Annotated in this window: 55 protein-coding genes and 2 pseudogenes (2 of these 57 cut by a window edge); 16 read left to right on the top strand and 41 right to left on the bottom strand. The window is 38.5% G+C overall.

The window, feature by feature from the left end; translation table 11 throughout:
* From FHG64_RS00505 to corA, 23 genes are all read right to left on the bottom strand, one after another.
* Positions 1-300: the beginning of a glycosyltransferase family 2 protein gene (locus FHG64_RS00505; protein ID WP_139064613.1), read on the bottom strand. The gene continues 558 nt to the left of window position 1, outside the view; 300 of the gene's 858 nt are visible here — the first part of the coding sequence; the start codon lies at positions 298-300; the stop codon falls past the left edge of the window.
* A gap of 32 nt (positions 301-332) precedes the next feature.
* Positions 333-908 (bottom strand): LbetaH domain-containing protein, encoded by a 576-nt coding sequence (locus FHG64_RS00500; RefSeq protein WP_139064612.1) that lies wholly within the window; start codon positions 906-908, stop codon positions 333-335.
* A 12-nt stretch (positions 909-920) separates the two neighbouring features.
* Positions 921-2,042, bottom strand: a complete 1,122-nt coding sequence (locus FHG64_RS00495) for a glycosyltransferase (RefSeq protein ID WP_139064611.1) — start codon at positions 2,040-2,042, stop codon at positions 921-923.
* A gap of 103 nt (positions 2,043-2,145) precedes the next feature.
* Complete coding sequence (locus FHG64_RS00490; RefSeq protein ID WP_246054224.1) at positions 2,146-2,676, bottom strand: acyltransferase; 531 nt, start codon at positions 2,674-2,676, stop codon at positions 2,146-2,148.
* A 147-nt stretch (positions 2,677-2,823) separates the two neighbouring features.
* Positions 2,824-3,960, bottom strand: coding sequence for a glycosyltransferase family 4 protein (locus tag FHG64_RS00485; protein ID WP_139064609.1), 1,137 nt, complete (start codon positions 3,958-3,960; stop codon positions 2,824-2,826).
* 45 nt (positions 3,961-4,005) lie between these two features.
* Positions 4,006-5,154, bottom strand: a complete 1,149-nt coding sequence (locus FHG64_RS00480; protein WP_246054223.1) for a hypothetical protein — start codon at positions 5,152-5,154, stop codon at positions 4,006-4,008.
* 167 nt (positions 5,155-5,321) lie between these two features.
* On the bottom strand, positions 5,322-6,590 hold the full coding sequence (locus FHG64_RS00475) for a glycosyltransferase family 4 protein (RefSeq protein ID WP_139064607.1): 1,269 nt from the start codon (positions 6,588-6,590) through the stop codon (positions 5,322-5,324).
* A 21-nt stretch (positions 6,591-6,611) separates the two neighbouring features.
* Entirely contained in the window at positions 6,612-7,646 is a 1,035-nt protein-coding gene (locus FHG64_RS00470; protein ID WP_139064606.1) for a glycosyltransferase family 4 protein, read from the bottom strand.
* A gap of 230 nt (positions 7,647-7,876) precedes the next feature.
* Entirely contained in the window at positions 7,877-9,022 is a 1,146-nt protein-coding gene (locus FHG64_RS00465) for a glycosyltransferase family 4 protein (RefSeq protein ID WP_139064605.1), read from the bottom strand.
* Positions 9,023-9,034: 12 nt separating this feature from the next.
* Positions 9,035-9,949, bottom strand: coding sequence for a glycosyltransferase family 8 protein (locus tag FHG64_RS00460; protein WP_139064604.1), 915 nt, complete (start codon positions 9,947-9,949; stop codon positions 9,035-9,037).
* Positions 9,950-10,924: a glycosyltransferase family 2 protein gene (locus tag FHG64_RS00455; RefSeq protein ID WP_139064603.1), complete on the bottom strand. Its 975-nt coding sequence runs from the start codon at positions 10,922-10,924 to the stop codon at positions 9,950-9,952.
* A gap of 96 nt (positions 10,925-11,020) precedes the next feature.
* Positions 11,021-11,992, bottom strand: coding sequence for a hypothetical protein (locus tag FHG64_RS00450; protein WP_139064602.1), 972 nt, complete (start codon positions 11,990-11,992; stop codon positions 11,021-11,023).
* Between the two features lie 266 nt (positions 11,993-12,258).
* Positions 12,259-13,611 (bottom strand): MATE family efflux transporter, encoded by a 1,353-nt coding sequence (locus FHG64_RS00445; protein ID WP_139064601.1) that lies wholly within the window; start codon positions 13,609-13,611, stop codon positions 12,259-12,261.
* Positions 13,612-13,674: 63 nt separating this feature from the next.
* Entirely contained in the window at positions 13,675-14,661 is a 987-nt protein-coding gene (locus tag FHG64_RS00440; protein WP_139064600.1) for an exostosin domain-containing protein, read from the bottom strand.
* Positions 14,662-14,744: 83 nt separating this feature from the next.
* On the bottom strand, positions 14,745-15,662 hold the full coding sequence (locus tag FHG64_RS00435; RefSeq protein ID WP_168191293.1) for a glycosyltransferase: 918 nt from the start codon (positions 15,660-15,662) through the stop codon (positions 14,745-14,747).
* 26 nt (positions 15,663-15,688) lie between these two features.
* Complete coding sequence (locus FHG64_RS00430) at positions 15,689-16,675, bottom strand: glycosyltransferase family 2 protein (RefSeq protein WP_168191292.1); 987 nt, start codon at positions 16,673-16,675, stop codon at positions 15,689-15,691.
* Between the two features lie 103 nt (positions 16,676-16,778).
* Positions 16,779-18,068 (bottom strand): ABC transporter ATP-binding protein, encoded by a 1,290-nt coding sequence (locus FHG64_RS00425; protein ID WP_139064598.1) that lies wholly within the window; start codon positions 18,066-18,068, stop codon positions 16,779-16,781.
* A gap of 10 nt (positions 18,069-18,078) precedes the next feature.
* Positions 18,079-18,963 (bottom strand): ABC transporter permease, encoded by an 885-nt coding sequence (locus tag FHG64_RS00420; protein WP_139064597.1) that lies wholly within the window; start codon positions 18,961-18,963, stop codon positions 18,079-18,081.
* A gap of 65 nt (positions 18,964-19,028) precedes the next feature.
* Positions 19,029-20,186 carry a GDP-L-fucose synthase family protein gene (locus FHG64_RS00415; protein ID WP_139067851.1) on the bottom strand — a complete coding sequence of 386 codons (1,158 nt, stop codon included), beginning with the start codon at positions 20,184-20,186 and terminating at the stop codon, positions 19,029-19,031.
* A gap of 39 nt (positions 20,187-20,225) precedes the next feature.
* Positions 20,226-21,338 (bottom strand): GDP-mannose 4,6-dehydratase, encoded by a 1,113-nt coding sequence (gmd, locus tag FHG64_RS00410; protein WP_139064596.1) that lies wholly within the window; start codon positions 21,336-21,338, stop codon positions 20,226-20,228.
* Positions 21,339-22,090: 752 nt separating this feature from the next.
* Positions 22,091-22,423 (bottom strand): hypothetical protein, encoded by a 333-nt coding sequence (locus FHG64_RS00405; RefSeq protein ID WP_139064595.1) that lies wholly within the window; start codon positions 22,421-22,423, stop codon positions 22,091-22,093.
* A gap of 87 nt (positions 22,424-22,510) precedes the next feature.
* The gene (locus tag FHG64_RS00400; RefSeq protein WP_139064594.1) at positions 22,511-23,659 is read right to left on the bottom strand and encodes a lactonase family protein; all 1,149 of its coding nucleotides are present in this window, start codon (positions 23,657-23,659) and stop codon (positions 22,511-22,513) included.
* Positions 23,660-23,672: 13 nt separating this feature from the next.
* Entirely contained in the window at positions 23,673-24,773 is a 1,101-nt protein-coding gene (corA, locus tag FHG64_RS00395; RefSeq protein WP_139064593.1) for a magnesium/cobalt transporter CorA, read from the bottom strand.
* A gap of 154 nt (positions 24,774-24,927) precedes the next feature.
* On the opposite strand from corA, the gene recQ reads away from it, so the two are divergent.
* Positions 24,928-27,033: a DNA helicase RecQ gene (recQ, locus tag FHG64_RS00390; protein ID WP_139064592.1), complete on the top strand. Its 2,106-nt coding sequence runs from the start codon at positions 24,928-24,930 to the stop codon at positions 27,031-27,033.
* A 55-nt stretch (positions 27,034-27,088) separates the two neighbouring features.
* Here recQ and FHG64_RS00385 read toward each other — a convergent pair whose 3' ends face one another.
* The gene (locus FHG64_RS00385) at positions 27,089-27,874 is read right to left on the bottom strand and encodes a tRNA pseudouridine synthase A (protein ID WP_139064591.1); all 786 of its coding nucleotides are present in this window, start codon (positions 27,872-27,874) and stop codon (positions 27,089-27,091) included.
* Positions 27,875-27,932: 58 nt separating this feature from the next.
* Positions 27,933-29,447 carry a DEAD/DEAH box helicase gene (locus FHG64_RS00380; RefSeq protein ID WP_139064590.1) on the bottom strand — a complete coding sequence of 505 codons (1,515 nt, stop codon included), beginning with the start codon at positions 29,445-29,447 and terminating at the stop codon, positions 27,933-27,935.
* Between the two features lie 247 nt (positions 29,448-29,694).
* Between FHG64_RS00380 and FHG64_RS00375 the strand changes: the two genes are divergently transcribed.
* Both FHG64_RS00375 and FHG64_RS00370 read left to right on the top strand, forming a co-directional pair.
* The gene (locus tag FHG64_RS00375) at positions 29,695-30,384 is read left to right on the top strand and encodes a Crp/Fnr family transcriptional regulator (RefSeq protein ID WP_139064589.1); all 690 of its coding nucleotides are present in this window, start codon (positions 29,695-29,697) and stop codon (positions 30,382-30,384) included.
* A 140-nt stretch (positions 30,385-30,524) separates the two neighbouring features.
* Positions 30,525-31,073 (top strand): hypothetical protein, encoded by a 549-nt coding sequence (locus FHG64_RS00370; RefSeq protein ID WP_139064588.1) that lies wholly within the window; start codon positions 30,525-30,527, stop codon positions 31,071-31,073.
* A 71-nt stretch (positions 31,074-31,144) separates the two neighbouring features.
* Here the strand turns inward: FHG64_RS00370 and cysM are convergent.
* Together cysM and epsC are read right to left on the bottom strand one after the other, a co-directional pair.
* A pseudogene (gene cysM, locus FHG64_RS00365) lies at positions 31,145-32,028 on the bottom strand (cysteine synthase CysM).
* Positions 32,025-32,816: a serine O-acetyltransferase EpsC gene (gene epsC / locus FHG64_RS00360; protein ID WP_139064587.1), complete on the bottom strand. Its 792-nt coding sequence runs from the start codon at positions 32,814-32,816 to the stop codon at positions 32,025-32,027. The pseudogene cysM and the gene epsC overlap by 4 nt, the downstream one beginning before the upstream one ends.
* Positions 32,817-33,028: 212 nt before the next feature.
* On the opposite strand from epsC, the gene FHG64_RS19760 reads away from it, so the two are divergent.
* Together FHG64_RS19760 and FHG64_RS00355 are read left to right on the top strand one after the other, a co-directional pair.
* Complete coding sequence (locus tag FHG64_RS19760) at positions 33,029-33,151, top strand: hypothetical protein (protein WP_262710272.1); 123 nt, start codon at positions 33,029-33,031, stop codon at positions 33,149-33,151.
* 206 nt (positions 33,152-33,357) lie between these two features.
* Complete coding sequence (locus FHG64_RS00355) at positions 33,358-34,470, top strand: MFS transporter (RefSeq protein ID WP_139064586.1); 1,113 nt, start codon at positions 33,358-33,360, stop codon at positions 34,468-34,470.
* On the opposite strand, the gene FHG64_RS00350 is transcribed toward FHG64_RS00355, so the two are convergent.
* Together FHG64_RS00350 and FHG64_RS00345 are read right to left on the bottom strand one after the other, a co-directional pair.
* Positions 34,459-36,327, bottom strand: coding sequence for a T9SS type B sorting domain-containing protein (locus FHG64_RS00350; RefSeq protein WP_139064585.1), 1,869 nt, complete (start codon positions 36,325-36,327; stop codon positions 34,459-34,461). The genes FHG64_RS00355 and FHG64_RS00350 overlap by 12 nt on opposite strands.
* Positions 36,328-36,406: 79 nt before the next feature.
* The gene (locus FHG64_RS00345) at positions 36,407-38,692 is read right to left on the bottom strand and encodes an FUSC family protein (RefSeq protein WP_139064584.1); all 2,286 of its coding nucleotides are present in this window, start codon (positions 38,690-38,692) and stop codon (positions 36,407-36,409) included.
* A 141-nt stretch (positions 38,693-38,833) separates the two neighbouring features.
* On the opposite strand from FHG64_RS00345, the gene FHG64_RS00340 reads away from it, so the two are divergent.
* On the top strand, positions 38,834-39,829 hold the full coding sequence (locus FHG64_RS00340) for an NADP-dependent oxidoreductase (protein WP_139064583.1): 996 nt from the start codon (positions 38,834-38,836) through the stop codon (positions 39,827-39,829).
* Positions 39,830-39,947: 118 nt separating this feature from the next.
* Here FHG64_RS00340 and FHG64_RS00335 read toward each other — a convergent pair whose 3' ends face one another.
* The 4 genes from FHG64_RS00335 to FHG64_RS00320 all read right to left on the bottom strand — a co-directional run bounded on the left by FHG64_RS00335 (position 39,948) and on the right by FHG64_RS00320 (position 42,454).
* Complete coding sequence (locus tag FHG64_RS00335) at positions 39,948-40,136, bottom strand: hypothetical protein (RefSeq protein WP_139064582.1); 189 nt, start codon at positions 40,134-40,136, stop codon at positions 39,948-39,950.
* 29 nt (positions 40,137-40,165) lie between these two features.
* A complete protein-coding gene (locus FHG64_RS00330; RefSeq protein ID WP_139064581.1) occupies positions 40,166-40,354 on the bottom strand; it encodes a hypothetical protein in 189 nt (62 codons plus the stop codon).
* Positions 40,355-40,546: 192 nt separating this feature from the next.
* The gene (locus tag FHG64_RS00325) at positions 40,547-41,263 is read right to left on the bottom strand and encodes a hypothetical protein (RefSeq protein WP_139064580.1); all 717 of its coding nucleotides are present in this window, start codon (positions 41,261-41,263) and stop codon (positions 40,547-40,549) included.
* 471 nt (positions 41,264-41,734) lie between these two features.
* Positions 41,735-42,454, bottom strand: a complete 720-nt coding sequence (locus FHG64_RS00320; protein ID WP_139064579.1) for an SDR family oxidoreductase — start codon at positions 42,452-42,454, stop codon at positions 41,735-41,737.
* A 274-nt stretch (positions 42,455-42,728) separates the two neighbouring features.
* Here FHG64_RS00320 and FHG64_RS00315 point away from each other — a divergent pair, with 274 nt between their 5' ends.
* The 3 genes from FHG64_RS00315 (at position 42,729) to FHG64_RS00305 (ending at position 44,683) form a co-directional block, all read left to right on the top strand.
* Entirely contained in the window at positions 42,729-43,103 is a 375-nt protein-coding gene (locus tag FHG64_RS00315) for a hypothetical protein (protein ID WP_139064578.1), read from the top strand.
* A gap of 68 nt (positions 43,104-43,171) precedes the next feature.
* Positions 43,172-43,792: a YqaA family protein gene (locus FHG64_RS00310; protein WP_139064577.1), complete on the top strand. Its 621-nt coding sequence runs from the start codon at positions 43,172-43,174 to the stop codon at positions 43,790-43,792.
* Between the two features lie 93 nt (positions 43,793-43,885).
* The gene (locus FHG64_RS00305) at positions 43,886-44,683 is read left to right on the top strand and encodes a DUF1206 domain-containing protein (RefSeq protein WP_139064576.1); all 798 of its coding nucleotides are present in this window, start codon (positions 43,886-43,888) and stop codon (positions 44,681-44,683) included.
* A gap of 9 nt (positions 44,684-44,692) precedes the next feature.
* Here the strand turns inward: FHG64_RS00305 and FHG64_RS00300 are convergent, their stop codons facing one another.
* Positions 44,693-45,802 carry a DEAD/DEAH box helicase gene (locus FHG64_RS00300; protein ID WP_139064575.1) on the bottom strand — a complete coding sequence of 370 codons (1,110 nt, stop codon included), beginning with the start codon at positions 45,800-45,802 and terminating at the stop codon, positions 44,693-44,695.
* A gap of 159 nt (positions 45,803-45,961) precedes the next feature.
* Between FHG64_RS00300 and FHG64_RS00295 the strand changes: the two genes are divergently transcribed.
* Together FHG64_RS00295 and FHG64_RS00290 are read left to right on the top strand one after the other, a co-directional pair.
* Positions 45,962-46,120 (top strand): YqaE/Pmp3 family membrane protein, encoded by a 159-nt coding sequence (locus FHG64_RS00295; protein ID WP_139064574.1) that lies wholly within the window; start codon positions 45,962-45,964, stop codon positions 46,118-46,120.
* 71 nt (positions 46,121-46,191) lie between these two features.
* Entirely contained in the window at positions 46,192-47,724 is a 1,533-nt protein-coding gene (locus FHG64_RS00290; protein WP_139064573.1) for an IS1182 family transposase, read from the top strand.
* A gap of 128 nt (positions 47,725-47,852) precedes the next feature.
* On the opposite strand, the pseudogene galE reads toward FHG64_RS00290, so the two are convergent.
* A pseudogene (galE, locus tag FHG64_RS00285) lies at positions 47,853-48,886 on the bottom strand (UDP-glucose 4-epimerase GalE).
* Between the two features lie 175 nt (positions 48,887-49,061).
* Between galE and FHG64_RS00280 the strand changes: the two are divergent.
* The 3 genes from FHG64_RS00280 to FHG64_RS00270 all read left to right on the top strand — a co-directional run bounded on the left by FHG64_RS00280 (position 49,062) and on the right by FHG64_RS00270 (position 51,884).
* On the top strand, positions 49,062-49,346 hold the full coding sequence (locus FHG64_RS00280) for a DUF3817 domain-containing protein (protein ID WP_139064572.1): 285 nt from the start codon (positions 49,062-49,064) through the stop codon (positions 49,344-49,346).
* A 2-nt stretch (positions 49,347-49,348) separates the two neighbouring features.
* On the top strand, positions 49,349-50,638 hold the full coding sequence (locus FHG64_RS00275) for a mechanosensitive ion channel family protein (protein WP_246054220.1): 1,290 nt from the start codon (positions 49,349-49,351) through the stop codon (positions 50,636-50,638).
* A 139-nt stretch (positions 50,639-50,777) separates the two neighbouring features.
* Positions 50,778-51,884 (top strand): endonuclease/exonuclease/phosphatase family protein, encoded by a 1,107-nt coding sequence (locus tag FHG64_RS00270; protein WP_139064571.1) that lies wholly within the window; start codon positions 50,778-50,780, stop codon positions 51,882-51,884.
* 24 nt (positions 51,885-51,908) lie between these two features.
* Here FHG64_RS00270 and FHG64_RS00265 read toward each other — a convergent pair whose 3' ends face one another.
* The 3 genes from FHG64_RS00265 to FHG64_RS00255 are packed head-to-tail and all read right to left on the bottom strand — an operon-like array spanning position 51,909 to position 54,097.
* Positions 51,909-52,304, bottom strand: coding sequence for an acyl-CoA thioesterase (locus FHG64_RS00265; protein ID WP_139064570.1), 396 nt, complete (start codon positions 52,302-52,304; stop codon positions 51,909-51,911).
* A gap of 17 nt (positions 52,305-52,321) precedes the next feature.
* Positions 52,322-52,735 carry an NUDIX domain-containing protein gene (locus FHG64_RS00260; protein WP_139064569.1) on the bottom strand — a complete coding sequence of 138 codons (414 nt, stop codon included), beginning with the start codon at positions 52,733-52,735 and terminating at the stop codon, positions 52,322-52,324.
* Entirely contained in the window at positions 52,736-54,097 is a 1,362-nt protein-coding gene (locus FHG64_RS00255; protein WP_139064568.1) for an NAD-dependent succinate-semialdehyde dehydrogenase, read from the bottom strand.
* A gap of 170 nt (positions 54,098-54,267) precedes the next feature.
* Between FHG64_RS00255 and FHG64_RS00250 the strand changes: the two genes are divergently transcribed.
* A complete protein-coding gene (locus tag FHG64_RS00250; protein WP_139064567.1) occupies positions 54,268-54,684 on the top strand; it encodes a glyoxalase in 417 nt (138 codons plus the stop codon).
* Here the strand turns inward: FHG64_RS00250 and FHG64_RS00245 are convergent.
* Together FHG64_RS00245 and FHG64_RS00240 are read right to left on the bottom strand one after the other, a co-directional pair.
* Entirely contained in the window at positions 54,652-55,380 is a 729-nt protein-coding gene (locus tag FHG64_RS00245) for a DUF3307 domain-containing protein (protein ID WP_139064566.1), read from the bottom strand. The two genes, FHG64_RS00250 and FHG64_RS00245, sit on opposite strands and share 33 nt — an antisense overlap.
* On the bottom strand, positions 55,370-56,041 hold the full coding sequence (locus FHG64_RS00240; RefSeq protein WP_139064565.1) for a SatD family protein: 672 nt from the start codon (positions 56,039-56,041) through the stop codon (positions 55,370-55,372). The genes FHG64_RS00245 and FHG64_RS00240 overlap by 11 nt, the downstream gene beginning before the upstream one ends.
* Positions 56,042-56,233: 192 nt before the next feature.
* Here FHG64_RS00240 and FHG64_RS00235 point away from each other — a divergent pair, with 192 nt between their 5' ends.
* A complete protein-coding gene (locus FHG64_RS00235; RefSeq protein ID WP_139064564.1) occupies positions 56,234-56,686 on the top strand; it encodes a GreA/GreB family elongation factor in 453 nt (150 codons plus the stop codon).
* Position 56,687: 1 nt separating this feature from the next.
* Here the strand turns inward: FHG64_RS00235 and FHG64_RS00230 are convergent, their stop codons facing one another.
* A protein-coding gene (locus FHG64_RS00230; RefSeq protein WP_139064563.1) for an HD family phosphohydrolase crosses the window boundary here: on the bottom strand, positions 56,688-57,671 show its 3' portion. Its footprint extends 1,062 nt past the window's final position; only the last 984 of its 2,046 coding nucleotides appear in the window; the start codon falls outside the window, past its right edge; its stop codon occupies positions 56,688-56,690.

The following is a 57,671-nucleotide window of genomic DNA, read 5'->3' as shown; positions in this document are numbered from 1 at the left end:
TGCATTTGCAATAGATTGTATCATGTCCTGTTTAAATTTTAGAGTAACTACCTCATCTGCATCCAGGAATAAAATCCAGTTATATTTAAAATTCAAATTTTCCAGGGCATAATTCCTTTGCTGCCCAAAGCTGATGAACTTGTTAAAACTTACTTCCGCCCCATATTCCCGGGCAATTTTCACGGTATCATCTGTACTACCAGAATCGAGAACATGAATATCATCTGCCCATGATAAAAATGAAAGACACTTTGGTAAATCTTTCTCTTCATTTTTAGTGAGAATAATAACTGAAACCATTCTTTAATTTTTTATCACAAGAAAAAATTAACTTATTCCGTTATTTGGCGTTCCTTAATAAAGGAAGCCGGATTTCCTCCCACCACTTCCCAGATACCAACATTTTTAAACACTGCACTTCTTGCTCCTACAACAGAGCCTTCTCCTATTGATACTCCTGGAGCAATAAAAGAATCTGCTGCCACCCAAACCTGGCTTCCAATATTAACATATTTACGAATTAGTGGAAAGTTGGATTTGGTAAAATCGTGGCTGGATGCACAGAGATAGGTCTTTTGAGAAATTACAGTATTGTTACCAATGCTTATTTTCCCCTGATTATAACAATCGACCCCTGGGCCCATACTAGAGTAATCACCTATCGACAGATTCCAGGGAGCCCAAATTTTTACACTGGCATAGATGTTTGCTTTATATCCAACTTTAGCACCAAACATTTTTAAAATAAATGCTCGATAACCCCTAAAAAAATTAAGGTTAAATGGTCGAAATAAAATCCAATAACAAATGTTCCATACAATTCTCAAAATTTTATTGACAGTACCAAAATCTGAATTATACGTTGATAAATCAACTTTACCCTTTTTTGAATTTTTAGCTACCAACATGTTTAATTATTTTTAATATGAGTAAACCCCAATCTGTTTTGACACTATATTTTTATAGAAATCAAATGTGTTCTGAGCTACAGCCTTGATTTGATATTTTTTTTTAACTAACCGTATTCCATTTTCTCTCATCTTGATTCTTTCTTTTTGAGATAAAGCCAATGCTTCTTTGATGGTATCTGTCAAATTAGGGACACTCAAATCAATCCACCAACCACAATTATTCGCCACTAATTCTTCCCATGGTGTCCCTTGGGTTGTGATCACTGGTACTCCTGCCGCCAGTGCTTCAATTATTACGATTCCAAAATTTTCACTGTATGTTGGCAGAACAAAAAAATCTGCCTCGGCATAAAGTTTCCATTTCTGTTTCCCGTAAACTCCACCCACGAAATCGAAAAGGTGATCTACTTCTTTTTCGATACAAAGATTTTTGAGCTGCTCTATATAAACATCTTCTCCCTCCCCTGCTATGGTAATTTTCAAGTTTGGATCATTAAGGCAGCTAATAGACTTGATTAAAATTTCAATACCTTTTTTGGGATGTATTCGAGATAAGAAAAGAATATTATTTTCATTTTCTGGAGATTCAATTTCGTTCTTTGATATTACTTCACAAATATCTATTCCATTTGGGATTATCTTTGCCGGAGAGGAAAAACCCAATCTTCTTATTTGCTTTAACTCAGCATAAGCTGTAGCATGTAAATAATTTGCAGATTGAATTGCTTTCTTTTGATACAAAGCGAGAGCTAACTTCTTTTTTAAAGAATTTTTTTTAAGAATATATGGCTCCAACATACCGTGAGGAGATAAAAGAACCTTTATATTTTGTTCAATACATGCCTGCTGAAATAGCCAGTTTTGAGGATCCCATATTCCATTAATGTGAACTACATCTGGTTTTTCATTTAATAATATATTCTTAAAATCTTTTTTAAGAAACCACCACCTTGACAATCCTAAATTTAGGTCATACACTTTAACCCCTTTTAATTCCAAAGGATTTGAAGTTTTTGCTGTAACCACTACCAGGTCTGCATACTTAATCAGTTCTGCAGACAATAACTGAATATAGATTGCAGTTCCTCCGGAATTTTTATCTATGGAACCTATGAAATGAACTACTTTCATCGTTTTTCATTTGCCTCTCCCCCAATTGGAAGAAAGTTGTTATTTCAACTAAGCCAATTATTAGAATGTGAATAATTAATCAGTTAGTTTTATAAAAAGGCCTTTAGTAAACGAAGCCTTCTAGTCTGGAAAAATACTTTGCAGATTTAGGAATATCCCTCACGGGTTGAGCTGGAACTCCACCATATAACTTCCAATTTTCATGAAAAGCCTTATTAAGAAGTGATTTCGCTCCCAGAACGCAGTGGTTGGGTAAAATAGAACCACCTAAAATAACCGTATTAGTTCCAATAAAAGTATAATCCCCTATTATTATAGGTTTGCTATCCTGAATGTTTTCAAGAAGATCTAGAGAATGGGTTAGGATTTGTGTGTGATAACCAGCTATAGTAGAAAACTTCCCAATCTTTAATAAATTTGTACAATCCAGATGATGATGTTTTGTAATCGAGCTATTACTTCCTAAAATTAAAACAGAATTGCGTGTAGTTTGATGTTGAAAATGCCTGCTGGAGGTTCCGGACGGAAAACCTGTTATCCAGTTACTGCGACCAATACTTGAATTTTCCTCCATCTCTATTCTGTCTAAATGAATTGCGACAGTAAAGTGGTCTATTCGGGAATAGGCTTTCATTATCAATTTCCGTGGAAATACCCAGCAAAATCCGAGTCTGCTGCTAGGGTGTAGGTCATACCCAAACCATTTTATCAATGCTCTACGCCTTAAAGACCAGGGTAAGAAAAAAATTAGAACTTTTTTTATTTTATCCATAACCAAAAATCAACTCTGATAAAGTTTAATAAAATCTTTGGTAAGTTTTTGGCTATCAAACCGTTTACAGTTCTCAAAGCCAAGAGTTATGAGTTCTTTCTTTTTTTCCTTTTTGTTTAACCTAATAAAACCCTTGGCAAAATCCTCCGGTTTATATGGATTTGCATAAATAGCTGCCTCTCCTCCTACTTCTTGTAAAGTTGAAATAGAACTAGCTATTACCGGCGCCCCACAAGCCTGTGCTTCTATTAATGGCCAACCAAATCCTTCAGAAAAAGAGGGAAAAATGAAAGCCTCACATGAACTATATAATGCAACTAGTGTTGGATGATCTGGTCTGGGCACTGATTTTACGCGGTCCAAAATACCATAATTTTTCACATTCTTTGTGAAATCTTCATCAAGTGGGTCGCCTGCAAAACATATATATCCTTTCCATCTATTACCCAATTCTTTGACCATTTTTAAAAGCAAACTTCTATTCTTTCTTGGAAGTCCTGATCCTACATGTAGTATAAACTGACCTTTTGGAAAATTAAGAGTTTTCAATAATTTTCTGCTTTCGCTTTCATCCATTGGCCAAAATTTCGAATTGAAAGAATTATGAATTACTTTCCAATTGGAGTTTGTTCCATTTTCAACTTCACATAGTTCGGTCAAATGTTTCATCGTATTGTGAGATACTGTAGCTAATTTTCTTGCCTTTTTTAAATTACTTAAAATCCAGGCTTGAAGAATCTTTCCGGTTCTGGTTGCTTTACAATAAGCTTCGTCAAAGCCCAGTGCTCCCTGAATAGCTAAAACATCGTGACAGGTAATGCCACTTAAATTTTTTGGAAGCACTTTAAGGTACATAGAATTGGAATGATCGCAGATGTGAAAGAAAACATCCTCCTTTTCCTTTCTCAATTCCTTCATCACTCTCATTTTTAAAACAATGGGAAACACCACATATTTATCAATATAGCCCAACCATTTTAGCAAACCACTGGTAGTAATTTTATTTGGAGGCACAAAAAATGAACCCGGTTGGATTATTCCCACCTGCACTTCATTTCTTATTAAATTATCTTTGAGTGCGTTTAAATACCGGAACATACTTTCCTGCCTGTCTCCGGGATAATTACCTATTAATATAATTTTCATTTCAATTGAATTTAGGCAATGGAAAATTTAATTTATAAGCAAAATTCAGCCTTCATTATTTTTTAACGATGCGATAATCAATCCCCCTGTTAAAACACTAAATCCTAAATTTGTAGGTTGGGACCATTGACCCTGTAATATAAGAATCATTCCAAAGCTCAATAACATCCACGGAAGAACATTCCCATTACCAATTGTTCCCCAGGCCTTTTTCAGTAAATGTAAAACCAGGCTAATCCTTATTAAGATTACACTAAATCCTATAATTACACCCATTTCTCCAACAAGTCTACCCCACTCTCCCTCTGATATTAAATAAATATCATTAGTGCCAGTAAGTAATTTTGTACCAGCATTAGTCCCCATTCCCAACCCCATTCCCCAAAACGAAAAAGATTCGTCTGTAATAGCACTGTACATTCCGCCCAAGAACCGGTCAACAAATACCCCCTCCATTCCCCCTTCTACTTTATTCGCTACAGTAAAACGCTCTGTAAATACAGTGCTTGCTGTTTGGAAGAATGAGATATCCTTCATTATTGTAAACATTAGGCCAATGGCTAAAACCACAATTCCTATTTTTGGAAGTATTCTGATATTATTCCCTGAAATTTTCACCATAAAAATGAATGTCAACATGATTTGAAATAATACTGTGCGGCTTACACTTAACGGAATAGCAGATAAAAGTGCCAGGGTTGATACGATAAGTAAAATTTTTGACACCTGTTTTTTTTCTTCCTCCAGCCAGAAATAAAAAATAAACGCTGCTGCTAGTCCATAAAAAAGTGCAAGTCCATTGGTAAAGGAGAAAGTACCCGGGACCCGGTAAAATCCAGCAGCCCCACTAAAACCCGATCCTTCTAGGTTTCCACCTATACCAAGATTGACCCAGGCCGATTGGGGACTGTAAAATTGAATTGCAACTAAAACTGTCATTGCAATATTTATCCACAATAGTATTTTCCCAATCTCTATTACATCGCCTTTGTTAAATAAGGTGCCAATCAAAAAAATAAGAGGGAAATGAATTAAGGTGATTCTCAACCCAAATGCAGCAACTGTTAAGTTTCCATGACCTATAAGAAGGGTAGTAATAAGGGCAAGTATAGTGAGACCCCACATGATTTTTTCAAAAATTCCCGGGTGCCATAAATTTTTTTGAACAGATTGAAAGAGAAGAAAAATAGCCAAAGGATCTCTTATTAACAACAAAGGATCTGCCAGACCTGGTAAGAACCATTTCCTTAGGGCTCCTTCAAAAATCAAAAGAAAAAAATATAACCATATCCCCCTTTTCAAAAAAAGTAGTGATGTCTCCTGTAAATTTTCGGTATGTAATGCGTATGTTGCAGCCATCTTTATTTCCTTTCCTGCATATAATTATTTTCTACTGCCCCTAAATAGACCAATATTTCCTTTACAATTTTTTCACTATATTTTTTCCAGGTGTAATTTTCAGCCCAACATCTTGCCTTATATCCCATTTCTTCAGCGCTACTTCTGTTATTAACAAACCACATTATTTTTTCGGCAATTGCCTCAGGCCTGCGAATAGGAATTAGAAAACCTGTTTCGTTCTCAATAATAAGATCTTCACCACCTGTATTAGGAGTAATTATGAGCGGTAATCCCTGACTCATTGCCTCCTGCATCACCAAAGCCCTACCTTCAACTATTGAGGGCAGGCAAAATATGTCACAGGTTTGCATCAGTTTGAGAACTTCACTGTGAGGTCTACAGGGTTCATAAATAAAATTTGGAAGTTCGCTTTTATAAAATTCCATAGGGGCTAATAACGATCCCAACACAACCAGTTCCACATTCTCATTTTTCAGCATTTTCATAGCTGTAAATAAATCTCCCAAACCTTTTCTTTGACCCATAGACCCTACAAAGAGTATACGCAAAGGTTTTTCAAAATTTTTATTACCAAAAACCCGAATATTTGGAGGTTCAGGGGAACCAAATGGAGAAACAATTAATTTTTTGGTCTTTGCCCAGGCGGGTAGAGAATTCATTACAAAATCTCCAGGACCTATTACCACATCTGCCAGTTCCAACTCCCTGGTTTTCCGTTCCAGTTTTTCTTCACTATCCTGTATTCCACCTCCTAAAGTAATTGCCCAAGTTGGTAATCGCCCAGCCTCCTCCTGCAGTAACTTTCTTCCAGTTTCCCAGTAAGCAATTGGCAGGTCATAGATACAGGTAATCCCAAGTTCCTTTGCGGCTTTAAAGGTGTGAAGTGCTCCATCTTCATAGGCATAAACCGCTTTTATATTTTTTGACTTTAAATGTGAGGAGACCTTTTTATCTAAAGATTCATAGACTTTATCAATGCAAAAAATTCCCTTTTCATGCCTTGTTAATTTATCTATCCCAATACCGGAGGCTATAACCTTTCCCAATTCTCTCCATGGCCATTGATGTATATGAGATTTTAATTTTGGGTCAAAACTTCTTTTTCTCAAATTAGTTAATAAGGAAAAACCACCCACTTTATACAAAAAGCTTGAAGGAAAAAGAGCAGTTGAAGTGTAAAAATCTGATAAGATATTCTCTCTGGCCATTCCCATGGCAATTGCCCTTACATTGGCATTGGCTGTTGGATGTGAAAGAAGTAGTTTCACCTTAAGTAATCTAAAAAATCGTCAGGCATTAACTGCCTTGGTTAAAACATCCAGGTATCGTTCTGCTATAAAGCTAGAATGATGCGCGGCAAGATGGGCTGGTGCAGCATTTCTACATTTGGCTTCCTGCAGGGGATCCTGTAAAAGTTTTTGCATATGATTTACCAGATCTCCCATATCGCCCCTTTGAAAAAGTACACCCCCGGGACCAACCGCCTCTGGAAGACCTCCACCGTTGGAGGCAATAGGAATACAGCCACAAGCCATTCCTTCAAGAGCGATTAAACCAAAAGGTTCTTCCCATACAGAGGGTATAAGTATAAACCTGTGTTGGTTGAGAGAAAATACAAGTTTCTCACCAAGCAAGGTACCTGTAAATTCCACTTCTCTCTCTAATTGTAGTTCCTTCACAAGTTTTTCCAATGAAGTTCTTTGGGGACCTTCACCAACAATGGTAAGATTAATTCGTATATCTGGTTTTATGGTTAACAGTAGTTCTTTTAGATGAGCAATAGCCATTATCGCCATTTCTGCACCTTTATCTGATACAAGACGCCCAAGAAATATGTACTGCTTCACCCTCTGTGTTTGGGGAAGGATCTTAAAAAGATCTTTTCTGTAAGGATTGGGAATTACTATAGAGTCGAGTCCCGTTTTTCTTTTCAAAGCATTACTAGCTGCAATTGTTTTACTGGACCTTTTAAGTCTCCATATTTTCAATCTATCTTGAATCCCTAAATTTCCGTCACTTCGGGAGATCCAGGTATGGATAGATATTACAAAGGGTTTTCTTATAAAAAGGCCCGGCCATGCAAGCCGGAGGCAAGGGTTGTTTTCAAATATAATATCAGCCCATAGGTAGGCCTTAATCACCTTTTTTGGTCCCGGATCCCGAATGACCTCATAGCCAAAAACCTTGGCAGTGGGATCTTTACTCCATGTAAGTACCTTAACAAGATGCCCCTTTTTTGCAAAATGATCTGCAAATAGCTCAGAGGTAACTTCAATGCCACCAATGCTTGGAAAAAAATAATGAGAAAGAATTAAAATTTTCATTTATGGTAAGCTTAAATTTAAATTTACCTGAAGGGTTGGGGTGTAGGGGATAGCGATCGAATAACCCCAAATTAAAGGGAGTATAAAAACAATCACCTTATTATTTGGAAAATTTATAACTTCTGTTGAGCAATCTTTAATAACAAATTGATCTATATCTATGATTTAGGTTGCATATTTAAAGCAATTTCTGATTCAAAGTAAAGTGTATTTAATCAAAATCTAAGTAATTATAATTCAATTCTCTTTACCTGGCTTTGATTGAAGGTGTGAGTATATGCCGCAATAGAACGTTCAATGCCAAAATGAGATTTGTTTGACTTAGCAGAAGATATAAATTTACTTAGCTGAAAAATTTCATGAATTTCCTTAACCCAATCAAGGGGACGTGGATCTCTTTCAAAACTTTTTCTAAGTAAAATTACCGGTAAATTATTATGATTCATAGCGGCAATACTTCCACTTTTTTCCAATAATATTTTTGGATACGAACTTAAGCCAATATCAATTTTTTGAAAATAAGCAGCGATAGAAAGTTCCTCCTGTATTCCAAAGATAATTGCCTTAATTCCAAATTGGTCATCCCACTCTTGAAACCGTTCTACTACTCCTTCACTATTCCCTATATGAGAGATAAGTAATTCCTTATTTTCTATTTGAGTTAATCTTTTTAATTTCAGAAGGTTACGTTCCAATTCAATTGTGAATTCCACATTACCAAAAAAACTGGCGATTATATATCTTTCCCTATTATTTAAAACTTTCTTTGGCAGGAGGTTAAAAAGCAAGGAATTTTCAGAATGGCCCACAGGAATATTGCTGAAAACCGGCACTACAACAGCTTTGACTCCTTTACTCTCAAGAAGGTTTTTATAAAAATAAGTATTAGTAAATACTTTTACAGGCTTAATTTTATCCAGTACCCTCATCACTAATCTCTTCTGTAAGCCTCCTAAAATTTTATATTTTACAGGGTCTGATTGTGCCCCTCCCAGCCATAGTTCGTGAAACATTATATGCCACTTTCTACCACATCCCAACATAGCCAATTGTTTTGCGAGGCGCCACGGTAAACCTTTATAGTGAAAGGAAAATGGCACAAATTGTAAGCTTACCCAATCAGGATCAAATTCCTCTATTCTCTTTTGTACATTTATTAAAAGTTGTTTACGAGCATTTCCTAACCTTACTCTTAATACAGGTATAAGATCCTGTGTTTCCTCCTTTAAAAAATCTATTGGAACAAAATAATCATTTAGCGATGTTATACTCACCTTGTGTCCAATTTTCATTAATTCACCTGCTAAATTGCGAGTGTAATCTCCCACTCCGTCACGACCTTTTTCTAAACATCCGCATATAAAATGGATCTTCATTACATTTTACTTCTAAAAAAATTTTGATACATTGATTTTATATCTACTTTCAAATATTTTATTTTGTAGATAGCGGCCATAAGAATAGCGTAAATAATAAGCTCTTCTCAAGGTTAAGAAGCTTATTTGATTTAGATTATTTGTCCAGGTTTTATGTAAATATTTTTTCCAGGTTCTATGACCATTATGAATTATTGACCCGAAGGGATCCCACGGCTTTGGGGATCCTACAAAGTGCATGATCATCTTTTTGGCTAATTGAGGTTTCATTTGATTGGCCATCCAGTAACAGTTAAATTTGGCAGGAAGTTTAGCAAATTGGCCCATGCAAATAATATTAAGTAAGGATTGGTCATGGGAAGGTAATTCCTTTGGATAAAGAGCCGCAATCTTTAAACATTCATCCTTTAAACCGCTGGATCTCCACTCTTTCAAATTAAAGAGCACAACTCCTGCATTAAAATATTCCAAATCAGGATCTATTCCCAATTTCTCAAGGTAAAATGTTCGTCCCAGAGCATATTTAAAAAATCCTCCTCCCACTGCAGCTAATGGCAATTTATTGAAATTAAAAAAATCAAGTTCCAGAACATCTACTTCCACAACTAAATCTGCATCTAAGTACAATACTTTATCTTCATCAACAATTTCCGGTAAAAGTAATCTCCCATATGTTGTCCAATCCCCATGTAAGGCTGCGAATTTTCCAAATGTTTTAACGGAATCAAAATCTTCAAAATGATAAATTCCTTTATAGTTTTCCACCTCCAGCAAATCCAAAATTCGATTCTTATCTTTAGAAGTTAAATTGGAACATAGAAACCAAAGAGATAATCTTTGGGTGTCAGAACAATTTCTTAATAAAGAAGAAATAGTTACTCCCAACCCCATAAACATCAATTTATTAATACAAAAAGCAATATTCATCTAATCAGCTTTTAAAGCATTAGAGGTCCATCTAAATTTAAAATTATATCTATTCCTTAATGTGGCAATTATATAATCTGGGCGTATAATAAATGCTAATAAAAACTTAGATAAAAACCTCCAGTAATTACCTTTGTAAAATGCAAAACCTGCTTTTTTATGCAAAACTTGTGAATGACGGTAACTGTTCTCCCAGAGTTTTTGTTTCCATCCAATATTATGTTGTTTGGAAATAAATTCTTTAAAAGTACATATAGGTTTACCACCCCTTCTCTGTGATATACAAAAACGAGTATATGCACTCATATCAAACATATGCCACTGTCTACTTGCTGTAATGGAAGAATCATGAATACGATATTGCATTAAAAATTCCTGAATTATGACCAACAAATGGCCTTTTTCTATAATTTTATTTGCTAGATCAAGATCTTCACACGGCCAAAATTTTGGGTCCAGCCCACCAACTTTCAAAAAAATATTCCTCTTCATCATGAGTCCCGTGAATGCACAATGAATAATTTCGTTTTGCAGGAATGATCTTTCACATTCTTCAATATTCCTTAAAAAGGGATATTTTTGATTTCCCATAGTATTACCATTAGCATCTATATAATAACAATGAGAACTGGAAGCAGCAATTTGAGGATGCATTGTATGAAATTGTAATTGTTGTTCTAATCGTTTAGGCATCATAATATCATCTGCATCCATAAACGCACAAAGGTCGCCGGTGGCCATTTCCACTAATTTATTAGTAGCCGCACATTTACCGCTATTTTTTTCAAAAAAAGCCTTAATTCTATGATCCTTTGCCGAGTAATGATTAATAATATTCGCTGAGCCATCTGTTGAGCCATCGTCTAAAATTAAAAATTCGAAGTTTTTAAAACTTTGGTTTAAAACACTTTCAATAGTGTCCTTAAGGAAATTTTCCTGGTTATATACCGGTAGTATAATCGATAACTTCTCCATTTCCGAATATATATATAGTCGCTAAATCTTAGTAATTAAAGGATTTAAATATTCTTCAAATTTTTCTAAATGCTGTTAATTTTAGCCCTGAACCTATTAGTTCCTGCAATAAAATCTCCCAATAAACGAGGCTAACCTCTGGTTAAAAATATAGTAAGCTATGGTACTTCTGGAATGTGCAGAAATAAATCCTTTGGAATACTCCCAGTATGCCTTGTGAGCTATTGTAGGTGGATACCCAGCCAAAGCGTGAAAAACAGGGTTTATATGCCAGGGTTTGCGCTTTCCCAGTGCATGTGGAATTATTGCTTCTCCCGGCCCCAGAGCCATTCCCTCTTTTCCAATAAAGCTCACCACTCCATCCCAGGCTTCCACGGTAGCATTTAAAGCATCCTGATCTGATTTCATAAATGGAGCATATGGGGTATTTGCTTCTTTTTGTATAGGATCTCCCGAGACCGATGACCTATTTAGCCCTCCAATAGCGGGAGCCATGAGTTCCTGAAGGTTTTGCCAAGTGACCAGAAAATCGCGCTTTGTTGAAGTGACTCCTACAAAACCTCCATTGGCATAGGTAGGGTCCTTAAATATTAAAGGAATCTGAAAGGAACCATAATATTTTCTCCAGGCTATCCTCCTCGGGTGATATTTACTAAGAGGTGAATTAACATCTTCAAAAAGACCTACATCGCAAGAGTCTAACCATTCTTCAAAAAAAGACCAATGGGAAACTAATACAATATCTGGATCAAAATAAAATAATTTTTGAGGTGTTTCCGGAGATACTTCTAAGATATTTAAAAGAAAGTTTGGTTTATAATTCGTAAGATGATACTCTGTTTCCAGGGGCAAAAAATGAAGTTGAAGTTGCTTTGTAATCAATAAGGTCTTACTCCCTTTCCATTTAAATTTTGTATTTTCCACAGCCTCATTTGCCCAGGGGGGGAGTGCCCCTCTATATCCGGCATAAATTGGTCCTTTATACCCCTGGCAATTCAACGAATTTGCCAAGGCCGCCAGACCATAATGGTAATCACCCTCAAATAATGTACATATAACACTTGCCATTATAATTTATTAATTTTCTCTCTTACTTTTTCTACCAACATAGAATTGTTTATTGCTATATTTTTTATCTAATAGACACTCAATAAATTTCCCAGGTGGTTTTGAAAATTGTATTTTTTAAATGATTGATAATCCCAATAATTCATGAATGTTGCTGCAGATTTTCTCTTTTCCCAGCGAATTACATGTTGAGTGGAGTATTCCTGATAATGTGTATTGAATAAATCACCTATACCAGATAAAAAACATTTTTTAAGACAATCCAGTTAATCCTGGATTATAGAAACCTTATCTATTCTTGATATTTTTGAAAAGCCATACCCAACAAAATATAAAAAGGCTATTACAGCTGTAAATAGTTTGAAATATAGTATGCCTCTTAGGGAAGAAATATCAAATATTAAAACCCCTACTACAATGCTTAAAAGGCCTACAACTATATTTAAATATGGGTTTATTAACCATCCCCTATTTGAATTCAAAGCAAAGCTTATTCCCACCAAAAGTTCAATACAACTACTTGCGATAAATAGAACCAATTCATATTCTAAACCAGAGTATCCATCTCCTAAAATCCAAAGTGCCTGGGATTGAAATAGGGTAAAAAATAGTAATATTCCAACACAGGCAAGCATTAGTGTCATTAAAATCAGGCTGTATTTAACAAATAAATTCCACCTTTCATTTTTCAATTTCACAAATCCGGGAATTGCAAGTGTATTAAATACTGCAGCTATGATAGTTAATATCATTGCCAATCGTCCTAATGCTCCCAACTGTGCAATGTTTTCTGTAGAACCAAAAATTGAAATAAGCCAAAGCGTAATTTGCCCGGAAAAACAATAATATATAGAACCCGGCAGAATTCTCTTTACAAATACAAGGATCTTTTTTTTAATTTCCGGATCTGCCTGAGCACCCCAATCAAGATAATTTATGGATATTTTTTTTAAATTTAAATTTCCCCAAATTTGCGGAATACCTCCAGCCAATATTGCAACAAATGCCCAGGGAAAAATCAACACTGTGGCAAAAAGGAGGATTAATCTCCCAACATTCACCTTTAGTTGATTTTTTTGAAGGGGAATAACCTCCTGGTGAAAAAGAAGTGGTATTTGATATATGGTGGAGGAAAGAGAGCTGAAAAATGCTGGAATTAATGAAAGTATCATCAACATTGCAAGATGCCAGGAAGCGTTGTGGTGTATAAGGAGGTAAAATAATATAGGTATACCTACTAGTAAACTCAACAAAGCAAATTTCTTTCGCAGTTCAAGCCCTGAAATAACAACCCTACCTGCTTCGTTCTTAGTTTCCCATACCCTTCCATAAATTGATGTCACTCCTGTAGCAATACCTCCATCAGCTAAAATTACCATGGTACCAAGGATAGTATTACCTAATGTATAAAAAGCATACTCCTCTACTGGTAAAAGTCGTATAATTAAAATTCCGCTAACAAAACCTACAATTTGAACAATTGTTTGACCTGCACCTGTAATGCTAATTAACTTTCCCCAGTGCCACAACCAGTTCAGCTTGGCCCAATATGGTAATTTCTCAAGATGATTTTTTATCCCTTTTATTGAATTTATTAGATAACTGTTTGTATTATACATTCTTAAATTAATAGGGCCTGGAGGATGAATATTATACTTAAAGAAGTAATTTGGCTTAGCCTACTAAAAATGAAATAAAATTTTACGATTTTTAATTTTATTCAAAATTCGTTGTGAAAGGCTCCATTTATTATTCCATATTAAATCTTCAGATTTCCATCTCGTAAATTCATTAGTTCTTGAAGTTTCCGGAGTCGAAGCAATGAGCTCAAGTAATGCCTCTGCATAATAATTTCTTATACGAAAAGGACTAAAGTATTTTTGCCAGGCTTGAAAAGCCTTCTTCCCATAGGTTTCAGCTAAATGTTCGTTTTGAAGAAGAAAAGAATAAAGATCCTCTATTTTTTTTTCGGGATAAAAAAGTGCAAACTCATTCCAGTCAGGACCTTTTGGCGGCACAAAATCATCAGCCAAAATCACAGGACATCTTCCCAACGCCATACTCTCATAAATTCTATACGTAGCCGAAGCCCAACCTGCCGGGCAGATTGAAAATTTGGAATTTTTAATTAAGTTTACATATACTTCCTGCTCTTCCTTTTCAAATTTCATCCAACTTAATGATTTTTCTATGCGACAGCGTTCTTTTGATTCAAGAGATGCAACCAGTTTAGGTCTTAGTTTATTAGACTTTATATTCCCTCTCCACACAGCTAAAAACCTGGGGTCTGCTTCGTCGATTTCAACGGTGAGTACTATATCATTAGGGAATTGAACATAAGGTACCGCTGTGTATATTTCCTCAATTATCCTTGACTTGGGCAGGCAGGTGTATAGCCCACGGAGAAGCCCAGTTGCACTATCATCGGTATTGATAGTAAAGACTTTTTCAGGATACTTTGATATAATTGGATCTGCCAGTAATTCTTTTATATAATTATAATTTTTAAAGGAATCATTTTCTTGAATTATGATAGCATCAGCTTCCTCTGGATTATAAACCTCTTTCACATTTTTGTTTAAAAGTAGGGTGCATCTTAAACTATTTAAAATGGAGGGATCATTATCTGATAATTCTGAAAACTTTTTATTGATAAATAAAAACTTCATTCAAAATGTAATTTGAGTTGTTTATAAAAAAGGGTTAATTATGGAAATAGAAATTATACTCGTAATTTTATTTTTTCAGAAATTCAATTATTATTCAAATTCCAAAGATTACGTGCTTTCTTATCTGCATAATACTCCGCTATTAGAATTTTTCTTGAAAGACCGTTACTTTTTAGACGGTTTTTCCAATATCGGGCCCATCTCATTAGAGGGTTTTCAGGATAGCCCTCGAAGTTCCAGAGTTGTGAAAGCAAAAAGTTGGATGCCGCGTGACCTGCTGCGATTTTTATTAAATATTTTTGATCTAACCTGGATTTGGGTATAAAGTGAACAAGCTCGAGCTCTGGTAATACTCCAGATAAATATCCGTCACGACACGAATGAAGCGCAAGATCTATATCACCTCCGGAAAGGAGTGTATCCCCTTTGCGGTCAAGAGAAGCTGCAAGTGGCCTAGTCCGTAAGGATTCCATATAATTCAGAGCAATAGATCTACGAATACATAGTCCAGCACCAAAGGGTATTGCTTTATGATAGCCAACTGCATTAGAAAAATGCGCCCGCACCTCATTGCGAATGGCAAGGGATCGCAAAAACGGTAGTTCTTCATTTGAAGGAGGCTTTTCAAACGCCGGTACTATCTTTCCTGCACCCAGAACTCCTAAAAGTGGCATTGAATGCATAGTTTTAATCAGGATTTCAAGATAATCTGCCTTTAGGTAATTATCATCATCAACAAATACCAGTAAATCTGCTTTCGCTTCTTTTATTCCTTTTATTCTGGCAGAAATCAAGCCCACCTTGGCTTCATCCAGGTGTGTTACAGATGTAGGCCAATTAAACCCCGGTAAATCCTTAACGGAGGTGTTGCTATTATTATCTACAATTAGCAATTCCCATTTTTCCTGAGGCAGAGTTTGTTGTATTATAGCCTCCACTGTCCGTTTTAAGATTTCAAACTTTGGGTTATTAGTACATATAATTACCGAAACTTCCAACATTCCCATGGACTTTGATAAAATAATTCCTACCTATAATTAAGTAGCATTTTGAGGTAAAGCTTTGCTATAACTTTGTACATTCCAAAATCACCGTTGTGCATCTTTAATAATTGCCTAATCTGGTTATGAACACTTTTCTTATTGCAAGTTCTTTTCCACGCATCTGCAGCGTTATGCAACCCATACCAGGCGTAAAACTTTTTAGATTTTCGTAGTACAGTTTTTCTGTGTGTTTGTGGTACATATTTCTGAACAAGGTCCATTATAAGTATTAAATCTTTCAGGGAATCACCGTTAAGAAATTTTTCTCCTGTTATTGAAGAATCATGTTGCCGATATTCTGCTAAAACTTTAGGGGTGTATGCAAATTTATGCGCTTGTGCAATTCTCACCCACATTTCCCAATCTTCACCAAAAGTGGAACCATAAAAGGATCCCAATTCTTCATATACCTCCCGCTTTACTGTAATGGCCGCATATTGTATAAGATTACGCTCCGCAATTCGTAAGAGCCAATTTTCTAAAATCCCCTCCTTATCTGATTCTAGTGGCTGCCAGAATTTTTCATGTCCAATTTCATCAATGTACCGGTAATTGCAAAAAGCTGCTCCTGCTTTAGGATATTGCCTAAATAAATGCTGTATAGTGTGGTAATAGCCTGGTAAAACACGATCATCTCCATGTAATAAATGGATAAATTTTCCATGGGAACGATTAATACAGGTTTCAAAATTACGTAGGCTACCTATGTTATTGGATTGTCGAAAGTAATTAATCCTTCCTTTACCAATTTCCTGCACTATTTTTTCTACATCAGCATCTGTGCTTGCATCATCTACTACTTCAATTTGCATATCCTTTTCCGCTATATGCTGTTTAAGCACGCTTTCCAAAACTTCAGGAATGAATTGAGAACAGTTATAAACAGGTATCATTACAGACCACATTGGTCTTGGAATACCTTTAGCAACCGGTTTTATTTCAGGTGGCAATGATGGTATTCGCTCTAACATACAATAAGGAGGTTTGTAAAAAAAAAGAAAATTAAAGGGTATTCTTAAAGTTCATTTTTTCATTTTTGCTAATAACAAGGTTAGAAACCAAGTTTTAGATTTTCTAAACCTTATGTAAAGCAGGTTTATACTCTTCTTTTTTAATTTCCCATGTACTCTCCGCCAGATATGCGCACTCATTACTCCGCCATGGCCATTCTCTGTGGTTATTATACATAACCACTTCAAGTGGACAGATACTCTGAATATATTCATAAAATTGGCCACCCGGGGGTCCAGAAATACAGAAGTCAAAGGAGTAGTTTCCCATAAATAGTTTGCAGTTTGGGAGGCTACATTTCACCAGATAAATTCCTGGATGGTTAAACAAAGGCTGGTCGTGATGACTGGTCCATATTTGGATAATAATAATTTCGTTTGAATCTTTAATTCGTACCCATAACCATGCTGCTTTTATTTTTTTAGGAACTACTACCTCAACTTCAACGACTAAATCCTCCCCGTTACAGTGAACATTATTTGGCAAAGAGGTATTTAATTTCACCTTTGTAATTTTTGGCCTGGTTTTATCAGGAGCAGAAGTATAAACCAGCTCTTTACTTTTATTTAAATCGTTATAAAAATTAATAATTTTGTTGGTTTCGCCATAATGTAGCAGCTTCCCGGCATCCAATAACATACAATTATTGGTTAAAGTATTTATAGAATGTAAATTATGACTTACAAAAAGTATAGTTCTTCCTTCAGATTTACTAACATCTCCCATTTTACTCAGGCATTTCTTTTGAAACTCAGCATCACCTACTGCCAGAACTTCATCCACAACTAAAATTTCAGAATCTAAATGAGCAGCTACGGCAAAAGCCAATCTTACATACATTCCCGAAGAATAACGCTTTACAGGGGTATCAACATACCTTTCAACCTCGGCAAAAGCTACTATTTCATCAAATTTTTTTGCTATCTCCCATTTTCTCATGCCCAGAATAGCTCCGTTCAAAAAAATGTTTTCACGTCCGGTTAACTCCGGATGAAATCCTGTTCCTACCTCTAATAAACTTGCTATTCGACCCTTTACTTTGATTTCACCTTTGGATGGCGCGGTAACCCTACTTAGTATTTTTAATAAAGTACTTTTTCCTGCCCCGTTTCTCCCAATGAGTCCTACTGTATCTCCCTGGTTGATCTCGAAATTAATATCATTCAAGCTCCAGATAGTATCATTTTTCCCCCATAATGCACTATTCTCATCCTCTCCAATTTTTAAAAAAGGATCTTCTTTCCCGCGTATTTTTGCAAACCAACGTTCAATATCCCTGGAAATTGTACCTGTACCAATTTCACCCAGCCGGTATACCTTTGAAATGTTTTCTGCTTTTATGGAAAGAGCCATTATATACTACTTAAATTGTATCAACAAAATTCTTTTCTACCTTATTAAAGACGACAATTCCACTTATAAAAATTACAAGACTGGCAATTATACTATAAATGAAGGCTCCCTGATAAAAATCCCCGCCTCCAGTAAAACCAAAACGGTAAGTTTCTATTAATCCGCTTAATGGATTTAATTCCACGAAAACACTATATTTTTCAGGAATGGTGGATAAAGAATAAATAACGGGAGAGGCAAACATCAATAATTGTATTCCAAAAGTAACCACAAAGGTAAGATCCCTATACTTGGTGGTCATAGCCGTAATTATGAGGCCAAGTCCCAAACCCTGAAGTGCCATTAAAATAAGTATAACTGGAAATAAAAGTACATATTCGTTGAAATAATAGTTCCCCTGTTGTATCATATAATAACCTAACAAAATGAGGAATAACAAAAATTGAACTCCAAAGCGCACCAGATTGGAAAAGATTATGCTCAAAGGCATAATCAACCGTGGAAAATAAACCTTTCCAAAAATGTAGGCATTATCTTTAAAGACAGTACTTGTTTTTGTTAAGCATTCAGCATAATAATTCCAGGCAATGGTTCCACACATATAAAACAAAGGAGCAGGGATTCCATCAGTACTGAAACCTCCCATTCTATTAAATACTACAGTAAATAGGAAAGTGGTAAAAATGGGTTGAATAAAAAACCATAAAGGTCCAAAAATAGTTTGCTTGTAGAATGCTACAAAGTCCCTTCGTACCAATAACCACAAAAGATCGCGATAATTCCATACCTCCCTGAAATGTAAATTAAATAGTTTATCACGAGGTTTAATTTCCAGATCCCATTCTTGTATAGGCACTCCCCTATTTTCCTGTGAACTTGCTAATAAAGTTTTCATTATATCTTTATCTTGAGCTGAGGAGGTAATATTTTTCAATATAAAGGAATTTAAATATCAATAAATTATCTTCTGTTCGTTAATTCCAGATTATAAATACTCGACTTATACCATTTATATAATCTATAAATCCCTTCATCCAGTTCAACCTCATATTTCCAGCCCAATGCATTTAACTTAGAAACATCAGTCAATTTACGAAGCGCTCCGTCCGGCTTATCGGTGTTAAAATGAAGTTTGCCCCTTAACCCAACAATTACCCGGGTTATTTCAGCGAGATGGGCGATAGAGATCTCTCTTCCAGTTCCTATATTAATATGAGTATTTCTTATTTCCTGGTTTCTTTCTTCAGAAACTTCCCGTAGCGAGATAATATCACCAAAATCCCTGTTTTCCATAAGGAAGACACATGCATCTGCCATTTCCTCGCTCCACAAAAACTCTCTTAACGGCTGGCCACTACCCCAAATTTCCACTGATACTTCCTTTACCCCTTCATTTACCTCAGATTGTGAATTGGAGGAAATCCCATATTTTTTTAAAATTTCCAAAATATCCTTTTTCCCCTGGCTGCCATCCAAACCTTCAATTGGCCTCCTGTTCAAATCATCCCTAACCGCCTCCCAGTTATTTTCTTCCAGTGCCTTCCCAAGATGCATTTTACGAATAAGAGCCGGTAGAACATGAGATGTTTCGAGATGAAAATTATCCCTTGGCCCATATAAGTTAGTGGGCATCACAGCTATGAAATTGGTGCCGTACTGTAAATTGTAACTCTCACACATCTTTATCCCGGCAATTTTTGCAATAGCATATGGTTCATTGGTGTATTCGAGTTCTCCCGTTAGCAAGGCTTCTTCTTTTATAGGTTGAGGAGATTCCTTTGGATAGATACAAGTGCTTCCCAGGAACATTAATTTCTTTACCTCATTGAGATAGGAATAATGAATTACATTGGTTTGTATCATCAGGTTCTCATATATAAACTCTGCCCTATAGGTGTTATTGGCCACAATTCCACCAACTCTTGCAGCCGCCAGGAATACATACTCGGGTTTTTCGGCTTCAAAGAAATCCTCCACCGCCAGGCAATCTATTAAATCCAGGTCTTTATGAGTTCTGGTAATAAGCCGGGTATATCCTTTCTTTTTCAGGGTTGAATAGATTGCAGATCCTACCAGTCCTTCATGACCTGCAATATAAATCCTAGAGTCAAGTTTCATTTTCATTGGGCACCTTCTGTATTAAAATCAAACCAGTTTTTATTCAAAATAATTAAGGGTTTCAAATCCTTCTCCTTTTAAATATTTATCTCTAAGCATTCGTTGTAAATCTGCCTGCACCATCTCCTTTATAAGATCCATGAGATCGAACTCCGGTTTCCATCCTAATTTTGTATTTGCCTTGGTGGCATCTCCAATTAACAACTCAACTTCTGTGGGCCTGAAATATCGAGGATCTATAGAAAGTACCTCTTTTCCAACCGGGAGTTGATAATCCGGATTTTTACAATTCTTCACAAAGGATTTTTCTTCCACTCCCCGACCTACAAAGCTTACTTCTATGCCGGCTTCAGCAAAAGCCATTTGAACAAAATCTCTGACTGTTGTAGTTTTCCCCGTGGCAATCACCCAGTCTTCAGGTTCCTCTGCCTGCAATATCATCCACATGGCCCGCACAAAATCTTTAGCGTGTCCCCAGTCCCTTCGCGCATCCAGATTTCCCAGATATAATTTATCCTGGAGTCCAAGAGCAATCCTCGCTACGGCCCTGGTTATTTTTCTTGTTACAAAGGTCTCCCCTCTTATGGGCGATTCATGATTGAACAAGATCCCATTACAGGCGAACATCCCATAAGCCTCCCTGTAGTTTACCGTGATCCAATAGGCATATAATTTAGCCACTGCATAGGGGCTCCTTGGATAAAAAGGAGTAGTCTCACTTTGAGGAACTTCCTGTACCTTTCCATAAAGTTCAGACGTGGAGGCCTGGTAGATCCTGGTCTTCTTCTCCAAACCTAAAAGCCTTACAGCATCAAGAATCCTCAAGGTACCTAAACCATCTGTATTTCCTGTATATTCAGGTATTTCAAAGGAAACCTGCACGTGGCTCATAGCTGCCAGATTATAGATCTCATCTGGCTGGATTTCCTGTATTAATCTTATTAAGTTGGTACTATCTGTAAGATCCCCATAATGTAAGATGAAATTTTTATTCTTTTCATGTGGATCCTGATAGAGATGATCCACCCTTTCAGTATTAAAAGAAGAAGCTCTTCTTTTAATACCATGGACAATATAGCCCTTGTTGAGTAACAGCTCACTAAGGTAAGCTCCATCCTGCCCGGTGACCCCGGTTATAAGTGCGACTTTCATATATTTTGGTTTGGAAAATTAGGTGTAGGTTGCGAAAAAGCATAAGGCTCCGCCGTCCTGAGTCCCATTTTAGGAGATTCCGGAAAAATATTCCAATTTAAAAAGTGGGGAAATTATAACCTGTCAAACCATTGTGGGGAAGGCTTTTCGAAACAAGGGGAATGTGTTTCCGGCCTTATGGTTCATATTAACAATTGAAGCCTGAATCTCAAATCCCGATGTTTGTTTTGGGAAACATACCGGCACTAAAAAACTTCAATATAAATATGGGATCAAAAAATTGTAGGGAACTAATTGTGGGGTGAGGGGAAATTTATTAATCTAAAACTAAGCAGAAAGTTTGCACGGAAAAAATTATTTCGACCAAGAGCCCAAAATTTTGTTAAGATACTCATAGTCAGAGTTTTTATACGAAAGAAGCTGTAGGAAAAACTGTTAATTTCCTTCTCATTTCGTTATTATGTAGGATAATTATTACAACAACAAAAGAAGGTTAATTTAGTTTTACCATCTTATGTGTTTTTAGATAACCTTAATTTTACAAGGATTTGTACCAAATGGTATTTAATGCTTTTAAAAATCCCTGCAGCGAAGGGTTCTTCACTTAATATTTCTTCCTACCAACAGGTACTTAAAATTGGTAAAAATGATCTCTTGAAAAGGAATAAAGTGTTGCTATATTAAATAAAGCAATCCAGGATAATATTAAAATGAAGCCTTAGCTGCTAAGGAAAGTTAAAAGGTTTTCACTATTACCTGCCTCTCACTATTCCCACCACTTCCCCGGTACGGCAATTTAGGCGGAGAAGTTCTCCCGTATTCACCCCGTATTTTCCACCGGTTACACGGTAATCACCCAAACCATCCATCGATTGAATAAGAATAAGTTCGGTTCCATCTGCCGGGTCTATAATTGGGTTGATACAGGTATTGGCTCCCCAGGCCAAACCGGGAGGAGTACTAAATCTTTCCGGAACATCTACAGCGGTTCGCACATCTTCTTCACCGGCTCTCATGGAACTGCAACCGGAAAAAATCGTAGATCCGGTCATAAGGAAAATGCTCAATAATACACTAACTCTCATAACGATTGAATTTAAGCCTTATTAATTTAAGACATTTTCCCTAATCTAATAGTTAAAGGGTTTAGAAATAAAGAAGAATCTTAGATCCTAAAGGAATTCTATACATACCGGAGTCTTAACCTGCAATTCATCCAGTTTAATTAATTCACCCGTCGCCTTGTCAATTTGAAATGTAACTATGTTATGGGAATCCTGATTGGCTACATATAGAAAATCACCATCACCGGAAATTGCGAAATTTCTTGGTGTCTCTCCCCCGGTTGAAGTATGGGCAAGGACTCCTAACTTTCCGTTTTCCTCTATTTTATAACCAACAATACTGTTATGCCCGCGATTGGAAGCATATAGATATTTACCTGATGGGTGCAGATGAATATCTGCAGCAGAGTTCTCTTCTTTATAACCTTCAGGTAAAGTAGAAATATTCATTAGGTGAGCGAGCTCTCCGTTCTCCCCTATTTCAAAAGCGCTTACAGTGCTGTTAAGTTCATTAATTGAATATCCAAATTCACCTTTTGAAGAAAAAGCGAAATGCCTGGGGCCGGATCCTTCAGTAAGCTGAATATGGGAAGAAGGTTTTGCCAGGAGTTCTCCTCCTTCAGCATCAAAATCAAAGAACCAGATGCGGTCATTTCCCAGGTCGTTGATAAAGACGTGTTTATTATTTGCCGAAATATTCACCGAATGTGGATGGGATTTATCAGGATTTTCCAATGTGACTTTCTGCTTTATCATCAGGCTGCCATCAGGAGCTTTTTCATACAGCATTACCACTCCCCCAACATAATTTGCAACAAAAATAAAATTGCCTGTTATATCTTCAGCAATATAACAGGGAGCGAAACCTTCAGTAGAAATTTTACCAATCTCCTCCAGGCCATGGTCCTCATTTATTTTAAAGGAGTGAATATAACCGGATGGGGCATCCCCTGCGCCCAGTTCACTAACAGCGTATAAGTAATCTTTGTCTTTGCTCATTTTTACAAATGAAGGGTTGGTAACCTTTGCTGCTGTGTTCCCTTTCTCCAATTTACCTGTTTCAGGATCCCGGTAAACAGTATATATTCCCTCTGCCTGCCCATCTACGTGACCTTCTTTCTTCGTGTACGTCCCAATATATGCTACTTCCATCTTTGTAATTTTTTCATTTGGATTATCCTTTTTTTCATCTGCCGAAGATTTGCAGGAGACCGTTAGAATGAGCGGGATACCAATAAATAAAAACCTTTTGATCATTGAACTATTGTTTTTATAACCACTTTTTCTTTCTGAAAAAATACAACATCACCACAAATACCATCAACATTATACCCCATAGAACAAAATAACTATACTTCCATTGAAGCTCTGGCATGAATTCAAAATTCATCCCGTAGATCCCTGCAATAAATGTGAGGGGTATAAAAATGGTAGCAATGATTGTAAGCACCTTCATTACTTCATTCATTTTATTGCTTATTGTGGTCATGTACATATCCATTAAGCCCCAGGTCATTTCCCTGTAGATCTCTATGTTTTCTGAAACCTGGGTAATATGGTCATATAGATCCCGAAAATAATTCCTTGTTTTCTCCTGTATTAGATTAGTGTCCATTTTCTCCAGCCTGCTTAAAACCTCCCTCAATGGAAAGACGGCCCTGCGAATGCGCAGAATAGTTCGCTTTAATTCCTGTATTTGAAATGTTATGTCATCACTGGGTTGCTTCTGAAAGAGGTCCTCTTCGAGAAATTCTATCTGATCCCCCATATGGTCTATAACTTCGAAATAATTATCTATGATGGCATCCAGAAGGCAAAAAAGCAAATAATCTGCACCGTTACCACGTATGCGCCCCTTACCATTTTCAAGCCTTTCCCTTACCCCGTCAAATACATCGCCCCCGGCTTCCTGAAAGCTAAGCACATAATCCTCTCCAACCACAAAACTCACGTGTTCACTTACCAGGTTTCCGTTTGTTTTCGAAGTGGCCTCTTTTGGGAAATAGAGCATTTTTACCACCACAAATATGAAATCCTGATATTCATCTATTTTTGGGCGCTGATTCGTATTTACAATATCTTCCAGGATCAAAGGGTGCAGATTATAGTATTTTCCCAGTTTCTCGATCTCCGCCGTATTGCTTAAGCCATCAATATTGATCCAGGTGGTCTTGTTCTCATTTTCAAAATCAAAAGCATCCTCGGGCCTGGTAGAGGTGTATCGCTCAAAACTTTCTTTATTGTAATCTATGACTTCCAGCCTTGTTTCGGCCGATTCCTTTCTGCCAATATATGTAACAGTCCCGGGAGGCTGATTAAGTGCTTTTGTAGACTTGGGCCTCCTTAAGAGAAGCCTGGTACGTTTTACCATGAACTATAATTTCCTTAAAAATATAAAAGTTTTGGCTGCTGAGCGATTTTCAGGTTTAAATAGTTTTATGGAAGAGCCTTTTCTAAAAAAATGAATCCTGAAATTATCGAGATACATTTTTAAACATCGTCATCTATCTTATACCTTTGCCGGAATGAAAGAAGCACAACTTTTAAGCACCTTAAAAGAATATTTTGGGTATGACACCTTCCGGCCCCTACAAAAGAAAATTATAGACGCTGTTTTTGCAGGGGAAGATAACCTGGTCATCATGCCCACGGGTGGCGGGAAATCCATTTGCTACCAGCTTCCTGCGATATTACTACCGGGAATTACCCTGGTGGTATCTCCTTTAATAGCTTTAATGAAAGACCAGGTTGATGGCCTTACTGCCAATGGAATTCCTGCTGCTTTTTTGAATAGTAGCCAAAGTTCTCTTGAGCATCAGGACATTTTTACCCGGGTGGAAGCCGGGGAGCTTAAGTTGCTGTATGTTGCTCCTGAAAGTCTGCAGATCATTGACCGCCTCCTGGTCCCGGAAAACCTTAGCTTAATCGCCATAGATGAAGCCCACTGCATCTCCAGCTGGGGGCACGATTTTAGACCGGCCTACACTCAGCTTGGCTATTTAAAGAACCGCTTCCCCTCTACTCCCGTGATTGCCCTCACTGCAACGGCCGATAAAGCTACGCGGAAGGATATTGCACAACAATTGAATATCCCCGGTGCCAATAAACATATAGCTTCTTTTGACCGTAAGAACCTTAGCCTGGAGGTTCGCCAGGGGATCAAAAAGTTCGAACAAATCCTGAATTTCGTGAAAACCCGAAAGAATGAGAGCGGGATCATCTATTGCCTTAGCCGCAAGAGCACCGAGGAGATCGCAGCAAGGCTGAAGGCTAAAGGAATAAAAGCCGAAGCTTATCACGCCGGGCTGGGGCATGAAGAGCGCATTAAAATACAGGACGATTTCATCAATGACCGGCAACAGGTGATTTGTGCCACCATTGCTTTTGGAATGGGAATAGATAAATCCAATATTCGCTGGGTGATCCACCACAATATGCCAAAGAACCTGGAAGGTTACTACCAGGAAATTGGCCGTGCAGGAAGGGATGGCCTGCCGTCACAAACCCTGCTCTTTCATAGTTATGCAGATGTTGTACAGCTGCAGAAGTTTGCCGCCAATGCCAAAAATGAACAGGTACAGCTTGCCAAGCTGGAACGAATGAAGCAATACTCTGAAGCGGTTACCTGCAGGAGGAAGATCCTGCTTAATTACTTTGGCGAATTAAAACAGGAGGACTGCGGGAACTGCGATATATGTAAGAATCCCCCGCAGTTCTTTGACGGTACTCTAATAGCACAGAAGGCTCTTTCCTGCATCTACAGATTAAAGGGTGGCGAGCCTATCACGATTGTTATAGATGTTCTTAGAGGTGCTAAGAATGAAGGTGTGTTGGAGAAAAACTATCAGAAGGTAAAAACCTATGGAGTTGGTGCCGAAATTTCCTGGAGGGACTGGCAGCAATATCTTATCCAGCTCATCAACCTGGGTTTCATAGAGATCGCCTTTCACCATCACAATCATTTAAGATTAACTACCCTTGCCAAACAGGTACTTTTTGAAAATCAAAAGGTAAAACTTGCCAAAGTTCCTGAAAAGATCTTAAGCACCCCTGCAGAGACCGCAGAGAAAGAAGAAAAAGCCTCCACCCTCTTTGAAAAATTAAGGCAGCTGCGTCTTCGTATAGCAAGGGAAGAAGATATTCCCGCCTATCACATCTTTAGTGACGCGACGCTTCGGGAAATGGAAAAAGAACGTCCTATGACAGATGAGGATTTTATGCAAATAAGTGGTGTGGGTAAAAAGAAAATGCAGGATTATGGTTACCAGTTCATCAAGGAGATCATCGCCTTCAGTAAAAAGAAAAGAAGCGGAAAAAAAACCAAAAAAAGCAATACCTATAAAGAAACACAACAGCTTTTCCAGGAAGGTTTAGGTGTGGAGGAGATCGCTCAAAAAAGAGGCCTGGCCTCGACGACCATCTATTCACATCTGGCCAAACTATATAGTGATGGGGAAATTTCAAATCTTGAAAAGCTCATTGATCGGCAAGACCTTGAAGCCGTGAAAAAGGCTAAAAAACAATTAGATGATCCCGAAACCCTGAAGCCTTATTATGAACATTTCCAGGAGGCATTAGACTATGGAACCATAAGATTGGCGCTGGCTGTTTTGGAAAAGGAAGATTCTTAATAATTAGCTGCACTTTTTCTGCTGTTAACCTCAGTGGAAAGGTCCAGGACGGCTATTACTTAAAATCTATTTTATTTAATATAAGTCCAGATGCCGGGGCAATGAAGGTCATAGTCATCTCACTCTCCGGCTTCAGGCTGTCTTGAATATCCTGAAGTGTCACCTCCCCTTTTCCCAATTGGATCAAAGTTCCCATCATTAGGCGTATCTGGTACCGGAGGAATCCGCTGCCTTTTACAGAAAATATATAACTGGTTTCCGGGAAGAAATTTGCCGTGTATAGCTCGTTTTCGGAAATGCCACAAACTTCTACAAGCCTTGTGAGTTTTGTTTTTTCTGAAGGGCTTACAGTATAGTTCTTAAAACTGTGCTCTCCCTGAAACATGGCAGCTCCTTTTTTCATGAGTTCTATATCCAGGTCATCCTGAATGTTTGCCATTAACGGGGCGCAGAAAGGATGGTTTTTGCTTCCGAAGGAAAACAAGTAGAGGTACTCTTTTTGCTTTGGATGCTGGATAATATTAAAAGCCGCATCTACTTCTTCAATCGAAAGCGCGCGGATATCTGGCGGCAGATTCTTATTGAATACCTGAAGAAAGTCTTGTAGATCCTGCAAAGGCTCCTCATATACAAACAGTTCAAAAGCAGCCTCGTTGGCAGAGACCATTGCATCTGTCCTGCTTGATCCAAGGATCTTGGTTTTTATATCTGGCAGTACAAACTTTAAGGTCTTCCTTATAAGGCCTTCCACGGTCTTAAAATTTGGCTGCCGCTGCCAGCCGTGAAGCCTGTAACCAAGGTACTGGATCTTTACCAGGTAATAATATCGGGATCTCTGCAAACTTGTGTCTTTAACTTAGATTCAATTATTAGTTTTGCAGCGCCAATTGCGTACAGTACTAGAATTCCTTATTTATTTGCAACCTCAATCTCCTGGAATAATCCTCTTCCAGCCATTCCCTGTAGTTTTTGGTGCTTTTACTTATGCAATAAGAATATTGTTTGATCCTCGAGGAAATATCATCTTTTAACTCCTTGGCAAGGATACGGGCGTCAAAAACATCTTCACTATTCTCAACACACATTTTTACATGCTGCTCCATAGACCAATCCAGGACAGTTTTTGACTTTAATCCTTTTTTGATCACTTCGTCATAGGCATCTTCAACATCAAAATCTACATTATCTGAATTTGCGAATTGCTTCCGTAGATCTGGCGGCATAACATACTTAAATTCACGCTCTATTTCTTCATCACTAAGAAGGTTCTCAAAATAGAAGTCTGGTGCCCGGAAAAGCTGCTTCCAGTCTACCGGGGCACTCCAATGTCCAAACCTTGCCATATTATTTCCCAGGTCTATCACGGTGAATTCATCCTTACCCGGTAACACCCTGGATCCTCTTCCAATCATTTGGAAATAGAGGGTAAGGGATTTTGTAGCCCTGTTAAGAATGATGGTCTCTACTGAAGGTTCATCAAAACCGGTTGTTAGTATACTCACCGAGGTTACAATAGCATCTGGAGTATGTTTAAAGCACTTCAGGATTTGCTTCCTGTCCTGTTTACTGGTGGTGTTATCAAGATGCCTTATAGGAATACCTGCATTTCTGAAGGTTTCATATACCTCTTTGGATGTATTTATCCCATTATTAAAAATGAGGGTTTTCTTGCCTTTACTTTTCTCCAGGTAAGCATTTAGCAGCTTCTCCTGCATTGTCATGTTGGAGTAAAGCTCTTCTGAAGATTTTACGGTATAATCTCCATTGATCCCCACCTTAAGGGATTGCAGGCCAACATCATAACTATAAACATTTGCCCTGGCCAGAAATCCTTTTTCGATAAGGGAGGTAATGGAATCTCCCACGATCAACTCCCTGTAGTTATCCTTCATTGGGAGTTTAATATTGGAACTAAGAGGTGTCGCTGTTACTCCCAGAATAAAACAACCCGAGAAGAATTTAAATAGTTTTCTAAAGGAATTGTAATGGGCTTCATCGATTATCACCAGGCCAATATCCTCAATCTCCAGTTTTTCATCATGAAGACGATTATTAAGGGTCTCTACCATGGCTACGAAGCACATATAATCTTCCTGGTCTGGCAGTTCCTTTACCTTGCTGTTTATGATCTTGTTGAGCACTCCAAACTCTGAAAGCATTTTGGAGGTTTGCCTGCAAAGCTCTATTCTATGAGTAAGAATAAGCACCTTTTTATTTGTGCGCTGAATATACTCCCTAACTATTTGGGAGAAAATAACCGTCTTTCCACCCCCGGTAGGCAACTGGTATAAGAGGTTATACCTTTGAGGATGTGCGTCAATAACCTTGAAGATCTTGTCTATATCTACCTGCTGGTAATCATAAAGGGTTTTATCATTCTTCTTTGCTTCAAGTCCAAAAGTTTCAACGCTCATATATCTCTTATCTAATTTGCAATTTTGCAAAAATAGCAGATTTTTAGGCTATAATAAAATCTTTACTCCTAATTAAAATTTTGGCTGTTAAAATTATCGCCTATCTCCCTCTAATAGTGTATATTAGGTGAATTTCCTGCCGGGTGTTCTTTTATAGACCCTACCTCTACAAAAGGTATATTGTTAAGTATTTACCTAAATTTTCCCCTCTGCCCCCCTGTCTCCAGGATGCCCAAAATTCTTAGTTATGGAAGGGGAAAGATTTGCTGAACAAAAAAACCTGTTAAGGGGCTGTGTGCTTTTAAATGACCTTAAGGAACACCAAATTCAAAACCTACTTGAATTATTCCACGAAGAGACCTGGCCTAAAAATACCTGCATTTTAAATAGCGAAAAGCTGTTTTTTCACTTTTTTATAATTCTCTCTGGCAGGGTAAAAATGTATCAGGTGGAAAAAAATGGAGATAAAGAAGTGACGTTGTTTCTTCTCACCCAAAATGATGCTTTTGATCTCTTTTGCCTTATAGACGGCTGTAAACATCATGTATATTATGAATGTCTTGATGAGGTTAAGGTTCTTGCTGCTCCTATGGAAAAGTTACGATTATGGTTAAATTCCCACCCGGTGGTATATAAAAACTTACTTACCTATACAGGCAGGCATTTACGTTTATTAGAAAATTTTGTTACAGATATTTCTTTTAAAGATATCCCAACCAGATTAATTAAGCTCTTGCTTAGAAACATCAACAGCACTTCAAATCTTCACCTAATTAATGATCTCTCCAATAAAGAGATAGCATATTTAATTGGGTCTACCGGTGCAGTTATAAACCGCCATCTTCAAATATTGAAAAAAAATGGGTCAATTAAAACATCCAGGAACAGCCTGGAAGTAAAAGACTTAAAATTTCTTCAACATCTCTTAAAACCATAGATAGATCAAATGTTTTTATAAAAGACATTTTGATATAGATTCAAAAATTAACAATTTCAGTGAAGTAATACTACCCAGGTAGTATTACGGACCATAGCTTCAAATTAACTTTATGCATTATTAATTTTAAACAATTTCTAATGAAAAAAGTTATTCTATGCCTGTTACTTTTTGGTTTTTTAACCACTGGGCAGGCGCAAAAGGTAATAGAGCTGGAGGTACTAAATCTTCCTGATGTTATGATGGTAAAAGTTGGTAAGGATGCGACGGAGTATAAAATCCAGGAACTTTACGAAAATGAGTTTTCCAGTAATTCAATTGGTTTTATAAAGGAATTTTTTGATATGAAAAGATATTTAGCTACTGTGAAAAAAGAAAAATATGATTCATATGAGATCACCTTTAAAAGTAAAAGAGGGAACGTTTTGGCCTTCTATGACAAGAATGGTGAATGGATCAAGAATTTCCAAAATTTTAAAAACGTAGAACTTCCCAGAAATATCACTGAATATCTTGTAACAGATTATAATGGCTGGACTATGATCAGGAACCGCTATAAAGCAAAAGGAAAAGAGGATAAGATCGATAAAGAAATTTTCGTAATAACCTTAAAAAATGGTAATAAAAAGCAGACCCTGAGACTAGACGCTGAGAAAGAAACGGGACTTGCTACCCATTATAAAGAGTAATTAAATGGCACCATTTTTTATGGCAGGTATCTCGGCAGGAAAATCCGAACCAGCCATTTAGAATGGTGTTTTTATTCAAAAAGATCTGATGATAAATATCTGTCCCCCCTGTCGCAAACAATACTTACCACCACGCCTTCCTGAAGTTCATCGCAAAGTCTTACAGCAGCAGCAGTAGCTCCACCACTGCTCATCCCAGCAAATATCCCTTCATCATTTGCCAGGCGCCTTGTCATTTCTTTTGCTTCCTGCTCATTCACCTCGAGGATCCTGTCCACTTTCTCAGGAACAAATATTTTGGGCAAATATTCCTGCGGCCACTTTCTTATACCAGGAATTCGGGCATCATCTTCCGGCTGGACTCCCACAATTTGGATCTCTTTATTTTTTTCTTTTAGAAAGGTCGAAGTGCCCATAATGGTACCGGTGGTTCCCATTGAAGAAACGAAATGGGTGACCTCTCCTTTTGTATCTCTCCAAATCTCGGGGCCGGTGGAATTATAATGGGCTTTCCAGTTGTCATCATTACTAAACTGGTTGATCATAAAGATATTCCCTTTTTTCATCTTTGCTTCAGCATGATCCCTTGCGCCTTCGATACCACCTTCAGCAGCTGTAAGGGTGACTTTGGCACCATAGGCCCGCATTGTTTGAACCCTCTCGATGGTAGAATTCTCGGGCATTACCAGCTCAAGATTCAGTTTAAAGATACCCGCAATCATAGCCAGGGCTATTCCTGTATTACCGCTGGTAGCTTCTATCAATTTTGTTTCTCTTGTAATATCACCCCTTTCAAGGGCACTTTTGATCATATTATATGCAGCACGATCCTTCACACTCCCCCCGGGTTTTGTCCCTCAAGTTTAAGATAAAGAGAAACTTTTGGATTGCTTATTAAGGTAGTGGTTTTTACAATGGGAGTATTTCCAATTAGGTCCAGTATGGAGTGGCTCATGATTTTACAGAGTTTTGGATTTTTATTTGAGGGGTGTGTGAAACAGTGGAATTTTGGGGTACAGATGAAGTAAGCCAAACGTTACCACCAATAATACTATTTGCTCCAATAGTAGTCTTACCACCAAGGATTGTGGCATTTGCATAAATAGTAACATTATCTTCTATGGTTGGGTGTCGTTTTTTATTTCGAAGACTGCGTTCTACACTCAGAGCTCCCAGGGTCACTCCCTGGTAGATCTTTACGTTATTTTTTATGATGGTAGTCTCTCCAATGACCACTCCTGTCGCATGATCTATGAAAAACGGGACCCCAATTTCTGCACCCGGGTTTATATCTGTTCCTGTAAGCCGGTGCGCACATTCACTCATTAACCGGGGAACAAGTGGCAATCCAAACTTATTAAGCTCATGGCTTAACCTGTAGATTGCAATCGCAAAGAAACCGGGATATGCTAGATATACCTCCTCCAGGGAGTTTGCAGCAGGATCATGTTCTGTAATACATTTGGCATCCCGGTTCAATTTCTCAAGGATAGCAGGAAGCAACTCCAGATAATTGTCCCAAACTTCCTTGCACGGCATACCGGGTTCCCAGCAAACCAGCTTCGCAAGTTCTTCAAAATCCTTTTCAAGTTTATGAATGTTTTCCTCTACAGGGGTCGCGTTATCAAATAAGGTATAGAACAAAAGATTGGTAAAATCCTCTGTCTTCTCCTTAATGGCATACCTCAGGTTTGGCACCTGCTTTTGTTCCTGGATTAGCTCCACGATCTTCTTGCGGGACATCTTTCTTCTATTTTATATTCAAATTTAAGCTTATTTGCACAAAACATAGCTTAAGAAAACTATTTAATCCAGGCTTAATAACCAGGCAGATTTTAATTTTTAAAGGGAAATAATTAACACTTAAACTGCTGTTAAAAATTTATTAATCAAAATCCATTGAGAATCTTTTCCTCCTACTTTAGTGACTTATTAACCATTTAAATATATGTATCATGGCACAGAATCAAAAATCTGACAAAAAGCAGGATCAAAAGCAGGATCAAAAGAAATCTGCTCCAGGAAAAAGCGGATCTCAGCAAGATCAAAAATCTGCACCTAAGAAATCTCAAAAGTAAGAAAGCGGTTTTAATTGAATCTAAGGCTGTCTGAAAAGGCAGCCTTTTTCTTTATAATTAAATTTTATTCATTGGCTTGCATAATTACCTTTGCAGGTTAAAATCGATAATTTGAAAGACCTCTATATTTTCCTCAAAAGTATTTTCGGAAAGTAAGTTTTGGTTGGCTCCTTACCTTCCTTTCAAGCTTTGGACAAACTTTCCTCATTTCCCTTTATGTTCCTGAAATTGTGAGGGATTTTCAAATTACAGAGGGAACATTTGGTGCCATATATGCAGGTTGTACTGTAATTTCCTCGATTATAATGCTTACGGTAGGTCACACGGTCGATCATAAACCTGTTAAGATTGTTACCGCTTTTACCATCCTAAGCCTTGCAGCTTCCAGTATCCTCCTGGGATTTTCTTATCATATTGCCTTTCTTTTCATTGCGATAGTAGGCCTGCGCCTTACCGGGCAGGGATTGCTAAGTCATATAAGTATGACGGTGATCTCCAAATATTTCGATAAAAATCGCGGGAAAGCCCTAAGTATCTCCTCCCTGGGATATTCTATTGGAGAAGCTATATTTCCACTTGTAATTGCTTTTATAATTGCCTGGTTTGATTGGCGAGTTGCTGCAATTGCCAGTGGAATCGCATTATTAATATACCTTATAAGGCTTAAATTCACCAACCTGGCCGATTTCGATAAACAACTTTCGTTGGAAGGGAGGCCTTCAACCCTTTCTCTTTTAAAGGATTATAAGAAAGTGGTTTTCGAAAAGAAATTCGGGATTATGATGCCGGCTAGTTTTACACTTAGTTTTACGGTTACGGCAATATTCTTTTATCAATATGTTTTTGTAGTGGACAAGAACTGGAGTGTACAATTGTATGCTACTTTTTTTACCGTATATGCAGCAACAAGGTTCGTATTCTCCATCTTTGGTGGGATATGGGTGGACAGGTTTTCAGCAAAAGTGCTTTTTAGGTATTTCCTTATTCCGTTTACAATAGGAATGCTGCCTTTTGCTTTTATGAGCAGCATCCTGGGAGCACTCATTTTTCTCATTCTGGCAGGCATTACGGTAGGGATGAGCGGGACAGTTCAAACCTCACTCATTGCAGAGATGTATGGCACAGCCAAAATGGGAGCAATACGTAGTGTTTTCACTATGTTCATGGTTCTTAGTACCGCCCTGGGACCTCTCCTTGTAGGGTTTTTAATAGACAGCAATGTGAGCTTTACTAGCATCATGCTTATTCTCGCAGCGGGAATGGCACTGGTAACGATTAACTGCCAGCGTATAAAATTTGCTGAAAGATCATCTTATTAGGCTAAAGTGACCTTTTATTGGCGCGTATCCCTCAATCTGTATCTCGTACCAATAATCATCTGCCGGTAAGGGTTTATTGATAAAAGTCCCGTCCCACCTGAAATTTTGTCCACTGCCAGATTTTAATAATTTCCCATACCGGTCAAATATCCTGACTTCTGAAGAGCTGAAATATTCTATTCCGGGAAGCTGAAAGTAATCGTTGTAACCATCATTATTAGGAGTCATAAACTGCGGCACCACAATGTGCGGAAACTCCCGAACTGCCATATTACACTGCTGAAGGTCCCTCACAAAGGCGGTATAGACCCCACCCTCTATAAAATTAAATTTATTGGAACGCTGAAAATTAATACCATCCAGGGAGTACTCAAATAAACCTTCATTGGAAGCTATTATTGTAACCGAATTCCCATCTGATAAAATTTCTTCTATTCCTGCAACTGGAACTTCCCTTACCTCGATCTTTTTCTCCACCGTGCATCCATTACCGGTAGTAATAACCACTGTGAAAATCCCGGTAGTTGTTACCTCTATGATACCTGTGGTTTCTCCCGTACTCCAGGAATAACTCATATTATCTACCCCCGCCTCCAGCTGCAGGGAGCCTTCACCGCAGTAATATTTTATTTCATCCTGAACCTGTGGAAGTGGAAACACTATATAATCTATTGCGGTACGCGGGCCGGGAGCACAGGAGCTGCTACTTAAAGCTTCTGCATAATAGGTTCCTGTATTAGTAGGATCATAGGTGCTGCTTCCTTCCTCAAGTAGATTTCCTCCAATAGCAGCATCATACCAATTCACAGTTTCCCCTGCTTCAACATCAACTTCCAGATAATTAATTTCATTTTCACAGGTGGTTACATCACCCCTACTCACAGGTGCCAGGGGAGTTTCTATAACTTCTATAAAAAATGAATCGGAAGCTGAACTGCAAAGATTATTTGTAAGATTTGAAGGATCTTCAGCCACCTTTACCCGATAATAAGTGGAAGTGCTTACAGCCGGTGTATTAAATGAAGCTCCGGTTTCTCCGTTTATATCTGTCCAGTTTTGATCATCCACACTTTCCTGCCACTGAAAAAAATGCTGATTATAGACTGTGAAATCTGGTGTTGCAGTTAAAGTCGTTGAGACAGGTGTATCTTCTTCACAAATGGATAGGGTGGAATTAGGGATATCTGGAGCAGAAACCGTGGTTAGATCTCCACAAGATCTAAAGACAACATCATCAATAGCAAGATCATTGCCACAGCCACCCTCTCCTTCATTGAACATTTTTAGGATCACCGCCGCCTGCCCGGGTTCCGTTTGAAAGGTCAATCCATATTGCCTCCATTGAGGGGAATTGGTGGAAGCTATATTCCCGGTAGTTCCACTCCTGAGAAGGAAATTGTCTGTCTCATCCCAAATCTCAAATCTTACATTTACAGGGATTCCTCCATTTTCACAAACCCCACTGCTGCGATCATACACATTCATCAAGTAAGCTGAAAATTCATAGGTTGTATTCTCGCAAAGACCTGAAACCGGGGTCCTGTAAAACCTGCCGGCATTGAAGTCGGCATTTACAATCAGGGCCCTGCCTCCCGACATATTTGTATTTGGCAAGTTCGAATGCCAGGAGCCGTTGTTAACTCCAATTCTGTCTGAAACGGTATACTGCCCGTCATTTGGATCCCCGGTTACGAAGTTATAACTGGTGACGCCGGCAGGCAACGGATTTCCGGTACCGGTACCACTTCCAAAATCCTCAAAAAAAATGGGATCACCCTTACTTCCTGAACAAAACCCGAGCTGGGCCAGGACCGTTTGTGCGGTGAGTAGTAAGATAAGGGACAGGAGGTATTTCATTTCTTCAAAAGTAAGCCATACAAAAGGATATATGCTTCCATCATAGAAATATCTATGGTTTCTCCCCTCCAGCTTTTACTTACTTAGTAAGGTCTGTCTCTCGTATGGTCTTTTCCAGCTTTTCAGTAAGCTCAAGCAGCCACCTTAATTGCTCATAGATCAATTGGGCTTCCTGCAGTTCCTTTTCACTTGTTCCGGGATCTTCAAAGGTGCCCGTACCGCTAAGATTACCGGTTAGTTTATTATATCGTACATCAAAAAAAGCCCTTGCTTCCTGCTGCCTGAAGATATCCCTGTTTTCATCCAATTCCTTTTTATCGAGTAACGAAACGCAGCGATCAAGGTTATCCTCAATATTCGAAGTGAAGGAAAGAAAATGCGAGGAAGCTTTAGTGGTTGGATGATTTTGAATGTAGGTTCCCATGGACGCCAGGGAAAAAAGAAAACTGTGGTTAAGAACAGTGATCTCATAGATCTTTTCCAGATTCTTTTGTTTCCGTTTGGGTTCCTGAGTCATTCTTTGGAAAGCAGCACTTAAATTACCCATCCCCAGAAATGCTTGTTTTCTTGAAAGTTTGTAGGAAGTAGGCAGTTTTCCTTTCTTTTCATAAAAGTGCGTAACCTCCTTTAGATAATCTTTATTTGCAGTGAGACTTTCCACAATAACCTTTTTTAAGCCAAAAGATTCCCAGGAAGGCCACAATAATATATTACCTATAGTGGCAAGGCCCGCTCCAATAAGAGTATCCACAACCCTAAACTGTATAACGTTAAAGACATTTGGTTCCAGCAATGCGTATATAAAAACAACACTTAAGGTGACAAATAAGGCCGATGCCTTGTAGTTCTTTTGGACCATCGCAAATGCCAATACCAGGGAGATCACTGCCAGGGAAGCATATATCCTTAGATCCTGGGTGATAAATACAATTCCAATGGCCACCGCTGCGCCTATTAGGGTGCCTATTGTCCTTTCTTTGGACCTGGTTTTAGTTAACCCGTAGTTTGGCCTCATTATCACGATGATCGTAAGTAGGATCCAGTAGGCATTTTGTAATGAAAAATATTCGCCAATGGCATATCCTGCCATAACTACCACGGCCAACCGCAGGGAATGTTTAAAAATAGCAGACCTGAAGCTAAAATTTTCCAGGAGGATCTTTGGGTCATATTCCTGCGGGGTAATAAACCTGGCCACTTCATCTCTTTTGATCAACCTAAGCTCCTTAAGGTCTTTCCTGGACAGGAGGCGCTCAATCTTATGGATTTTTTCTACCTGTTGTTCCTGATAATTATACAGGTTTTGCAGCATTAGAAAACCTTCATCTGCACCCCCATTCCCGTCTTTTTTATAATTTTTTAAAGAGGCCTCAACAGCGGTAAGAGCCTGTTCCATATTTTTCGAAATTGAAACTTCCCCTGTTCTATGAATATTTAAAGATAGCTCTCTCATTCTTGCTACCATTACCAGGATAAGATCCCGAAAAACCAGTATTTGTTTCGGTTCTTTTTCCAACAGCCTGTCCATTTTTTCATAATTTACAGGATTGGCCATTGCCAGCTCCAGCATATCAACCAGCTGTATGAAAATTAATAATCGTCTTCTTTCATAATTGGAGCTACCGGAATTTTTTCTTGATGAAATAAGAATAGATCTAAGGGTCTCGTGATTCTCATTGAGTTCGCTTTGCAGCTCAATTAATTGCTTCAGGAATTTGGACCGGCCTTTTGGACCGATGATTAGATGTGCGCGGGTTTCCAAATACTTTGCGGTGAGATCAAAACTTTGGGCGAGATGCTGGTCTGTTTGCCCTTTTGGGTTAATGAGCTGCCATAGGAAGGTCAAGCCCAGGTACCACAATCCCCCTACTCCAATTAACAGAGCTCTTTCATACAGTTCCAGTACTGTAGAAATATTAGCAAAGCTTAAAACCAGTGCAAATAATCCTGAAAAGGCAATAAGCGAAGCCCTGAATCCAAATACCGACAAATATGAAATACTGAACATTACCAGGCCCAATACAGGCAATCCTGCCCAGGATTCTTTGATTAAATATCCGCCTGAAAGACTGGCAAGAACGGCCAGAAGTGCAGAGAGCAATATCCCGTAATTTTTATGTCTTTGGCTACCGCTAACATCGCTTGGGGAACTAAGAAGGGCTCCAAGAGCCAGTGCAAGACCAATTTCAAATCTTTCCATACTTACAGCCACTATTATTGGGAGGGTAATAGCCAGCCCAAGGATCACGGCCTTAGCGAAATCTGTACTTCGAAGGAAACCCGTAAGGCCCTTATAGTAACCGTGTAATTGGAAGGTCAAAACAGTATGATATTCTATAGAATTATGCGGCAAAGGTAGGTGCATTTGAAAGGAAGAGCGTTAATCTTTTCTCAAAAATTGTGGAGAGGAACATTACGAGATAATCTTCATTTATCTTTATAGTATCCTGTAAATTCAGGTAATAATGAAAAAATATCCGTATGAAATCCTAAAATATCATTCATAATGAATAGAAGTATACTATTAAAAGAACGCCCTGCCGGAAAACCTGTCCTTGATAATTTCGAGCTCAGGCAGGAAGAAATACCAACTATAAATGAAGGAGAGATCCTGCTTAAAACCCTCTACGTATCTGTAGATCCATATTTAAGAGGTAGGATGAGAGATGAAAAGTCCTACATCGATCCTTTTAAATTAAATGAACCCCTGGAATCGGGAGTTATAGCAGAGGTAACTGAATCCAGAAATCCCAATTTTCGGAAGGGAGATTATGTTTCAGGTATGCTTCAATGGAAAGAATATCAGGTTACCAATGGAAACGGCCTTAATAAAGTTAATAAAGAGCAGGCGCCTTTAACAGCTCACCTTGGAATTCTTGGCCTTACAGGAATTACAGCCTACCTGGGGCTTGAAAAAATAGGTAATTTAAAACCTGGTGAAACCCTCTTAGTCTCTGGTGCTGCAGGAGCTGTAGGTAGTGTGGTGGGGCAAATTGGAAAGATTAAAGGCTGCCGGGTGGTGGGAATTGCCGGGACAGATGAAAAGATCTCCTGGACTATTGAGAAATTAAATTTTGATGACGGTATCAATTACCGCACTTCAGAAAATTTGAGGAAGTCTATCGCCAATGCCTGCCCTAATGGAGTAGATGTCTATTTTGATAATGTAGGAGGCGAGGTTCTTGATGCTGCGCTTGCCAATATCAATAAATTTGGAAGGATCATTAATTGTGGTGCCATTTCTTTATATAATGAGACAGAAATCCCTGTTGGTCCAAGACCTGAAGGTATTCTTATCAAGAAAAGTGCTCTCATGCAGGGTTTCATTGTGCGGGATTATGTCAAGGAGTTTGGTCCTGCCATCAATCAACTTTCAAAGTGGTTCCAGGAGGATAAATTAAAGTATTCTGAAACCCTAATAGAAGGGTTTGAGAATATACCTCAAGCTTTTCTGGATCTTTTCGAAGGAAAAAATCAGGGTAAGATGGTTGTGAAGGTATAACCGAAATAAATTACAACCTGAAAAATTTTGTCAAATTAAATCCATAAAGGATATTATTGACATAGATTTTTCAGGCTGTTTTTTTATATTTCATTATCTATTTCCAAATAGACATTATCTATTTCCAAATAGAATTTCCAGAGATCTTTTTCCAAACTGTACCATTATCAGTTTTAAGGATTTTGGCAGGATTCAGAATTTCAAAAAGGATCTCCCCATCTGGGATCTCATAACTAGGTTCAAAGGTGAGGATAACGGTATTACCCTCCATTTCATACTTTCCTCTCCAAATTATGTCTGTAAGCATGATCTCTACAACATTGTTATCATAGAAATCTACCTGTTGGTGGCAATTGAGGAAAAATCATCATCGGGTTGATTTTCCAGGCATTCTTTTTCAGTACTAAAGAACAGGTAGACAAAGGATTTGTTCTTCAACATGTTGTCCTTTGCCGGGGGTGCTACTCGGGAACAGGCTGTAGTTAAAAATAGAAGTGCCAGCGCAATAGTAATTTTTCTTTTCATGGTGCATGGTTTTTAGTAGGGCTGGTTTCAGCCATTAATTTACTGAAAAACAGAGCAGCACAAAAAATTCAAATGCAAATTTTTGTATAAAAATTCCCACAAAAAAGTCCTGATTTTAAGTCAATTTTAGAACTACATAAAAAAACCGCACTGTATAACAATGCGGTGAAGATTAATAATATCTCTATGTTTTTATTGCTCCTCGAGTTTTGCGCAACCAACCGGTATACTCGCATAAGCCTCAACTCCTGATACTGATTGTACTGTTTGCGGAATTTTTGAGTCCTGTGCCACTCCCTGTATTACATAAGAAAATTGGGTAAAGTCAACATCCTGCATTCCAAACTCTTCCTGTACGGCTGTTCGTAAACTATCCAGGCTTATAGTACGTTGAAATTGCAGCTCCCCGTTTACATTGGTTCTGGGATAAGTATCCACATTAGGTTCAAGGGAGGATGGCCCCATATGGAGAGGGATCATATGAATTCCCCTATCACTATTTGAAACTTCTGTCACATCCACAATTCCATCATTATTTGCATCAGCATTTTGACCCGGGCATTGTGTTGAGCCGGTTTCAGCAGTTTGCAGGTGCTGCATATGCATCATATCTGGCGCCAGGCCTTCAGCAGTAACTACAATTCTCATTAGGCTACCTTCCACACGAAGGTTAACCGTACCACTAACCTCGGTACCGGCATTTGTTTCAGTATTGATGGAAGTTATATCTCCTGTAAAATTTCTCACTTCCACTTGTTGTGTAGCAAGAGTATCTGTAGCCATGTTTGTTTGTACAGGATCATCTACTTCCCTGCCGCGGTTTTCATCCTTACAGGAGCTAAAAACCAGGATAGCCCCAAGAAAGATCAAAGAATAATATTTTCTGAATAAATTAATTTTGTAATTCATAACAAGTTATTTTTAAGCTTTTATACAATTTACGATTTTAGAAACGGAAGAAAAAAAACCTGAACTGTTTTATGAATAATTAAACATTTATAATCAATCTTTTTGGATAAAACTGAAAGGCATTTGCTCCTGGAATCCAGAACCCATAATAAATGTAATCATCTGGCTGTCGCTAAACCTCTGCTGCCAAACAAGAAAACTTGCGGTACTAAACCTAACCCGGAAAGGGCAAATTTGAATTGTTATTTTATTGAAAGTGACCTGGAAGATTGTTTTGTGTTTCAATTGGTCGACTATTTTTACAAAAAAAGTGTCCGGGAGAAGAACAGTCTATATCCTGTTACGGCTTTACAAAATTCCAGGGTTCTACATAATACCAATCATTCTCAAACCTGAAATATGCAATGCCTGCAGGGACTATGTTCTTTCCCGGACACCCATATTATTTTCCTTAGTAGGAATTTTTGTCCTCTATTTTTGTGGTGGCTGCGAAGGCCTTACCTCTATTTTACTTGGCAGGGTTCGCGGATTCATCTTAATTAAATTCACTACAAGATCCCCTATATCCTCTTTTTGGATCTTCCAGGAATCCTTATCTGAAGGTTCGTGGTCATTGAAATGAGTTGCTACAGATCCCGGCATAATGGTGCTCACTTTCACACCGTGATTACGTACATCCAGCATAATTGCCTGGGTCATACCCGTAACCCCAAATTTACTCGCGTTATAAGCAGCCCCTCCTTCAAAGAAATTGGTTCCTGCAAGGCTGGAAATAGTAATAACATATCCCTGTGTTTTTCGCAAGGCAGGAAGGGCAGCTTTAATACTGTAAAAAACACCACTAAGGTTGGTATCTATTGTTTCCTGCCAGTGTTCAATACTAAGATCCTCTATAGAACCAAAATGTCCTATGCCTGCATTGGCAACCAGGATATCCAGTTGTCCCCATTTTTCCAGGATAACGTTAACAGCTTCTTTTTGGCTTTCATAATTTCTAACATCGGCCACCAATCCAAGTACTTTACCTCTTCCCAGCTGGGTTAGCTGCTTAGCGGCTTTAACTGCAGAGTCTTCGGTGCGGCTTGTTATAGCCACCCTCATATCAAGATTTAAAAGAGCCTCTGCGACCCCATATCCTATTCCCTTACTTCCTCCAGTGATAAGAGCAACTTTACCTTCAAATGATCTCATTTTCAATTGTTTTTCATTTATCAATAAAACTAATGAAGAAGCTATTGTCACTAAAATTTTTAACTCTAATTAATTGTTAATTGTTATAATGTTCACAAGGGTTTGACGGCAAAATTTTCTTTCGTGTATTATTTTTCATTCTTATAATAAATAATAGCTAAAAAAGTTTTGATAAATAGATAAAGAAGTAACTTTGCAGCTCTTTAAAAAACCTGAATCAGTTAAATAATGCTGAGGAAGATGAACAAAGTTGAACTCTATAAACCTATAAAAGTTGAAAAATCCAAAAGGAAAAAAATTACTAGATAAAATACAACGTGACCTAATGCGCAATGGTCTAATCATCAATACACTGGTACAGGACCTAAAGGATCTTCGTCCCTATGCCGTGGAAGACCAGGACCCTTTACTTGCCAAAGTAATAAGGCTTACTTATGAGCATGTTGAGGAATACCAAACCTTTGAAATTCCAATTCCAGATGATGAGCCTTTGGATGAGCTTGAAGAAAATACTGTCCCACAGGACTCAAAACCTGAAGAAAGCCTGGATTACCTTCTCTCTCTTATGAGTGATACCTCTATAAAGAATAATGAAATGGACCTACGGGAATATAGCCGTGCCCTACAGGAATATGCTGAAGAAAATTAACAGGCTGGACCCAGGTCTTATCTACTAATATCCCCCTTTCCGGAAAAATTTCGTAAAACCGCAGGTTAATGAAGAAGAAGGATGAAAAATCCAAAAAGAAACCGCGATGGCGTTTAATGCACCAGTATTACAGCTACACCGGTTTCTATAAGTTTGTAGGAAAAAGCGTCAAAAAGGCGATAATTCCTATTCTTATTGTGGTAGCTGCAGTGCTGGCACTGGATTTCTATGTTCTCGATCTTAATAAGGTATTGGCAACGGTCACAGAAACTTACCCCCCTGCAGGTATAATTTTAGTGTTTCTGTTATCTGAATCTGTCCTGGGTCTTGTACCTCCAGAACTTTTCATTGCCTGGGCAGGTAAATCCCTGTATCCCATTTTTTATCTTTCCCTCCTTGCTGCTGCCTCTTACGTGGGAGGAATCATTTCTTATTTCATAGGAGTTTCAATCACTAAAATACCTGCTATTCACCGCCAAATGGAGGTAAACCTTGCCAAACATATTAAAAATACCAGAAAGTGGGGCGGTTTCTTGATCATCGTAGGTGCACTGCTACCAATACCTTTTGCGATTACCAGTATTGCGGCAGGATTCATCCGGTTTCCTTTTATGAGCTACCTTATGTTCGGCCTGTTACGATTTGTACGATTCTATTTGTACGCCCTGGTTATCTTTGAAATGGTATAACCCTTTCCCCTTAAAACTTAAAATATTTATAATAGTACCTGCTGCCACTTCTTTTTCCTTTATTTTTAAATACACTTTAAAAAAATCAGGAAAATGAATGACAATTTAAAGAAAATGGCCCGTGCGGGATACGTCGCCAAGGGAAGCGTTTACGGCATAACAGGAATTCTTACTTTCCTGGCTGCCTTCAACCTTGGAGGAGAGAAAACAAGTCAATTAGAAGTTTTAAAATTCCTGGATGAACAACCCTTTGGAAATGTACTTTTGGCATTATTAGGGGTAGGTCTTATTTTCTATGCCGCCTGGCGTTATACCCAATCTATTGAAGACCCTGAAGGAATAGGAGAAGATAAGAAGGGAAAGGTAAAAAGAGTTGCATTTTTTATAAGTGGCACTCTCTACCTTGGCCTTGGTGCCATGGCGCTATGGCGTGTCATTGGGTCTGGTGCGGGATCTGGAGGATCTGGATCTGGCAATTCTGCGCAAAATTCCTCTATTCTTGACAGCGAAAATGGTTTAATAGCACTGGGAATTATTGGAGCAGCAATTGTAGGTACAGGCATCTATCAATTCATAAGAATCTATAAAGCAGATTTCATGAAGAAATTTGACTTTGAGTCCATAAGTGAAGAAAAACGCCGTAAAACCATAAAAAATTCGGCTTATGTGGGGATGGCCTCGCGAGGAGTGCTTTTCCTAATAATAGGTTATTTTGCTTTACATGCTGCTATAACTTCGAATCCCTCAGACATTAAAACAACCAGGGATGCATTTTCCTTTCTGGAAGATTCCTCCTATGGCGCCTGGTTACTCGGGATCGTGGCTGCAGGGCTTGTTGGTTATGCCGTGTATATGTTTATGATGGCCCGGTACAGGCACTTCAGGGGTTAAGCTCCTTTACTATTTTATTTTAAGGAACTTAATTCCAAGGGCTTTTTCAAGTTCCCATATGCGCCTTAGTTCCTTTTTATTGACCAGGACAAGTGAAATACCTTTCTTACCGGCACGGGCGGTCCTCCCGCTCCTGTGAGTGTAATAATCAATTTGATCTGGCAACTGGTAATGAACCACAAAAGCAAGATTATCTACATCAATTCCCCTGGCAGCCACATCTGTAGAAACAAGGATTCGAAGTGATTTATTTTTGAATGCCCGCATCACCTTGTCGCGGTCTTTTTGCATCATATCTCCTTCAAGAAGACCTACCTCATAGTTTTTGGCCTCCAGTTGTTTTGCCAGCACCCTTGCAACCGCCTTTGTCCTGGTGAAGATAATCCCACGATGCTTTCCCTGGGATTTAAGGAACTGAGCAAGAGTATCCAGCTTATTACTGTCATCTCCCGTTACGAACTGGTGCTCGATCCCGGTGTTTACGGCTTCAGATTTGTTTATATGCACCCTAACCGCATCCCCGGCAACGTACTGCTCAATAATTTCGTCCAGCTCCTTAGGAATTGTTGCAGAGAACAACCAAATATTTCGGTTTCCACTGGTCTTCTTCAAAATACGTGTAAGCTCATCTTTAAATCCCATACTCAACATCTCATCTGCTTCATCGAGCACCAGAGTATTGATCCTGGAGATATCCAGAGCTTTTTTATTCAAAAGGTCAAGAAGCCTGCCGGGAGTTGCTACTACCACATGTGTAGGCCTACTCAAACGGGAAATTTGGATATCTATCTTTTCTCCACCGTAAACAGCCTCTGTGAAAACTTTTTGAGAGTACTTTGTAAATTTAAACAGCTGCCGGGCTATTTGCTGCCCAAGTTCCCTTGTAGGTGCCAGGATCAAAGCCTGGATGTGATCTTTACCGGGGTCAATACGTGAGAGGATTGGCAGGCCAAAAGCAGCTGTTTTTCCGGTGCCTGTTTGTGCCTGGCCCACGAAGTCCACATCCTGGTGTGAAAGAACGGGAATAGCTGCTTCCTGGATTGGAGTTGGATGTTTAATCCCCAATTCCTCCAGGCCTTTTATTAGATCATCTGATACTCCAAGTTCTGTAAATCCCATATTTTTTAATTTTAAAAGACAAAGGTACTGGTTTACTAATTGCTAATAAATTTTTTAAATTTTGAAAAATCCGTTAAATAACCGCTAAACCGAAACGAAAATTCTTGAATTGATGGAAAGATGGCTAATTTTAGATTATTAACCATTAAAACTAAAAATATGTCGATCTTAACTATCATATTAAATATTTTGCTACCACCTCTGGCTGTCTTTTTGAAGCATGGGCTGGGTGTAACATTTTTAATAAGCTTATTATTAACCGCACTTGGTTGGCTCCCCGGGGTAATACATGCCTTTATTGTAAACGGCAGCAGATAAAGAAAATGAGGCTGTCTGAAAAGGCAGCCTTTTTTGTTGGAAATAATTATGGATAGTATTATTTTCATGCTATGAACAAGAAAGTTGTATTTAAGACTTACTCACAGGACCAGTTAAGTCTTCTTCCGCCCAGCTATGATGATTTGGTTCCTAAGAATCATCCTGTCCGAATTGTAAATACGATTGTTGATCGCCTTGATATCTCCGCTTTAGAAAGGAGCTATAAAGGAGGTGGCACTTCCAGCTATCATCCCCGGATGTTATTAAAAGTGACCATTTATGCCTATTTGCGCAACATTTACTCCTCTCGTAAGATAGAGCAAGCCCTACAGGAGAACATACACTTTATGTGGCTTAGCGGGCAAAGCAAACCAGATCATAATACCATCAATGATTTTAGGGGAAAACGCTTAAAAGGAACTTTTCAAAACATTTTTAATCAGGTTGTAATTTTATTGGCAGAACAAGGAGTGCTATCACTTAAAGAACTTTTTGTGGATGGCACCAAGATAGAAGCCAATGCTAACCGCTATACCTTTGTGTGGGGCAAGTCTAACAAGACCAGTAAAGAGCGAATCAAAAAACAACTTAAAGAACTATGGAAATATGTTGAGAGTGTCTATGACCAGGAGCAAATGTTGCCTAATGAACCTGATTTTGAAGCCATCGATCCTGAAAAAGTTGCTCAAACCATTGACACCATAAACCAGGCCCTGAAGGACAAAGAGATTGACAAGAAGGTCAAACAAAAGCTCAATTATGCCAAAAAGAACTGGCCACAGAACCTACAAAAATATAATGAGCAGGAGAAGATCCTGGGAACAAGGAACAGCTACAGCAAAACAGATCCCGATGCCACCTTTATGCGGATGAAAGATGATTATATGCAAAATGGGCAATTAAAACCCGGATATAACTTGCAGGCTTCAACCAATAATCAGTTTATCGTTAACTACTCCTTAGCACAAACTACAGCTGACACCACCACTTTAAAAGATCACCTGCAAAAACATATTGCCTCCTATGGAGAAGCTCCTCAAACTCTTACTGCCGACGCTGGTTACGGCAGTGAAGAAAATTATGTTGATCTAGAAGAGAAAGAAGTTACTGCCTATGTGAAATACAACTACTTTCACAAAGAACAACGGGATAAAAAGCACAGAGAAAACCCTTTCCATCCCGATAACTTGTTTTACAACCAGGAAACAGATACTTATTACTGTCCAATGGGGCAGGCGATGAATAAAATAGAAAGCTACGAAAGTGAAACTAAGAATGGTTTTAAACAAACGATCCACAAATACCAGGCTCAGAATTGCCTTGGCTGCCCGCTGCGAGGCAGCTGCCATAAAGCAAAAGGGAACAGGACCATCGAACGCAATCACAACCTAATTCGCCTAAAAGAAAAAGCAAGAGATTTGCTGCTAAGTGAAGAAGGAATAGCACATCGTAAGCGCCGGTGCTGGGATGTGGAAGCTGTCTTTGGAAATATCAAGCAGAACATGGGTTTCAAACGGTTTATGCTCCGGGGAATGGATAAAGCTACCACTGAGATAGGACTCATAGCAATGGCACACAACCTCAGGAAGTTCAGTGTAGCCTAAAAAGACTATATCCTTGACTTTCTATTAATTTTTTAAAAAGGAGAAGACCAAACAAATCATTAAATAACCTAAAAAGAGAAACCGCCTAAAAATTACTTTTTAGACGGCCTCATTTTTATTTCAAATTCCTATTCCCTCTCCTTCTCTGCAACTTTCTTTTCCCATTTCCAGGCGCTTTTAAGAGCCTGTTCAAGGCTGTTCTCTGCTTTCCAGTTAAGAACATCATTGGCTTTAGTAGTATTGGCGTAAGCGGCAATCACATCTCCTTCCCGCCTGGGAGCAATCCTGTATGGCAATTTCTTTCCCGTGGATTTTTGAAACGAATTGATCACTTCCAAAACAGAGTTTCCATTACCGGTACCAAGATTGAAAACATCATAATTACTATCACTCTTATCATCCATAAGTCTTTCAAGGGCTACCACGTGCGCCTTTGCAAGGTCCATGACATGAATGTAATCCCTAATACACGTACCATCTTCTGTGGGATAGTCATCTCCAAATACTGAGAGTTGTTCCCTTTTTCCAATGGCAGTTTGAGTAATAAATGGAACCAGGTTTTGGGGCGTGCCTATGGGCAACTCTCCAATTTCAGCACTGGGATGAGCTCCAATGGGATTAAAATAACGAAGGGAAATTGCTTTAAGATTGGGATGAACCTTACAGGTATCCCTAATGATCTCCTCCCCTATTTGCTTGGTATTCCCGTAAGGAGATATTGCAGGTTTAACAGGTGCATTTTCTTTTATAGGAAGTTCATCTGCCTGACCATATACAGTACAGGAAGAACTAAAAATAAAATTTGATCTTTCTTTCCTGCTTAGCTGCTTTAAAAGATATATTAAAGTGGAAAGATTATTTTCATAATATAACAAAGGATTTTCTACACTTTCTCCTACAGCCTTGGAGGCTGCAAAATGAATCACTCCCTGGATATCCGGATACTTTTCGAAGAATTCTACTACCTGTTCTTTATTCCTCAGGTCTATTTTTTCAAATTCGGGGGTTTTTGTGTAATCTTGGCAATTCCTCCAAGTACATCTATTGAGGAATTGGAAAGGTTATCAATGATCACTACATCATAATCCTGTTCCAACAATGCAACTACCGTATGGGAACCTATAAAACCAAGACCCCCGGTTACTAAAATTTGAGCTTTCATTTTAAATTTTTAATGTGGCCCGCAAAATATGAAAAAGCCCGCTACTACCGGTCCTTTATACTTCAGGAATAAAACATTTTTAACAATTTTTTACAAGTTATCTCCTTTGTAATAATTTTAGTTTCGGCGGGCTTACTCTCTACATAAAAATTATCTTTGCACTAAATTTGAAAATATGAGTTTGGAAAACCAGATCAGGGTTTTTAGATGGGTGAGCATACTTGAAGGAATATCATTCCTGGTGCTTTTGTTCCTGGCAATGCCCCTAAAATATTTCTTTGATTTACCCCAAATGGTACAGGTAGTGGGAATGGCTCACGGTATACTCTTTATCGCTTATGTAATGGGCGCCTTTTGGATGTATAAACCCCTTAACTGGAGAAAAAGAACTCTTATAATTGCCATTGTATGTTCTGTTGTGCCATTCGGGCCTTTTTACATAGAAAATAAATACCTATAATTTTGGAAGAATTTTTCTCCTTTGAGACTATATTTTGCTACCTGGAGGAAACCTTTGTCAACCAGGGAATGAACCCCATAGCGGCCACTTACCTTAGCCTGGCCATTAATATTACCGGGCTGGTACTCCTGGTGGTACTAATCAACTACCTTACCCGGCGATTTGTAATAGAGGCTTTTAAATCCTTTACAAATAAAACAAAAACAACTTTTGATGATTTTCTTATCAAAACCAATTTTCCTAAATACGTTGGGCAAATTCTCCCACTCCTTATTATTAATGCTACCGTCCCGTACATTTTAATAAATCACCAATTCACTCTTGGGGTGGTCAAGCTCATTTTAAAGATTTATGTTATAGTGCTGGTGGTATGGATACTGCGCAGTTTACTAAGGACCACGAAAAACTATTTAAAGACCCGGGAGGAGTACAGGGATAAGCCTATAGACAGCTATATACAGGTAATCATCATCTTTGTTTGGGTAATAGGGATTATGTACATCATAGCAGTTCTTACGGGAAGGTCTGTAATTGAATTTGCCATATCCCTGGGTGCAGCATCAGCCATTCTTCTTTTGATCTTCAAGGACACCATCCTGGGATTTGTAGCCTCCATACAGGTATCTGTAAACGATATTGTGAGAATTGGAGACTGGATCACCTTCAGTAAATATGGAGCCGATGGTACTGTGACCGAGATAAATCTTGCTACAGTACGGGTTCAAAACTGGGATAATACTTATACTACCATTCCCACCTACAGCCTTATTTCAGATTCTTTTCAAAACTGGAGGGGAATGCAGGAATCGCCGGGTAGAAGGATAAAACGTTCTATCTACATCAAACAGAATTCAGTAAGATTTGTTACTCCAGAAGATCTCAAAAAATTCGGAAAAATATCATTGATCGCACCTTTCCTGGACCACCGCCAAAAAGAGATAGATAAATATAATTCCAACAATAATATTGACAAATCACTTCCAATAAACGGAAGGAATCAAACCAACCTCGGGATCTTTAGGAAATATGCCGATGCCTACCTTAACGAACACTCGGCCATTCACAAAGACATGTATATCATTGTGCGTCATCAGGCACCAACGGCACAGGGAATTCCACTGGAGATCCTATGTTTTAGCCGGGATAAACGCTGGCAGAATTTCGAATATATCTCTGCCGATATTTTTGACCATCTCATTGCTGCGGTTTCTTATTTTGACCTGAAGTTATTTGAGTCACCATCTGGCGATGACATAAGGGCCTTTTTGGATTCTTCTTCAGCAGGCAATTAGGAAATATCCGGGTTTGGCAAAGTCCGTGAATTAAAATGCCATTAATATGCTATCTTTTCAGAAATTAAAAAGAGATTAACTATTACAGTTGGTATTTTAGCTGCCATTTCTCTCCAGGAGATATATAATGAATCCTTCTATGAAATTAAAAAGTTTCTTGCAAAGTGTCGGGCTGGTAGCCATTATACTTACCCTTCTCCCATTTATAGCTGCCGACTTCTGGTGGATAAGGATCTTTGATTTTCCACATACCCAGTTAACAGTGCTCACTTTCGTTGCTTTGGTAACCTACTTTTATAAATTTGATATGAAATGGGTACAGGATTATGTTTTTGTCGCGGTGCTTACCGGTTGTTTTTTATTTCAGCTAACCAAAATATGGCCTTACATCCCGCACGGGAATTATGAACTTATGGAGGCAGATGCAACCCAGGATAGGCCACAGGTAAAATTTTATATAGCCAATGTTCTGCAGGATAATGAGAATCCAGATAAGCTAATTAAAGATCTTACTGATAAAGACCCTGATCTTATTCTCTTAATGGAAACCAACACCAGGTGGATGCAGGATGTAAGGCCTGCTTTGGAAGATTATCCACACCGGGTGGAAGTACCCCTTGACAACACCTATGGAATGCTACTCTATTCCCGTTTACCCCTGGTTGATCCTGAAGTAAAATACCTTGTAGATGACAGCATTCCTTCCATTCATACCAGGTTTTCCCTGCCTGCAGGAGAGGAAATTAGGTTGTATTGCATCCATCCTACTCCACCAATGCCACAACACACCCCCTCTTCAACAGACAGGGATGCAGAAATGATGCTGGTGGCAAAAAGCGCTAAGAACAGTGAGATGCCGGTTATAGTAACAGGGGATTTTAATGATGTTGCCTGGTCTCAAACCACTCGCCTTTTTAAAGATGTAAGTGGCTTGCTGGACCCCAGGATTGGCCGTGGTTTCTATAATACTTTCAACGCTAAGAACCCTGTAATGCGATGGCCCCTTGACCACTTCTTTGCTTCAGATGATTTTAGATTAGTAAATATTGGGTTGGGTGCAGATATTGATTCAGACCACTTTCCCGCAGTTTTTGTGGTAAGCCTGGAACCTGAAAAAGCGAGGGAACAAAAACGCGAAGAACCGTCAGAAAAACAGAAAGAACAGGCTACGGAATCTATACAGGACGCCAGGGAAGATAAAGAGGAAGAAAAGAAAAAAGAGGCGGAAGAAAAGCAGGATGGATAAATTCTTTATCCTGCTTTAAGGAGATTAGCTGCCATCTCTCAACCTGTCCTTCACAAATTCTACCTGCGTTTTACCATGAGGTTTAGGCTTGCCATCCTTTCCCAAACTCACCATAATAATATTTTCTATGGTTATAATCGTAGTGCGGGTCATCTTATTTCTCACCTCGCACCTAAGGCTTAGGGAAGAACTTCCAAAATTGAGTACCTCTATTCCAATTTCAACAATATCCCCCTGTACGGCAGAACTTTGAAAATTGATCTCACTCATATACTTTGTCACCACCTTTGGATTCTCAAGCTGAATTATAGAATATAAAGCACATTCCTCATCGATCCAGTCAAGAAGCCTTCCTCCAAATAAAGTACCATTTGGGTTAAGGTCCTGCGGCTTCACCCATTTACGAGTATGAAAATTCATTTCTTTTATTTTAATTATTAAAACATTTCCCTACCTGAAGCAATGATCTCACTATGATCAAAAGCAAGCTCGGGCAGGTTGGAAACAGGAAACCATCTTGCTTCTCCTGCATCATCGCCTCCTTTTACCTCTTCTACCCTTTCCAGGACTCCAAGGAAAGCGATAGAAATGATCCTGCCACGGGGATCACGGCCGGGGTCGCCAAATGCTTTGATTTGATAAAGCTCCTTTGGCTTTAATCCTGTTTCTTCATCCAGTTCGCGTTTGGCACCTGCTACCAGGGATTCATTCTCTTCAAGAAAACCACCTGGCAACGCCCATTGGTTTTTAAAAGGGTCATTTTTTCTTTTTATAAGTAATACCCGCAGGTCTTTTTCTTCTCTTACAAATACTACTGCGTCTACCGTTATTCCAATATCCTGTTTTCCCATTTACTCATATTTATTTATGTATACTGTCTTCTTATTAACAAACTCTCTAATCCCATGAATAGATAATTCCCTGCCATATCCGGAGATCTTTGTTCCCCCAAACGGCAACCGGGGATCACTTTTAACCAGTTCATTAATAAAAACGGCCCCGTCATCAAATAAAGGCACTAAGGCTTCAGCCTTCTCCAGGTCATCTGTAAACAACGATACGCCAAGACCAAATTGAGAAGAATTTACTAATTCCACCGCCTCTTCATAAGTAGAAAAGGTAGTGGTACTAATCACCGGGCCAAAGGTTTCCTCAGCAAATACAGGCATATTCTTTGTCACCTTCGTTATAACGGTTGGCTCAAAATATGTCCCTTTTCTTTTGCCTCCACAAAGGACTTTTGCACCTGCTTTTACTGAATCGTTGACCTGTTTCTCAAGATCCCTGGCCAGGTCTTCCCGTGCGAGAACACCAATAAAAGTATCTTCCTTCATAGGATCTCCACTTTTAAGTGCTTTGACCTGTTCCAGAAAAATCTCCATAAAATCCTCTGCAATCTCCTCCTGCAGCAATAATCGTTTACCGGCAATACAGCTCTGGCCGGTGTTTTGGAACCGGGCCTGTACACAAGTCTCTGCAGCCTTCTTTAGGTTGGCTCCTTTTAATATAACCAGCGCATTGTTACCTCCAAGTTCCAGGACAGATTTTTTGATCTCTGCTCCAGCAGTACTGGCTACAGCACTACCTGCCGGGGTACTCCCTGTGAGAGTAACTGCTTTGATACGACTGTCTTTGATCACATTCTCAACCTTATCGCTGCCAATAACAAGGTTTTGGAAACATCCCTTTGGAAATCCAGCTCTTTCAAATACTTTTTGAATGTTTTCAGCACTTTGCATAACATTGCTGGCATGCTTAAGGACTCCAATATTTCCAGCCATAAGTGCCGGAGCCGCAAATCTAAACACTTGCCAAAATGGATAATTCCAGGGCATAACCGCCAGAACAACCCCCAGAGGTTCATAGGAGACATAACTCTTTACAGCATCTGTTTCAATTTTTTCTGAAGCAAGGTGAGTTTCAGCGTTTTTTGCATAATACTCACAAACCCAGGCACATTTTTCGACTTCAGCTATAGATTGTTTGATGGGTTTTCCCATTTCAGCAGTAATAGTTTCAGCATATTCCCGGGTATTTTTCCTTAACTCTTCAGCAGCCTTAAGCATAAGGGCTGAACGTTCACTAAAACCGGTCTTTCTCCAGCCTTTAAACCTTTCTGCGGCATCTTCAAGTACCTTATCTATTTGCTCTTCTGAATATTCCCTGATGCTGGCTATTTTATCCCCGGTAAAGGGATTGATTGATTCTATCATTATAAACTCGAATTTCTTAAAGATAAAAATTTGAATACCAACCCCCGGAACGATTAAGAGGAATTTAACTGAGGCAAAGATCCGGGGATGTTAATAAAGCCGTTTAAAAGTATTGGGCTCTCCCCAATTAAATGCTATTTTAATAAGTATATTTAAGAAACTCTACTCTTATGAACCAGCGAGACCAAAACCTACTGCGATTACGACCAGAAATTCCCAATGCGAAAGTTTCTTCAAACATGAGCAGGGATGAACAATTTCAAAACAGGACCCTGCGGCCGGTAACCAAACTGCAGGATGGACTCCTGGTTGAGGTATTTAGAAATTATATCTATAAACATAAGAATACTTTCTATGGCTTTAATGTAGAAAAGAAGATGGGATTTATTGAAAACGCAATTCAAAGGGATATAAAATTCAGGAATAGCCTTAAGGGAATCATTATTGGCCAGTTTACCCTGGATGAATATGAGATCTACATCCAAAACTCCTCCTCGTTAAATAAAAGAATGATGAATATTGTTAAGGAGCGGCTCCTGGGTAATCTTCAGTTATTAGAAGACCAAAGCCTGTATAAGAAGGCCTAGGATTATAGTAAAGGCAAAGCTCATTAGGGTGCCTATAAGAACATATTCTGTTTGTTTACGGGCACCTGTTTCAGATTTATCACTAAACCTTAATATGGACTTGGCGGCTATTAGAAATCCTATTGCTGCAAAATTATTAGTTAGGATAAAGGTGAGGACCAGGATTCTTTCAAAGATTCCAATGTACCTGCCTGCGGCTTCAAGGCTATTTTTTTTATAAGTAATTTCAATCTCATTTTGCCACCTTTGAGTGGCTTTTCCAATAAGATAGCCTGCAGGGAAGACCACAATAAGATATGCTCCTGCAATAGCCAGGATTGCCGGAGAATTAAGTATGCTCTTTAAGCCGGGAAGCACAAGGGAAAATCCATCTATAATATAAAGCCAAACCAGCAATAGGATAAGGAGATGAAATAACTGGTCCAGCAGGAAATATTTTAGATTATCCTCTGTTTGTTTTAATTTCCACCAGTCTATAAGATAATGGGATACGCTTATAAAAAGTGCCAAATACCACAGGTCCAGCCGCTGAATAAATAAGAGGGTCAAAACTCCTGCAAGCAGTGAATGTATTATAAGATATACAGAAGTGCCTTTATGTTTTCTTTTATGGCTTATCCACGACGTTGGCTGCAAAACAAAATCTGTTATAATATGCGCCAGGAGTAATTGTATGAGGATCAAACTATTTTCCATCCAGCAACTTTTTAGAGATCGCCTCTTTGAATCTTTCCAGCAAGAGCGCAACAGCTTCCCACCCGGCAGCTTTTTTGCGCTGGTTCACTGCAGATTGGCTTATTTTAAGAATAGCTGCAATTTCCTTTTCCTTTAAGCCTTTCAAGGAATAGTAAATAACCTCTGCAGAGGCAGTACTCCATTTATCGGTTATAGTGTCCAGCAATAATAATGAAGTCCTGAATTCCCCATTAATATCTTCATTGGGAGTTGTAAGTGCGGTTCTTCTGTTCTCATTTTTCATCTCGTCCAGGGTTCGGCCCGAAAACTGAAAAGCCTGGCCATTAGACTCTGCAATGGCTTCCCTTTCCAGATCCTGGCTTCCAATACCTATTGCAACTTTGAAATCTACCGGGATTGCTTGTGCCCTGGCCGTTCCTTTATCTCCTCCTAGCCTGTTAACAGCTGTTTTCAATTGAAGTACCAGGTGCAGGGAATCTTCAGGTATTTTTAATATACCCTGAAAACTATCTCCCCTGTAGATCTTGAAATTTACTTTTTCTTTGCCATAGTCATCCTGAATAGAATTAAACTCGGTTTTTAAAGTATCCAGGGTTCTTTCCAACAGCCGGTCCTCTAATACGGAAGAAGCTATTATATCTGCTGTTATAACTGAAATCATTTAGTAAATATATAAAAAATTAGGCTTGAACCTTATATTTCTTTGAAATAAGTTTACAGCCTTATAATAAAGGTTTATAAGTATATAGGCTTATAATTATTTTAAAAACTGATCTTTCTGCGGATATTAAAGTTTTGTAAAATATTCTTGTAGATGCACAATGATAATTACATTTAATAAAAACAATAAAAAATGGCAAACAGAAAGATACAGGCTTTTTATAAAAGTCTTGAAAAAATACAGGATCTTATTGATAAATACCAGGATAAAATGGATACCATTCGAGAATCCATGGAAGCCAACGATGTTCATACAGATTATGATGAGGAAGGAAGTAAAGGAGAGCTCCTTGGAGACTTTGAGCGCTATGCCACCCACCTTGACCATGCTCAAAAAATGAAACAAACCTTAAACCGGGTAGACAGGGAACATTATTCTGAAAGTATAAAATTTGGCAGTATGGTGGAAACAGATGATCATTATTATTTCATTGCCGTTCCCCTTGGAAATATTACCCTGGATGACGGTAGTGGGGTAAGTGTAATTTCCACAGAGGCTCCTATATATCAACATTTAGAAGGCAAAAAGAAAGGTGATAGTTTTACATTAAAGGATAAGGAGGTAGAAATACTTGATGTGCATTAGATCACTCAGGATATTCCACTCGTAAATGGAATATATTCTTGAGCTTTTGTTTCAAGATCTTCTTTACCAGCTGTATTTCCTTAAAAGTAATATCGGCATTAAGGAATTGCTGTTCTTCCATTTGTTTGTTCACAATTTTTTCCACAAAATCATTGATCTTACCCGTAGTAGGCTCCTTAAGACTTTTACTCGCAGCCTCTACGCTATCACACATCATTAAAATAGCAGTTTCTCTGCTAAATGGCGTAGGCCCGGGGTAACGAAAATCGGCAGCAAGTGCGAGATCATTCTGTTGTTTTTCCTTCATATAGAAGAAGTAAACAGTTGTAGTACCGTGATGGGTCCTGATAAAATCTATAACCCTGTCTGGCAAATTATTCTTTTTGGCTATTTCTATACCTGTGATCACGTGGCTTATTATGATCTCTGCACTTTCTTTAGGTGACAACTCATCATGCGAATTAATAGAACTGGCTTGATTTTCTGAGAAATAGGTGGGATTTTCCATCTTTCCGATATCATGGTAAAGGGCTCCCACCCTTACCAGCATGGCATTTGCTCCAATCTCATTGGCACAGGCCTCGGCAAGATTGGCAACATTTAAGGAGTGATGGAAAGTTCCCGGTGCTTTTTCTGATAATTCCTTGAGCAGGCGGGAATTAGTATCAGACAGTTCAAGCAGGGACATATCTGAAACCAGGCCAAACAGCTTCTCATAAATATAAATGAGCGGCTGGACAAATAAAGTAGCAAGCCCACCTAGAACAAAGGTTAAAAATATCTCCCCATCCAGATCCAGGATATTTCCCTCCTGAATAATAGTGAAGGCGAAATATACGATGATATATATGGAAGTGATTTGTCCTACAGATATGAATAAATTAGCCCTCTTATAAAGTTCAGATACTGTCAATATGGTAACTATACCGGCAATAATTTGAAGGAACATATATTCGTAGCTGTTGGGTACCACAAATCCCAGGAT

The organism is Antarcticibacterium flavum (assembly GCF_006159205.1).
Taxonomy (GTDB): domain Bacteria; phylum Bacteroidota; class Bacteroidia; order Flavobacteriales; family Flavobacteriaceae; genus Gillisia; species Gillisia flava.
The sequence above is the reverse complement of the archived record's forward strand: the minus strand, read 5'-3'. Positions and strand labels throughout refer to the sequence as shown.

What these genes read in the sequence shown, in the direction of transcription:
- FHG64_RS00500 (WP_139064612.1), bottom strand. Translation starts at nt 908, where the DNA reads ATGTTGGTAGCTAAAAATTCAAAAAAGGGTAAAGTTGATTTATCAACG.
- FHG64_RS00495 (WP_139064611.1), bottom strand. Translation starts at nt 2,042, where the DNA reads ATGAAAGTAGTTCATTTCATAGGTTCCATAGATAAAAATTCCGGAGGA.
- FHG64_RS00490 (WP_246054224.1), bottom strand. Translation starts at nt 2,676, where the DNA reads ATGAAAGCCTATTCCCGAATAGACCACTTTACTGTCGCAATTCATTTA.
- FHG64_RS00485 (WP_139064609.1), bottom strand. Translation starts at nt 3,960, where the DNA reads ATGAAAATTATATTAATAGGTAATTATCCCGGAGACAGGCAGGAAAGT.
- FHG64_RS00470 (WP_139064606.1), bottom strand. Translation starts at nt 7,646, where the DNA reads ATGAAAATTTTAATTCTTTCTCATTATTTTTTTCCAAGCATTGGTGGC.
- FHG64_RS00465 (WP_139064605.1), bottom strand. Translation starts at nt 9,022, where the DNA reads ATGAAGATCCATTTTATATGCGGATGTTTAGAAAAAGGTCGTGACGGA.
- FHG64_RS00460 (WP_139064604.1), bottom strand. Translation starts at nt 9,949, where the DNA reads ATGAATATTGCTTTTTGTATTAATAAATTGATGTTTATGGGGTTGGGA.
- FHG64_RS00455 (WP_139064603.1), bottom strand. Translation starts at nt 10,924, where the DNA reads ATGGAGAAGTTATCGATTATACTACCGGTATATAACCAGGAAAATTTC.
- FHG64_RS00450 (WP_139064602.1), bottom strand. Translation starts at nt 11,992, where the DNA reads ATGGCAAGTGTTATATGTACATTATTTGAGGGTGATTACCATTATGGT.
- FHG64_RS00445 (WP_139064601.1), bottom strand. Translation starts at nt 13,611, where the DNA reads ATGTATAATACAAACAGTTATCTAATAAATTCAATAAAAGGGATAAAA.
- FHG64_RS00440 (WP_139064600.1), bottom strand. Translation starts at nt 14,661, where the DNA reads ATGAAGTTTTTATTTATCAATAAAAAGTTTTCAGAATTATCAGATAAT.
- FHG64_RS00435 (WP_168191293.1), bottom strand. Translation starts at nt 15,662, where the DNA reads ATGTTGGAAGTTTCGGTAATTATATGTACTAATAACCCAAAGTTTGAA.
- FHG64_RS00430 (WP_168191292.1), bottom strand. Translation starts at nt 16,675, where the DNA reads ATGTTAGAGCGAATACCATCATTGCCACCTGAAATAAAACCGGTTGCT.
- FHG64_RS00425 (WP_139064598.1), bottom strand. Translation starts at nt 18,068, where the DNA reads ATGGCTCTTTCCATAAAAGCAGAAAACATTTCAAAGGTATACCGGCTG.
- FHG64_RS00420 (WP_139064597.1), bottom strand. Translation starts at nt 18,963, where the DNA reads ATGAAAACTTTATTAGCAAGTTCACAGGAAAATAGGGGAGTGCCTATA.
- FHG64_RS00415 (WP_139067851.1), bottom strand. Translation starts at nt 20,186, where the DNA reads ATGAAACTTGACTCTAGGATTTATATTGCAGGTCATGAAGGACTGGTA.
- gmd (WP_139064596.1), bottom strand. Translation starts at nt 21,338, where the DNA reads ATGAAAGTCGCACTTATAACCGGGGTCACCGGGCAGGATGGAGCTTAC.
- FHG64_RS00405 (WP_139064595.1), bottom strand. Translation starts at nt 22,423, where the DNA reads ATGAGAGTTAGTGTATTATTGAGCATTTTCCTTATGACCGGATCTACG.
- FHG64_RS00400 (WP_139064594.1), bottom strand. Translation starts at nt 23,659, where the DNA reads ATGATCAAAAGGTTTTTATTTATTGGTATCCCGCTCATTCTAACGGTC.
- corA (WP_139064593.1), bottom strand. Translation starts at nt 24,773, where the DNA reads ATGGTAAAACGTACCAGGCTTCTCTTAAGGAGGCCCAAGTCTACAAAA.
- recQ (WP_139064592.1), top strand. Translation starts at nt 24,928, where the DNA reads ATGAAAGAAGCACAACTTTTAAGCACCTTAAAAGAATATTTTGGGTAT.
- FHG64_RS00380 (WP_139064590.1), bottom strand. Translation starts at nt 29,447, where the DNA reads ATGAGCGTTGAAACTTTTGGACTTGAAGCAAAGAAGAATGATAAAACC.
- FHG64_RS00375 (WP_139064589.1), top strand. Translation starts at nt 29,695, where the DNA reads ATGGAAGGGGAAAGATTTGCTGAACAAAAAAACCTGTTAAGGGGCTGT.
- FHG64_RS00370 (WP_139064588.1), top strand. Translation starts at nt 30,525, where the DNA reads ATGAAAAAAGTTATTCTATGCCTGTTACTTTTTGGTTTTTTAACCACT.
- epsC (WP_139064587.1), bottom strand. Translation starts at nt 32,816, where the DNA reads ATGTCCCGCAAGAAGATCGTGGAGCTAATCCAGGAACAAAAGCAGGTG.
- FHG64_RS19760 (WP_262710272.1), top strand. Translation starts at nt 33,029, where the DNA reads ATGGCACAGAATCAAAAATCTGACAAAAAGCAGGATCAAAAGCAGGAT.
- FHG64_RS00350 (WP_139064585.1), bottom strand. Translation starts at nt 36,327, where the DNA reads ATGAAATACCTCCTGTCCCTTATCTTACTACTCACCGCACAAACGGTC.
- FHG64_RS00345 (WP_139064584.1), bottom strand. Translation starts at nt 38,692, where the DNA reads ATGCACCTACCTTTGCCGCATAATTCTATAGAATATCATACTGTTTTG.
- FHG64_RS00340 (WP_139064583.1), top strand. Translation starts at nt 38,834, where the DNA reads ATGAATAGAAGTATACTATTAAAAGAACGCCCTGCCGGAAAACCTGTC.
- FHG64_RS00335 (WP_139064582.1), bottom strand. Translation starts at nt 40,136, where the DNA reads ATGCTTACAGACATAATTTGGAGAGGAAAGTATGAAATGGAGGGTAAT.
- FHG64_RS00330 (WP_139064581.1), bottom strand. Translation starts at nt 40,354, where the DNA reads ATGAAAAGAAAAATTACTATTGCGCTGGCACTTCTATTTTTAACTACA.
- FHG64_RS00325 (WP_139064580.1), bottom strand. Translation starts at nt 41,263, where the DNA reads ATGAATTACAAAATTAATTTATTCAGAAAATATTATTCTTTGATCTTT.
- FHG64_RS00320 (WP_139064579.1), bottom strand. Translation starts at nt 42,454, where the DNA reads ATGAGATCATTTGAAGGTAAAGTTGCTCTTATCACTGGAGGAAGTAAG.
- FHG64_RS00310 (WP_139064577.1), top strand. Translation starts at nt 43,172, where the DNA reads ATGAAGAAGAAGGATGAAAAATCCAAAAAGAAACCGCGATGGCGTTTA.
- FHG64_RS00305 (WP_139064576.1), top strand. Translation starts at nt 43,886, where the DNA reads ATGAATGACAATTTAAAGAAAATGGCCCGTGCGGGATACGTCGCCAAG.
- FHG64_RS00300 (WP_139064575.1), bottom strand. Translation starts at nt 45,802, where the DNA reads ATGGGATTTACAGAACTTGGAGTATCAGATGATCTAATAAAAGGCCTG.
- FHG64_RS00295 (WP_139064574.1), top strand. Translation starts at nt 45,962, where the DNA reads ATGTCGATCTTAACTATCATATTAAATATTTTGCTACCACCTCTGGCT.
- FHG64_RS00290 (WP_139064573.1), top strand. Translation starts at nt 46,192, where the DNA reads ATGAACAAGAAAGTTGTATTTAAGACTTACTCACAGGACCAGTTAAGT.
- FHG64_RS00280 (WP_139064572.1), top strand. Translation starts at nt 49,062, where the DNA reads ATGAGTTTGGAAAACCAGATCAGGGTTTTTAGATGGGTGAGCATACTT.
- FHG64_RS00270 (WP_139064571.1), top strand. Translation starts at nt 50,778, where the DNA reads ATGAAATTAAAAAGTTTCTTGCAAAGTGTCGGGCTGGTAGCCATTATA.
- FHG64_RS00265 (WP_139064570.1), bottom strand. Translation starts at nt 52,304, where the DNA reads ATGAATTTTCATACTCGTAAATGGGTGAAGCCGCAGGACCTTAACCCA.
- FHG64_RS00260 (WP_139064569.1), bottom strand. Translation starts at nt 52,735, where the DNA reads ATGGGAAAACAGGATATTGGAATAACGGTAGACGCAGTAGTATTTGTA.
- FHG64_RS00255 (WP_139064568.1), bottom strand. Translation starts at nt 54,097, where the DNA reads ATGATAGAATCAATCAATCCCTTTACCGGGGATAAAATAGCCAGCATC.
- FHG64_RS00250 (WP_139064567.1), top strand. Translation starts at nt 54,268, where the DNA reads ATGAACCAGCGAGACCAAAACCTACTGCGATTACGACCAGAAATTCCC.
- FHG64_RS00245 (WP_139064566.1), bottom strand. Translation starts at nt 55,380, where the DNA reads ATGGAAAATAGTTTGATCCTCATACAATTACTCCTGGCGCATATTATA.
- FHG64_RS00240 (WP_139064565.1), bottom strand. Translation starts at nt 56,041, where the DNA reads ATGATTTCAGTTATAACAGCAGATATAATAGCTTCTTCCGTATTAGAG.
- FHG64_RS00235 (WP_139064564.1), top strand. Translation starts at nt 56,234, where the DNA reads ATGGCAAACAGAAAGATACAGGCTTTTTATAAAAGTCTTGAAAAAATA.